This is a genomic window from Staphylococcus sp. IVB6181 (assembly GCF_025561445.1).
Taxonomy (GTDB): domain Bacteria; phylum Bacillota; class Bacilli; order Staphylococcales; family Staphylococcaceae; genus Staphylococcus; species Staphylococcus simulans_B.
Map to the genome: position 1 here is coordinate 1,499,459 of NZ_CP095096.1, position 57,671 is coordinate 1,557,129.

Annotated in this window: 58 protein-coding genes and 1 riboswitch (2 of these 59 running past the window's edge); of the genes, 50 read left to right on the top strand and 8 right to left on the bottom strand. The window is 36.7% G+C overall.

Annotated elements, in window-relative coordinates; all coding sequences use genetic code 11:
* From MUA90_RS07345 to gndA, 10 genes are all read left to right on the top strand, one after another.
* Nucleotides 1-416: the final stretch of a phosphate acyltransferase gene (locus MUA90_RS07345; RefSeq protein ID WP_262586019.1), read on the top strand. 475 nt of this gene lie to the left of the window's left edge; the window shows 416 of its 891 coding nt (coding positions 476-891); its start codon lies beyond the left edge, outside the window; it ends in the stop codon at nt 414-416.
* A 200-nt stretch (nt 417-616) separates the two neighbouring features.
* Nucleotides 617-1,678: a butyrate kinase gene (gene buk / locus MUA90_RS07350; RefSeq protein WP_262586020.1), complete on the top strand. Its 1,062-nt coding sequence runs from the start codon at nt 617-619 to the stop codon at nt 1,676-1,678.
* Nucleotides 1,679-1,688: 10 nt separating this feature from the next.
* On the top strand, nt 1,689-3,113 hold the full coding sequence (gene lpdA, locus MUA90_RS07355) for a dihydrolipoyl dehydrogenase (protein WP_262586022.1): 1,425 nt from the start codon (nt 1,689-1,691) through the stop codon (nt 3,111-3,113).
* A 17-nt stretch (nt 3,114-3,130) separates the two neighbouring features.
* Nucleotides 3,131-4,123, top strand: a complete 993-nt coding sequence (locus MUA90_RS07360) for a thiamine pyrophosphate-dependent dehydrogenase E1 component subunit alpha (protein WP_262586024.1) — start codon at nt 3,131-3,133, stop codon at nt 4,121-4,123.
* Entirely contained in the window at nt 4,123-5,106 is a 984-nt protein-coding gene (locus tag MUA90_RS07365; protein WP_262586025.1) for an alpha-ketoacid dehydrogenase subunit beta, read from the top strand. The genes MUA90_RS07360 and MUA90_RS07365 overlap by 1 nt, the downstream gene beginning before the upstream one ends.
* An 18-nt stretch (nt 5,107-5,124) precedes the next feature.
* Complete coding sequence (locus MUA90_RS07370) at nt 5,125-6,417, top strand: dihydrolipoamide acetyltransferase family protein (RefSeq protein WP_262586027.1); 1,293 nt, start codon at nt 5,125-5,127, stop codon at nt 6,415-6,417.
* Between the two features lie 96 nt (nt 6,418-6,513).
* A complete protein-coding gene (brxB, locus tag MUA90_RS07375) occupies nt 6,514-6,951 on the top strand; it encodes a bacilliredoxin BrxB (protein WP_262586028.1) in 438 nt (145 codons plus the stop codon).
* A 12-nt stretch (nt 6,952-6,963) separates the two neighbouring features.
* Nucleotides 6,964-7,941, top strand: a complete 978-nt coding sequence (locus MUA90_RS07380; protein WP_262586030.1) for an aromatic acid exporter family protein — start codon at nt 6,964-6,966, stop codon at nt 7,939-7,941.
* Between the two features lie 350 nt (nt 7,942-8,291).
* Nucleotides 8,292-9,416 carry a M20/M25/M40 family metallo-hydrolase gene (locus MUA90_RS07385; protein WP_262586032.1) on the top strand — a complete coding sequence of 375 codons (1,125 nt, stop codon included), beginning with the start codon at nt 8,292-8,294 and terminating at the stop codon, nt 9,414-9,416.
* Nucleotides 9,417-9,496: 80 nt separating this feature from the next.
* Nucleotides 9,497-10,906, top strand: coding sequence for an NADP-dependent phosphogluconate dehydrogenase (gene gndA / locus MUA90_RS07390; protein WP_114603307.1), 1,410 nt, complete (start codon nt 9,497-9,499; stop codon nt 10,904-10,906).
* 117 nt (nt 10,907-11,023) lie between these two features.
* Here gndA and MUA90_RS07395 read toward each other — a convergent pair whose 3' ends face one another.
* Both MUA90_RS07395 and zwf read right to left on the bottom strand, forming a co-directional pair.
* Nucleotides 11,024-11,881 carry an AraC family transcriptional regulator gene (locus MUA90_RS07395; RefSeq protein ID WP_105992728.1) on the bottom strand — a complete coding sequence of 286 codons (858 nt, stop codon included), beginning with the start codon at nt 11,879-11,881 and terminating at the stop codon, nt 11,024-11,026.
* A gap of 140 nt (nt 11,882-12,021) precedes the next feature.
* Complete coding sequence (gene zwf, locus MUA90_RS07400; protein ID WP_262586035.1) at nt 12,022-13,506, bottom strand: glucose-6-phosphate dehydrogenase; 1,485 nt, start codon at nt 13,504-13,506, stop codon at nt 12,022-12,024.
* Nucleotides 13,507-13,645: 139 nt separating this feature from the next.
* Here zwf and rnz point away from each other — a divergent pair, with 139 nt between their 5' ends.
* On the top strand, nt 13,646-14,566 hold the full coding sequence (rnz, locus tag MUA90_RS07405) for a ribonuclease Z (protein WP_262586036.1): 921 nt from the start codon (nt 13,646-13,648) through the stop codon (nt 14,564-14,566).
* A 50-nt stretch (nt 14,567-14,616) separates the two neighbouring features.
* On the opposite strand, the gene proC is transcribed toward rnz, so the two are convergent.
* Nucleotides 14,617-15,426: a pyrroline-5-carboxylate reductase gene (gene proC / locus MUA90_RS07410; protein ID WP_262586039.1), complete on the bottom strand. Its 810-nt coding sequence runs from the start codon at nt 15,424-15,426 to the stop codon at nt 14,617-14,619.
* A gap of 136 nt (nt 15,427-15,562) precedes the next feature.
* On the opposite strand from proC, the gene MUA90_RS07415 reads away from it, so the two are divergent.
* Entirely contained in the window at nt 15,563-16,324 is a 762-nt protein-coding gene (locus MUA90_RS07415; protein ID WP_262586040.1) for an SDR family NAD(P)-dependent oxidoreductase, read from the top strand.
* A gap of 106 nt (nt 16,325-16,430) precedes the next feature.
* On the opposite strand, the gene MUA90_RS07420 is transcribed toward MUA90_RS07415, so the two are convergent.
* Nucleotides 16,431-17,339 carry an aldo/keto reductase gene (locus MUA90_RS07420; protein WP_262586042.1) on the bottom strand — a complete coding sequence of 303 codons (909 nt, stop codon included), beginning with the start codon at nt 17,337-17,339 and terminating at the stop codon, nt 16,431-16,433.
* 85 nt (nt 17,340-17,424) lie between these two features.
* Between MUA90_RS07420 and MUA90_RS07425 the strand changes: the two genes are divergently transcribed.
* The 3 genes from MUA90_RS07425 (at nt 17,425) to xerD (ending at nt 19,448) form a co-directional block, all read left to right on the top strand.
* The gene (locus MUA90_RS07425) at nt 17,425-17,967 is read left to right on the top strand and encodes an NUDIX hydrolase (RefSeq protein WP_262586044.1); all 543 of its coding nucleotides are present in this window, start codon (nt 17,425-17,427) and stop codon (nt 17,965-17,967) included.
* A 105-nt stretch (nt 17,968-18,072) separates the two neighbouring features.
* Nucleotides 18,073-18,525 (top strand): ferric iron uptake transcriptional regulator, encoded by a 453-nt coding sequence (locus MUA90_RS07430; RefSeq protein WP_105992735.1) that lies wholly within the window; start codon nt 18,073-18,075, stop codon nt 18,523-18,525.
* A 23-nt stretch (nt 18,526-18,548) separates the two neighbouring features.
* Nucleotides 18,549-19,448 (top strand): site-specific tyrosine recombinase XerD, encoded by a 900-nt coding sequence (gene xerD / locus MUA90_RS07435; RefSeq protein WP_262586046.1) that lies wholly within the window; start codon nt 18,549-18,551, stop codon nt 19,446-19,448.
* A gap of 25 nt (nt 19,449-19,473) precedes the next feature.
* Here the strand turns inward: xerD and MUA90_RS07440 are convergent, their stop codons facing one another.
* Nucleotides 19,474-19,986 carry a DUF309 domain-containing protein gene (locus tag MUA90_RS07440; RefSeq protein ID WP_262586047.1) on the bottom strand — a complete coding sequence of 171 codons (513 nt, stop codon included), beginning with the start codon at nt 19,984-19,986 and terminating at the stop codon, nt 19,474-19,476.
* A 102-nt stretch (nt 19,987-20,088) separates the two neighbouring features.
* Here MUA90_RS07440 and MUA90_RS07445 point away from each other — a divergent pair, with 102 nt between their 5' ends.
* From MUA90_RS07445 to MUA90_RS07470, 6 genes are all read left to right on the top strand, one after another.
* Nucleotides 20,089-20,820 (top strand): segregation and condensation protein A, encoded by a 732-nt coding sequence (locus MUA90_RS07445; protein WP_105992738.1) that lies wholly within the window; start codon nt 20,089-20,091, stop codon nt 20,818-20,820.
* Nucleotides 20,810-21,358: an SMC-Scp complex subunit ScpB gene (gene scpB / locus MUA90_RS07450; RefSeq protein WP_105992739.1), complete on the top strand. Its 549-nt coding sequence runs from the start codon at nt 20,810-20,812 to the stop codon at nt 21,356-21,358. Before MUA90_RS07445 ends, scpB begins: the two co-directional genes overlap by 11 nt.
* A complete protein-coding gene (locus MUA90_RS07455) occupies nt 21,351-22,085 on the top strand; it encodes a pseudouridine synthase (RefSeq protein ID WP_262586050.1) in 735 nt (244 codons plus the stop codon). The genes scpB and MUA90_RS07455 overlap by 8 nt, the downstream gene beginning before the upstream one ends.
* Nucleotides 22,086-22,421: 336 nt before the next feature.
* Nucleotides 22,422-23,144: a response regulator gene (locus tag MUA90_RS07460; protein ID WP_105992741.1), complete on the top strand. Its 723-nt coding sequence runs from the start codon at nt 22,422-22,424 to the stop codon at nt 23,142-23,144.
* Nucleotides 23,128-24,882 (top strand): ATP-binding protein, encoded by a 1,755-nt coding sequence (locus tag MUA90_RS07465; protein WP_262586053.1) that lies wholly within the window; start codon nt 23,128-23,130, stop codon nt 24,880-24,882. Before MUA90_RS07460 ends, MUA90_RS07465 begins: the two co-directional genes overlap by 17 nt.
* A 120-nt stretch (nt 24,883-25,002) precedes the next feature.
* Nucleotides 25,003-25,139, top strand: a riboswitch (FMN riboswitch).
* 59 nt (nt 25,140-25,198) lie between these two features.
* On the top strand, nt 25,199-25,747 hold the full coding sequence (locus tag MUA90_RS07470) for an ECF transporter S component (protein WP_262586055.1): 549 nt from the start codon (nt 25,199-25,201) through the stop codon (nt 25,745-25,747).
* A gap of 129 nt (nt 25,748-25,876) precedes the next feature.
* Here the strand turns inward: MUA90_RS07470 and MUA90_RS07475 are convergent, their stop codons facing one another.
* Nucleotides 25,877-26,125, bottom strand: coding sequence for a ferredoxin (locus MUA90_RS07475; protein WP_105992744.1), 249 nt, complete (start codon nt 26,123-26,125; stop codon nt 25,877-25,879).
* Between the two features lie 95 nt (nt 26,126-26,220).
* On the opposite strand from MUA90_RS07475, the gene MUA90_RS07480 reads away from it, so the two are divergent.
* The 4 genes from MUA90_RS07480 (at nt 26,221) to ypdA (ending at nt 31,484) form a co-directional block, all read left to right on the top strand.
* Complete coding sequence (locus MUA90_RS07480; RefSeq protein WP_262586057.1) at nt 26,221-27,186, top strand: helix-turn-helix domain-containing protein; 966 nt, start codon at nt 26,221-26,223, stop codon at nt 27,184-27,186.
* Entirely contained in the window at nt 27,180-28,556 is a 1,377-nt protein-coding gene (locus MUA90_RS07485; RefSeq protein ID WP_262586059.1) for a RecQ family ATP-dependent DNA helicase, read from the top strand. Before MUA90_RS07480 ends, MUA90_RS07485 begins: the two co-directional genes overlap by 7 nt.
* 281 nt (nt 28,557-28,837) lie before the next feature.
* Nucleotides 28,838-30,334 carry a LysM peptidoglycan-binding domain-containing protein gene (locus tag MUA90_RS07490; RefSeq protein ID WP_262586060.1) on the top strand — a complete coding sequence of 499 codons (1,497 nt, stop codon included), beginning with the start codon at nt 28,838-28,840 and terminating at the stop codon, nt 30,332-30,334.
* Between the two features lie 163 nt (nt 30,335-30,497).
* A complete protein-coding gene (ypdA, locus tag MUA90_RS07495; RefSeq protein ID WP_262586062.1) occupies nt 30,498-31,484 on the top strand; it encodes a bacillithiol disulfide reductase YpdA in 987 nt (328 codons plus the stop codon).
* Between the two features lie 78 nt (nt 31,485-31,562).
* On the opposite strand, the gene MUA90_RS07500 is transcribed toward ypdA, so the two are convergent.
* Nucleotides 31,563-32,537: an asparaginase gene (locus tag MUA90_RS07500; protein WP_262586063.1), complete on the bottom strand. Its 975-nt coding sequence runs from the start codon at nt 32,535-32,537 to the stop codon at nt 31,563-31,565.
* A 78-nt stretch (nt 32,538-32,615) separates the two neighbouring features.
* Between MUA90_RS07500 and cmk the strand changes: the two genes are divergently transcribed.
* The 25 genes from cmk to MUA90_RS07625 all read left to right on the top strand — a co-directional run bounded on the left by cmk (nt 32,616) and on the right by MUA90_RS07625 (nt 57,326).
* Nucleotides 32,616-33,281, top strand: a complete 666-nt coding sequence (cmk, locus tag MUA90_RS07505) for a (d)CMP kinase (protein WP_262586064.1) — start codon at nt 32,616-32,618, stop codon at nt 33,279-33,281.
* Between the two features lie 305 nt (nt 33,282-33,586).
* Nucleotides 33,587-34,774, top strand: coding sequence for a 30S ribosomal protein S1 (rpsA, locus tag MUA90_RS07510; RefSeq protein ID WP_262586065.1), 1,188 nt, complete (start codon nt 33,587-33,589; stop codon nt 34,772-34,774).
* A 148-nt stretch (nt 34,775-34,922) separates the two neighbouring features.
* Entirely contained in the window at nt 34,923-36,233 is a 1,311-nt protein-coding gene (der, locus tag MUA90_RS07515; protein WP_262586067.1) for a ribosome biogenesis GTPase Der, read from the top strand.
* A 19-nt stretch (nt 36,234-36,252) separates the two neighbouring features.
* Complete coding sequence (locus tag MUA90_RS07520) at nt 36,253-37,251, top strand: NAD(P)H-dependent glycerol-3-phosphate dehydrogenase (protein WP_105992753.1); 999 nt, start codon at nt 36,253-36,255, stop codon at nt 37,249-37,251.
* Nucleotides 37,252-37,420: 169 nt separating this feature from the next.
* On the top strand, nt 37,421-37,693 hold the full coding sequence (locus tag MUA90_RS07525) for an HU family DNA-binding protein (RefSeq protein WP_047131051.1): 273 nt from the start codon (nt 37,421-37,423) through the stop codon (nt 37,691-37,693).
* A gap of 182 nt (nt 37,694-37,875) precedes the next feature.
* Nucleotides 37,876-38,448 carry a heptaprenyl pyrophosphate synthase subunit A gene (locus tag MUA90_RS07530; protein ID WP_262586074.1) on the top strand — a complete coding sequence of 191 codons (573 nt, stop codon included), beginning with the start codon at nt 37,876-37,878 and terminating at the stop codon, nt 38,446-38,448.
* 1 nt (nt 38,449) lies between these two features.
* Nucleotides 38,450-39,175, top strand: coding sequence for a demethylmenaquinone methyltransferase (locus MUA90_RS07535; protein WP_114603329.1), 726 nt, complete (start codon nt 38,450-38,452; stop codon nt 39,173-39,175).
* Nucleotide 39,176: 1 nt separating this feature from the next.
* Nucleotides 39,177-40,133: a polyprenyl synthetase family protein gene (locus MUA90_RS07540; RefSeq protein ID WP_262586075.1), complete on the top strand. Its 957-nt coding sequence runs from the start codon at nt 39,177-39,179 to the stop codon at nt 40,131-40,133.
* Between the two features lie 104 nt (nt 40,134-40,237).
* On the top strand, nt 40,238-40,687 hold the full coding sequence (gene ndk / locus MUA90_RS07545; RefSeq protein ID WP_105992757.1) for a nucleoside-diphosphate kinase: 450 nt from the start codon (nt 40,238-40,240) through the stop codon (nt 40,685-40,687).
* A gap of 208 nt (nt 40,688-40,895) precedes the next feature.
* Nucleotides 40,896-42,062: a chorismate synthase gene (gene aroC / locus MUA90_RS07550; protein ID WP_262586078.1), complete on the top strand. Its 1,167-nt coding sequence runs from the start codon at nt 40,896-40,898 to the stop codon at nt 42,060-42,062.
* Nucleotides 42,063-42,079: 17 nt separating this feature from the next.
* The gene (aroB, locus tag MUA90_RS07555; RefSeq protein WP_262586080.1) at nt 42,080-43,156 is read left to right on the top strand and encodes a 3-dehydroquinate synthase; all 1,077 of its coding nucleotides are present in this window, start codon (nt 42,080-42,082) and stop codon (nt 43,154-43,156) included.
* Between the two features lie 10 nt (nt 43,157-43,166).
* Complete coding sequence (gene aroA, locus MUA90_RS07560) at nt 43,167-44,465, top strand: 3-phosphoshikimate 1-carboxyvinyltransferase (protein WP_262586082.1); 1,299 nt, start codon at nt 43,167-43,169, stop codon at nt 44,463-44,465.
* A 4-nt stretch (nt 44,466-44,469) separates the two neighbouring features.
* A complete protein-coding gene (locus tag MUA90_RS07565) occupies nt 44,470-45,717 on the top strand; it encodes a tetratricopeptide repeat protein (RefSeq protein ID WP_114603334.1) in 1,248 nt (415 codons plus the stop codon).
* A gap of 18 nt (nt 45,718-45,735) precedes the next feature.
* The gene (locus MUA90_RS07570) at nt 45,736-46,293 is read left to right on the top strand and encodes a YpiB family protein (RefSeq protein WP_114603335.1); all 558 of its coding nucleotides are present in this window, start codon (nt 45,736-45,738) and stop codon (nt 46,291-46,293) included.
* 5 nt (nt 46,294-46,298) lie between these two features.
* Nucleotides 46,299-46,913, top strand: coding sequence for a DUF1405 domain-containing protein (locus tag MUA90_RS07575; protein ID WP_114603336.1), 615 nt, complete (start codon nt 46,299-46,301; stop codon nt 46,911-46,913).
* Between the two features lie 41 nt (nt 46,914-46,954).
* Nucleotides 46,955-47,635 (top strand): zinc metallopeptidase, encoded by a 681-nt coding sequence (locus MUA90_RS07580; protein ID WP_398577385.1) that lies wholly within the window; start codon nt 46,955-46,957, stop codon nt 47,633-47,635.
* Nucleotides 47,636-47,764: 129 nt separating this feature from the next.
* Entirely contained in the window at nt 47,765-48,082 is a 318-nt protein-coding gene (locus MUA90_RS07585; RefSeq protein WP_114603337.1) for a nucleotide pyrophosphohydrolase, read from the top strand.
* Between the two features lie 36 nt (nt 48,083-48,118).
* Nucleotides 48,119-49,249: an N-acetyl-alpha-D-glucosaminyl L-malate synthase BshA gene (bshA, locus tag MUA90_RS07590; RefSeq protein WP_262586084.1), complete on the top strand. Its 1,131-nt coding sequence runs from the start codon at nt 48,119-48,121 to the stop codon at nt 49,247-49,249.
* Nucleotides 49,242-50,441, top strand: a complete 1,200-nt coding sequence (locus MUA90_RS07595) for a CCA tRNA nucleotidyltransferase (RefSeq protein WP_262586086.1) — start codon at nt 49,242-49,244, stop codon at nt 50,439-50,441. Before bshA ends, MUA90_RS07595 begins: the two co-directional genes overlap by 8 nt.
* Entirely contained in the window at nt 50,434-51,405 is a 972-nt protein-coding gene (locus MUA90_RS07600; protein WP_262586088.1) for a biotin--[acetyl-CoA-carboxylase] ligase, read from the top strand. The genes MUA90_RS07595 and MUA90_RS07600 overlap by 8 nt, the downstream gene beginning before the upstream one ends.
* A 15-nt stretch (nt 51,406-51,420) precedes the next feature.
* Nucleotides 51,421-54,111: a helicase C-terminal domain-containing protein gene (locus MUA90_RS07605; RefSeq protein ID WP_262586090.1), complete on the top strand. Its 2,691-nt coding sequence runs from the start codon at nt 51,421-51,423 to the stop codon at nt 54,109-54,111.
* Nucleotides 54,112-54,243: 132 nt separating this feature from the next.
* Nucleotides 54,244-55,536, top strand: coding sequence for an asparagine--tRNA ligase (gene asnS, locus MUA90_RS07610; protein ID WP_105992769.1), 1,293 nt, complete (start codon nt 54,244-54,246; stop codon nt 55,534-55,536).
* Nucleotides 55,537-55,636: 100 nt separating this feature from the next.
* Nucleotides 55,637-56,314: a DnaD domain-containing protein gene (locus MUA90_RS07615; protein WP_262586092.1), complete on the top strand. Its 678-nt coding sequence runs from the start codon at nt 55,637-55,639 to the stop codon at nt 56,312-56,314.
* Complete coding sequence (nth, locus tag MUA90_RS07620) at nt 56,314-56,982, top strand: endonuclease III (RefSeq protein WP_105992771.1); 669 nt, start codon at nt 56,314-56,316, stop codon at nt 56,980-56,982. The genes MUA90_RS07615 and nth overlap by 1 nt, the downstream gene beginning before the upstream one ends.
* An 11-nt stretch (nt 56,983-56,993) precedes the next feature.
* Nucleotides 56,994-57,326, top strand: a complete 333-nt coding sequence (locus MUA90_RS07625; protein WP_262586094.1) for a YpoC family protein — start codon at nt 56,994-56,996, stop codon at nt 57,324-57,326.
* 115 nt (nt 57,327-57,441) lie between these two features.
* On the opposite strand, the gene MUA90_RS07630 is transcribed toward MUA90_RS07625, so the two are convergent.
* Nucleotides 57,442-57,671: the 3' end of a transglycosylase domain-containing protein gene (locus MUA90_RS07630; protein ID WP_114603344.1), read on the bottom strand. Its footprint extends 2,032 nt past the window's final position; the window shows 230 of its 2,262 coding nt (coding positions 2,033-2,262); its start codon lies off the right edge, out of view; the stop codon is at nt 57,442-57,444.

Below are 57,671 nucleotides of genomic sequence, written 5' to 3' on the forward strand. Positions count from 1 at the left end.
TAGAGATTTTCGCTAAAAAAATCGGCTATGCTTCACTTAATGTCGGTTTGTTATCGTCAGTAGAACATCCAACTTCTAAAATTCCATCTTCTATTGATGCTGCTGAAATTGCAGCGCATTTTAAAGAAGATGACTATCTAAAAGTAGATGGCCCGTTCGCATTTGATAATGCCATTGATAAAGAAAGTGCTATCGAGAAAAATATCGATTCTGATATTGCTGGAGATATTGATGCACTGATAGTACCGCATATTGATGTAGGGAATGCTTTATATAAAGCGTTTACTTATTTTGCGAATGCACAAACAGCGAATTTAATTTTAGGTTCTAAATTTCCGATTGTACTGACTTCAAGAGCAGATTCAGTACAAAATAAAGTGAATTCAGCTATTTTAGCATTGCATACACTTAAATAAATAAAGCGTTTTAGTTCTTCTTCATATTGGGAGGAGAACTTTTTTTCATGAAAATTAACTCAAAGTTAGTAACAAGTTAGTACTTTCCTATTAAGATTACTTTAAAAATATTACTTGAATAAGGTAAAATATAAAGGGTAGTTTTTTAAAAAACAACAAGTATTCAACATCGAAGATTCAAATCAAAGCAGGTGGAACTTATGACCAATATTCTTGTTATCAACTTAGGGAGCACATCATCTAAAATTGCTTTCTTCAAAAATAAGCAATGTGCTGCTATAGAAACTATACAGCACGACATCACAATTACACAAAAGCCGTTGTTAGAGCAAGAGCCTTATAGAATTGAAGCTATTAAAGCATTTATCGAAGCTTCAACGCCAGGCTTAAACAGTATCGATGCCATTGCTTGCCGAGGCGGTTTGCTGAAACCGATTGCCGGAGGAACTTATGCTGTAAACAAAGCAATGTATGATGATTTAAGACATTTTAAATATGGTGTCCATGCCTCTAATTTAAGCGTTATTATCGGTTATAATTTAGGTCATACTTTAGATGTGCCTGTTTATATTGTTGATCCGGTTGTCGTTGATGAACTCGTCGATATTGCTAGAATGACGGGGATTAAAGGCATTCATCGCAGAAGTGTATTTCATGCGTTGAATCAAAAAGCTGTTGCGCGCAAATTTGCGCAATCTCAAAATAAAAAGTATGATGAAGTCAATGTTATTGTTGCACATATGGGAGGCGGCATAACGATTGGTGCACACTTGCAAGGGAAAGTTGCAGATGTCAATGAAGGCTTGTACGCTGAAGGACCCTTGAGTCCAGAAAGGGCTGGCAGTATACCAAATGACCTACTCTATCAATTTGGTCATACACATCATTATTCGCCTGAGGAATTAAATCACTTTATCAGCAAACAAACTGGAATTATGAGTTTATATGAAACAAATAATATCCAAGCCCTTGTTAAACGTTATGAGCAGGATTCAGAAGAAGTGCGTTTAATATTAGATACAATGATATACCAAATTGCTAAAGCAATCGGTGAAAGAGCTGTCATTTTCAAAGGTCGAACAGATCAAATCATTTTGACAGGCGGTATTGCTTACAGCAGTTTGATTACCAATAAAATTGCTGAATATACCAATTGGATTGCACCTGTCAAAGTTTATCCAGGTGAATTGGAAATGGAGTCGCTTGCAAATAGGGTATATGAAACTGTAAATCTACAAGAATCAGTAAAACAATATAGTTAGGAGTTCAATTATGGCAGAAGAACAATATGATTTAGTCATTCTTGGCGGTGGAACTGCGGGTTATGTAGCAGGAATTCGTGCTTCACAGCTTGGAAAGAAAGTCGCAATTGTTGAAAATCAATTACTTGGAGGCACATGTCTGCATAAAGGATGTATTCCGACAAAAGCATTGCTTAAGTCAGCTGAAGTATTACATACTGTTAAAAATGCGGCCTTGTATGGTGTTGATACAGCTCAATTCCAATTGAATTACGAAAAAGTATATGAACGAAAAGATGAAATTGTTGCGCAAATGCATACAGGCGTCAAACATCTGATGCAGCATAATCATATAGATATTTATAACGGTACAGGAAGAATACTAGGCTCATCTATATTCTCACCGCAACCTGGTACTATTTCTGTAGAATATGCAGATGGCAATTCAGAATTAATTCCAAATGATTATGTATTAATTGCAACAGGATCAAGACCTGCAGAGTTACCATTTTTACCATTCGACCATAATGTTGTGTTATCAAGCAATGATATCTTGAAAATGACAGAACTGCCTGAGTCGGTTGCAATTATCGGCGGCGGTGTCATCGGTATGGAGTTTGCTTCATTACTGAATGACTTCGGTACGAAAGTAACAGTTATTGAAGCAGGCGAGCGTATTTTACCGAATGAAAACAAAACTGTTACTAAGACACTGAAAAAGCATCTTGAAAATAGAGGTGTAAGTATATATGAAAACGTTCAGCTGTCAGAAGAGAATATCACTATCAATGAAGACTCAGCAAGCATAGAATTGGAAAATGAGTCATTAACTGTTGATAAAATATTGCTTGCTGTCGGCCGCAAACCGAACACTGATGATATCGGTTTGAATAATACGAAAATCAAGTTGGATGAAAAGGGCTTCATTGAAGTGAATGAACAGCAGCAAACACAAGAACAACACATCTATGCTGCAGGCGATTGTATTGGCAAATTACAACTTGCACACGCAGGTTCTAAAGAAGGTACTACTGCTGTTGAAGCGATGTTTGATGATACAGTTATCCCTGTTGATTATAATGCGATTCCAAAATGTATTTATACTTATCCAGAAATTGCTTCAATAGGGATGAATATCGATCAGGCAAAAGCAGCTGATTATAAAAAAGCACGCAGTTTTAAAGTACCGTTTAAAGCTATCGGCAAAGCTGTGATTGAAGATGCTGAACAACAAGACGGATTCTGCGAACTTGTCGTAGATCAAGAAACAGATACTGTTTTAGGTCTAAGTATGATTGGACCGCATGTTACAGAATTAATTAATGAAGCAGCGCTGCTCCAATTTATGAATGGTTCTACTTTAGAATTAGGTCTCACAACACATGCACATCCTTCATTATCTGAAGTATTGATGGAAGCAGGACTAAAAGCAGCACAACGCTCTGTCCACGCTTAATTAAAGGAGGAAGAAAGATGATTGATTATAAATCTGCCGGTCTTACCGAAAATGATTTAAAAGAGATGTATAAATGGATGGATTTGGGTCGCAAAATAGACGAAAGAATGTGGCTATTAAACCGCGCAGGAAAAATTCCTTTCGTTATCAGCTGTCAAGGACAAGAAGCAGCACAAATCGGTATGGCATTCGCTATGGAAAAAGGGGATGTTTCAGCCCCTTATTATAGAGATTTAGCGTTAATTACTTATTTAGGTATTACACCGGCTGAAACAATGATGTCTGCTTTCGGCAAACAAGGCGATATTAATTCAGGCGGTAAACAAATGCCTTCTCACTACAGTAAAAGAGAAGTCGATATTCTATCACAAAGTTCACCTGTCGGCACACAAGTCTTGCAAGGTGTCGGTGCTGCATTAGCGCTTAAAATGGATAAAAAACCTAATATTGCAATGGCAACATTAGGCGAAGGTACTTCCAACCAAGGTGATTTTCATGAAGGATTGAACTTTGCCGGTGTTCAAAAGTTACCATTTATTTGTGTCATTGAAAATAATGAATATGCGATTTCAGTGCCTACTCACTTGCAGTATGCGGCTGAGAAGTTATCTGATCGTGCATTAGGCTATGGCATTCATGGCGAACGTGTTGATGGAAATGATCCGATTGCAATGTATAAAGCCATGCACGAAGCACGAGAAAGAGCACTTAACGGTGAAGGTTCAACATTGCTTGAAGCGATGTGTACACGTATGACAGCACATTCTTCTGATGACGATGACCAATACAGAAGTCCAGAAATCAGAGAAGGTTTGAAATCATTGGATTGCAATATCAAATTCAAAGCCCACTTGCTTGATTTAGGCATTGCAAATGACGAATGGTTTGCTGAAGTAGAAAAAGAAAATAAAGCGATTGTAAACAAAGCGACTAAAGAAGCTGAAGCTTCACCATATCCAGACCCAAGTGAAACATATACGCATGTTTACGAAGAAGGAGGGCTTGAATAATGGCAAAAATCACTTATTTATCAGCAATCCAACAAGCTATATATCAAGCTATGGAAAAAGATCCGAATGTATTTGTATTAGGCGAAGACGTAGGTAAAAAAGGCGGCGTTTTCGGCGTTACGTTAGGCTTGCAGGAAAAATTCGGCATTGAACGTGTGATTGATACACCTTTAGCTGAATCCAATATTGTCGGTACAGCGATTGGCGCCTCTATGTTAGGCAAACATCCGATTGCTGAAATTCAATTTGCAGAATATATATTACCAGCTACTAACCAAATAATGAGTGAAGCAGCCAAAATGCGCTACCGTTCTAATAATGATTGGCAAGCGCCAGTTACAATCCGTGCTCCTTTTGGCGGCGGTATTCATGGTGCCTTATACCATTCGCAAAGTATCGAAAGTGTTTTTGCATCGACACCAGGTTTGACGATTGTTATTCCTTCTACACCTTATGATGCGAAAGGTTTGCTTTTAGCATCAGTAGAATCTAATGACCCTGTCTTGTATTTCGAACACAAAAAAGCATACCGTTTATTAAAAGAAGAAGTACCGGAAGAATATTATACAGTGCCGATCGGCAAAGCTGATGTTAAACGTGAAGGCAGCGATATTACGGTCTTTACTTACGGCTTATGTGTAAATTACAGTTTGCAAGCAGCAGATGTTTTAGCTGAAGAGGGCATTGATGTTGAAGTAGTAGATTTACGTACTGTTTATCCATTAGATAAATCAACTATTATTGAACGTGCAAAACGTACTGGCAAGATTTTATTAGTAACTGAAGATAATTTAGAAGGCAGCATTATGTCAGAAGTGTCAGCGATTATCGCAGAAAACTGCTTATTTGATTTAGATGCACCGATTATGCGTCTCGCTGGTCCTGATGTTCCAGCAATGCCGTTTTCACCGCCATTAGAAGATGAATTCATGATGAATCCGGATAAAATCAAAGAAAAAATGCTTGAATTAGCACGTTTTTAATTATAGGAGGCCTATGACATGGAAATCAAAATGCCGAAACTCGGAGAGAGTGTACATGAAGGTACCATTGAACAATGGTTAGTCGAAGTCGGCGACAAAATAGAAGAATATGAACCTATTTGCGAAGTCATTACAGATAAAGTAACAGCAGAAGTACCATCTACAGAAGCTGGTACAATTACTAAAATCTTAGTTGAAGCTGGTGAAACTATCAGTGTTGGGACACCTATTTGCGAAATTGAAGCTGAGGGTGAAGCGAATGCTTCTGATGAATCAAATAATGACATACCATCAGAAACACCCGCTAAAGAAGAAGCACCTGCAAAGGCAGAACAACCACAACCAGCGTCAGCTACAAAAAATGAAAATCAGCCATTAAATAACGGCAGATATTCTCCTGTAGTCTTCAAATTGGCATCAGAACATCAAATCGATTTAACACAAGTAAAAGGGACTGGCTTTGAAGGTCGTGTGACTAAGAAAGATATTGAACATGTTATTAGCAACCCTGACTTGATGTTAGAGCAATCGAATGTTCAAGACAGCACTGCAGCATTAGAAAGTGCAGCAACAGCTGTAAATGCGCCTTCAAACACTGTTTCTGATGATCTTGCTGGAGAATCTATTCCAGTCAACGGCGTAAGAAAAGCCATTGCAAAACATATGGTTGAAAGTGTGACTGAAATTCCGCATGCTTGGATGATGGTTGAAGCTGATGCTACAAACTTGGTGAAAACAAGAAATCATCATAAAGCACAATTTAAAGCAAAAGAAGGTTACAACTTAACATTCTTTGCATTCTTTGTGAAAGCAGTGGCTGAAGCTTTAAAAGAATTCCCAATGCTTAACAGCAGCTGGCAAGGTTCTGAAATCAAAGTGCATAATGCCATTAACATTTCTATTGCGGTTGCAGTAGAAGATAAATTATTCACACCAGTGATTCATAATGCTGATGAAAAATCTATCAAAGGCATTGCACGTGAAATTAATGAATTAGCAACTAAAGCACGTAATAATAAATTGACACAAGCTGATATGCAAGGCGGAACATTTACTGTAAATAATACAGGTACGTTTGGCTCTGTGTCTTCAATGGGTATTATCAATCACCCGCAAGCAGCTATTCTGCAAGTAGAATCAATTGTTAAAAAACCTGTGGTTATTGATGATATGATTGCAATCCGCAATATGGTCAACTTATGTATTTCTATTGATCATCGTATTTTAGATGGTCTCCAAGCCGGTCGATTTATGAATACAATTAAAAATAGAGTAGAACAATTTACAATTGAACATACCTCTATCTATTAATGACGTTTCAGATGAACGAACAGGCATGTTGAACTCTATTAAATTAATTAGTAGAATAAAATAGAACGTTATCATGAACTGAAAGGTGATTTCATTATGGATTTGAATTTTGATTTATATATGAACGATGTAGTTGAACAAGCACGTAAAGAAATAGAAAATGCTGGTTATGAGCAGCTTACAACGCCAGAAGATGTAGATTCAGTACTTAAACAAGATGGTACTTCACTTGTAATGATTAACTCAGTATGCGGTTGTGCAGGCGGTATTGCACGTCCAGCTGCAGAACATGCATTGCATTTCGATAAATTGCCTGATCGTCTAGTTTCTGTATTTGCTGGTCAAGATAAAGAAGCAACACAACGCGCGAGAGAATACTTTGAAGGATATGCACCTTCAAGCCCATCATTCGCACTTATTAAAGATGGTAAAATTACTGAGATGGTAGAACGTCATCAAATCGAAGGACATGACATCATGGATGTAATTACGCAACTTCAAAACTTATTCGAAAAATATTGCGAAGAGCGATAAGAGGGTAGGCAGATGATGCGTTTTAATCCATATAAAATAGGATTTAGAACGATAAAAACTGCTGTGGGAATGGCACTTGGAATTATTATTGCCAAATTAATTGGTTTAGATAATTTTTCTTCAAGTGCCATTTTAGTTGTTTTATGTATAAAACATACGAAAGTCCATTCCCTTCAAGCAATTGTATCCCGTTTTGTATCCTGTGTTCTTATACTAATCATTGGTTCTTTTGCCTTTAGTTTGTTAGGACAAAATGCAATTGTTTTAGGTTTGATTGTATTGTTTTTCATACCGCTGACTGTAATGCTGAAAGTTCAAGAAGGCATTATTACCAGCTGCGTTATCTTGCTTCATGTCTTCAATGCCAAGGTCATCGACTTGCATTTATTCATTAATGAAATACTGTTGCTTATCGTCGGCTTAGGTATTGCATTTATTATGAACTTGATAATGCCGAGTCTTGAGAAACAATTAAAGAAATATAAGCATACAATTGAAAAGCAATTCACTGAAACTTTCTATTCATTCAGCAAAGTTTGCTATGACACTGACTTTAACTTAAATGTGCCGTTAAATGAAATAGAGAAAGAGATACAAAAGGCGAAATCGTATGCGTTCAGAGATGTTAAAAATCATTATGTCAGAAATGAAAACTCATATTATCATTATTTTGATATGCGTGAGGAACAACTTGAAATTATCGAACGTATCGAACAACTTCTTAAAAATATCAAATTTGAAGATAAGATGGTGCGCCGTTTAGGCAATCTATTTGCGGAAATAGCTAAAAATGTGAACAGCAACGATTATACTGCAATGCGTTTATACTCGCTGTATGAGCTTCACTTAGACTTATATGACCAAGCGTTGCCGCAATCAAAAGAGGCATTAATCAATAGAGCCAATGAAATACAAATTGTGAATGAACTAGAACGCTATTTGCAAATCAAATCTCACTTTGGTTCATTGAAATTATATGATGAAATATAAAAACAGAGTATGACCTTATATTCGCTCATGAATATATGGTCATACTCTGTTTTTAATGCTACTGCATTAATGGTGCTAAACTTGATAAAATCAACGCTACAATAACAGCAATTAACATGACAATAATAACTACTTTTGAAACTTTTCCTTTAAACACGTTATTCTCCTCCAACATAAGCTTTCTAAGTATTAATAAATATAGTACATTATTCTAAATCAAAATGGCAGCCTTTTCAATGTACAGTTTATAAATTATTATATCATGAATTTAACCTATGTTTTGAAACATATAAGTTTTCTGAATATGATTGTTGATATACACTATAGATATATGCGAAAGGGGTTATGACATGATTAATGAACAACGCTTACTTAATACTTTTTTAGAATTAGTCCAAATCGATTCAGAGACTGGACACGAAGAGATAATTCAACCGATTCTAAAGAAAAAATTGGAAGACTTAGGTCTTAAAGTAGAAGAAGACCATGCAGGTGATCAACCTGATTTAGGCGCAAATAATTTAATTTGTACCTTAGATGCGACAGAAAACCAATCGAACACCCAAAAAATCTACTTTACCAGCCACATGGATACAGTAGTTCCAGGTATTAATGTAAAACCGATTGTTAAAGATGACGGATACATTTATTCAGATGGTACGACTGTATTAGGCGCAGATGACAAAGCAGGTCTTGCTGCTATATTCGAGCTTATCCATGTTATCCAAGAAAATAATATTCCGCATGGGCAAATTCAATTTGTCATCACAGTAGGAGAAGAATCAGGATTATTAGGTGCTAAAGCTTTAGATCCAAAACTTCTGGATGCTGAATTCGGATATGCAGTCGATGCAAGTGCGCCAATTGGTACGACTGTATTGGGTGCACCGACTCAAATGAAAATCAGTGCGGTCATCCATGGTAAAAAAGCGCATGCCAGTACGCCGAACAAAGGGGTTAGTGCGATTAATATCGCTGCTAAAGCTGTAAGCAAAATGAAATTAGGCCAAGTAGACGAGGAAACTACTGCTAATATCGGCAGTTTTACTGGCGGTTCAGCAACAAATATCGTTGCGGATGAAGTGACATTGCATGCTGAAGCAAGATCACATTCCAATGAAAAAATCGAAGCACAAATCGAGCATATGAAAAATGTGTTTACAGAAACAGCAAAAGCTTACGGATGTTCAGCAGATATTGAAACTACAAAAAGCTACCAAGGCTTTAAAGTTGCTGAAGATGCAAAAGTAACACGCTATGCCATAGAAAGTGCTGAAAGTCTAGGCTTAAGCGGTAATACAGTCATTGCCGGCGGCGGTTCTGACGGGAATATCATCAATGCTTTAGGTATTCCTACAGTCATTATCGGTATCGGTTATGAAAACATTCACACAACTGAAGAACGTATGGAAATCAAATCATTGAATTTATTAGCACAACAGCTTGTAAAAATCGTTGAACTTGTCAGTGCATAGTTACAAGCTTGATTATGTGAGCAGAAATGCTAATTGTGATACAATAAGATAGAAAATTTTAACAAAGAGAGGTAAGTAATATGACGCAACAAATTGGTGTAGTCGGTTTAGCCGTAATGGGTAAAAACTTAGCTTGGAATATTGAATCTCGTGGCTATACAGTATCTGTATATAACCGTTCAAAAGAAAAAACAGATACAATGGTCGAAGAATCTAAAGGTAAGAACATTCACCCCACTTATTCTTTAGAAGAGTTCGTAAATTCATTAGAACGTCCTCGCAAAATTTTATTAATGGTAAAAGCAGGTCCAGCAACAGATGCGACAATCGAAGGATTATTACCATTATTAGATGACGGCGATATTTTAATTGATGGCGGTAATACAAACTACGAAGATACTATCCGCCGAAACAAAGCATTAGCAGAAAGCGGCATTAACTTTATCGGTACAGGTGTATCAGGCGGTGAAGTAGGCGCATTAACAGGCCCTTCAATTATGCCTGGCGGCCAAAAAGAAGCATATGATAAAGTCGCTGATATTTTAGAAGCAATCGCTGCTAAAGCAGACGATGGTGCACCATGTGTAACTTACATCGGTCCAGACGGTGCTGGCCACTATGTAAAAATGGTACACAATGGTATTGAATATGCAGACATGCAATTAATCGCAGAAAGCTATGCATTAATGAAAGATGCATTACACATGTCTCATACAGAAATCGCTCAAACATTTAAAGATTGGAACGCTGGAGAGCTTGAAAGCTATCTAATTGAAATCACAGGTGAAATCTTCAACAAATTAGACGAAGACGGTTCACCATTGGTAGAAAAAGTGATGGATAAAGCAGGTCAAAAAGGTACAGGTAAATGGACATCTATTAACGCACTTGAACTAGGTGTACCTTTAACAATTATTACTGAATCTGTATTTGGTCGTTTCATCTCTTCAATGAAAGAAGAACGTGTAGCGGCTTCTAAAGAATTAACAGGACCTTCTCCAAAATTCGAAGGCGATAAAGAAGAATTCTTAGAAAAAATCCGTAAAGCTTTATACATGAGTAAAATCTGTTCTTATGCACAAGGCTTTGCACAAATGCGTAAAGCAAGCGAAGAACGCAACTGGAATTTACAGCTTGGCGATTTAGCTATGATCTGGAGAGCAGGTTGTATCATCCGTGCACAATTCTTACAAAAAATCAAAGAAGCTTACGACAATAATCCAGAGTTGCAAAACTTATTATTAGATCCTTACTTTAAAGATATCGTTACAAATTATCAATCAGCACTTCGCGATGTTGTTGCTGAAAGTGTTGCAAACGGTGTACCTACACCAGGATTCGCTGCAAGTATCAACTACTTCGACAGCTATCGTTCAGAGAACTTACCAGCTAACTTGATTCAAGCACAACGTGACTACTTCGGTGCCCACACTTATCAACGTAAAGACCAAGAGGGTACTTTCCATACACATTGGGCAGAAGAAAAATAATTCAATATTTTAATCAGCACATCGTGCATGTAAAAAGCCGCCAGTGGTTGGCGGCTTTTCTTGTGTTTAATTTCGAATTATTAACGTTTCACATGATAGTTTAAATCAGATAAAGTATTATTGATCATCAGGGTCAATCGGCAGCCATAACTGCATTTTAGTAAATGGATCATCAAATGAGATATCAAACGGATAAATTTCTACATATAAGCTATCAGTCTCATAAGGCATTGTCAGCTGTAATCTAGTTTCAATATAATGCCATGCTTCATTCACCGCAAAATCGATTTCACCTTGCAAATTAAATTTTGCATACTGTCTTGAAGGCAAAAATCTGCTTTCCATATGCGCAGGATAACGTTCGCTTGGGACGCCCGCAAATATTTCAGCACCATTGTCTAAAGGACATTTCACGATAAACAACTCGTGCGGGCTTACATCATTATAGCGTTGCAACTCTTTAATTCTGCCGTCATGCAATAAATCTTCTAAATAGTCTGCTACGAGGAAAGGATTGCTCAATTCCTCTGTATTGATAAATCTTGCATAACCTACTAATGCATAGTCCTCTGATGTTTCTAAACGATAAGTATACGGCGGACGATCCGTTGTAGAAATTCTTAAATACAAACGTTCCTGCATTTTTAATTCATCTTGTTTTAATTTAGCTTGAATAGGAGAGATTCCATGATAATCACTGAATGCATTCGCAAAATCATTGGTGTCTTGATAATGATATTTCTTTGCTATATCAACTAAACGATAGGCACCCACAATGACATCTTCTGCCGCCTTCGTTAATTTTCTCGCTTCTGCATACTCACTAGGAGATAAGCCGACAATCATCTTAAAGGACTGATCTAGATGCATTGGAGAAAGACCAACGTAATCACTTAAATCTTGCAAATGAAAAGGCTCAAGAATCCTATCCTCGATATAAACAATCGCCTGTTGTATTTGCTTGATAACGTCCAAAGTGCTCACTCCTAAAATAACTATTGTTTAATATTATACCGTATTTTTTTATCAGATTCCTATAAAAAAGGGCTAAAAAAGACAAGACAGCGTCATATAGCGACACTATCTTGTCATTAAACACTTTAAATTACATATTATTAGTAAATATCGTCCCACCAATGGAAGCCGTCACGGCTAAGTAATAATTCACTTTTGAGCGGACCGTTCGTACCAGATTTATAGTTAGGGAAATCTGGCGTTACTTGATCCCATTCTTCTTGAATGGCATCTACATATTTCCATGTTGATTTTAACTCTTCCCAATGTGTAAAGTTTGTTGCATCGCCTTTGAGGCAGTCGAATAATAAGTTTTCATATGCATCAACAGTATTCATTTTATCTTGTGCACTCATAGAGTAAGAAAGTTGTACCGGTTCAGTTTCAATGCCTTGTACGTTTTTCTTCGCATTTAAGTGGATAGATACCCCTTCATTAGGTTGGATGTTAATCACAAGCAAGTTAGAATCTAAATGTTTATCTTTTTCATAGTATAAGTTCATTGGTACTTCTTTAAATTCAACGACCACTTGAATAGATTTGCGTTTCATTCTTTTACCTGTACGGATATAGAATGGTACGCCAGCCCAGCGGAAGTTATCAATCATAACTTTGCCTGAAACAAAAGTAGGGGTGATTGAGTCTTCGCTGACACGATCTTCTTCACGATAACTTTTAACTTGCTGGCCGTTAATTTCTCCGGCATCATATTGGCCGCGGACGAAGTTTGTACGCACCGCTTCAGAATCTAACGGATGCAGCGACTTCAACACTTTAACTTTTTCCGCTCTGATATCAGCACTATTCAAACTGATAGGCGGTTCCATCGCCAGCAATGCGACCATTTGAAGCATATGGTTTTGGAACATATCTTTTAACGCACCGCTGGATTCATAATATCCGCCGCGGTCTTCAACACCTAATACTTCTGAAGAAGTCACTTGAATGTTAGAAATGTATTTATTGTTCCATAATGGCTCAAACATCGCATTCGCAAAACGCAACACTTCGATATTTTGAACCATATCTTTACCAAGATAGTGATCGATACGATAGATTTCGTTTTCTTTGAATGATTTTCTTATTTGTTTATTCAACTTCTCAGCAGATGCCAAGTCACTGCCGAACGGTTTTTCAATCACTAAACGTTTAAAGCCTCTTGTTTTAGTAAGGCCTGAAGATTTTAAGTAATCCGTCACTAAACCGAAGAAGTTAGGCGCCATTGCAAGATAGAATAAACGATTGCCTTGCAAACCGAATTCTGAATCAAGCTGGTTGCTGAATTTGAGCAAATCATCATAGCTTTGTTCATCACTGACATCATGCTTAAAGTAAAATACATGGTCCATAAATTGATCAAGGTGTTTTGTATCTTTTACATGAGCTTGAATAGATGATTTCACCTGATTGCGAAATTCATCATTTGAATAGTCACGACGGCCAATACCAATGATTGCAACATGTTCATCAAGGTTATCCTGTTGGTATAAATGAAATAGTGAAGGGAAGAGCTTACGGTGGCTTAAATCACCTGTTGCTCCAAAAATTGTAATCAAACATGGTATATGCTTTCTTTTAGTACTCAAGATTCAAAACCTCAATTCTTTAATAGATATGCTATTATTATAGACTATGGTGCCTGGTTGTAACACATATTTGCTTAAATTTCTTCGTGATTGCCGTTCTATATATGGTACACTAGCGTGTAGAGAGAGGAGCGTTATGATGGAAATTACATTTTTGGGAACTGGAGCGGCGTTGCCAACGAAAGAACGCAATACACAAGCAATAGCGCTCAATTTAGAACCGTATTCAAATTCAATTTGGCTTTTTGATGTCGGTGAAGGTACACAGCATCAAATTTTGCACCATTCCATTAAACTCGGTAAAATCAATCATATTTTTATCTCCCATATGCATGGAGATCATATATTCGGCTTGCCAGGTTTATTGACCAGCCGTTCTTTCCAAGGCGGAGAAGATAAACCTTTAACAATTATCGGACCAAGAGGTATCAAAAATTACGTAGAAATGACATTGCGTGCATCATTATCCAAATTAAACTATCCGGTAACCTTCATAGAAATTGATGATCAGCTGCACTATCATCATGAAGGATTTACAGTCAGTGCTTATGCACTTAACCATGGCGTACCGTCATTCGGTTATCGAATCGAAGCACCGACAACACCAGGGAAAATAGATGTCAGTGCTTTGAAAGCCATCGGTATGGAACCTGGTCCTCAATATCAAGAAGTAAAAGATAATGAAACATTTACGTTTAATGACCAAGTATATGATTCAAAACAATTTAAAGGCGAGGACAAAGTCGGGCCGAAAATTGCAATCTTCGGAGATACTATGCCTTGCGATAATGAGTATATCCTTGCTAATGATGTAGATGTACTCGTTCATGAAGCTACATATATCGATGGAGACCTTTCATTAGCAGAAAGCCATCATCACACTCATATTACACAAGTGCTGCGCTTGCTTGAAAACAGCAATGCTAAGCAAGCTTTGCTGAACCATATCAGCAATCGCTATAACTTATCAGATATAGATGTGATTTATGCAGAACTTCAAGAACAATATCCGCATTTAAAATTTAAATTTGTACGAGACTTTGATGCGTTTGAAGTATAAAAAATGCTGAGGCAGGGGATACACCCAATGTCTCAGCATTTGTTTTATCATTAGTCTTCATTTGATAAGTCTTTACTTCTTTTAACAGCAGCATTGAAGCAATCTTCAAAGATGCCTTCGATGTCATGTTGTGATAAAGCATCTAAACCAGCTTGTGTTGTTCCGCCTTTAGATGTCACGTTTTGTCTTAATTGCTCCATACTTAAATCAGAACGTTCTATCATTTTACCTGTGCCGATAATTAAATTACGGATAGATTCTTCAACTTCTTCTTTATCTAATCCAAGCTTGACACCCGCTTCAACATACTGTTCAAACACATGATACAAGAACGCTGGTCCGCTTCCAGTCACTGCTGTCACTTGATGCAGCGCATCTTCTTGTACTTCTATTTCTGAACCGAATGCATGCACAATATCAATCACTTGCTGACGATCTTCTGAAGCATAATTATCAGAGAAACTGATACCTGTTACAGAATGACCGACTTGTGCATTCGTATTCGGCATAATACGTGCAATCGGATTATCATGTTCTAGTTGTTTTCTGATATACTGAATCGAGATACCCGCCATAATTGAAATGAACTTATTCTCGTCTGCAATATATGGACGGATTCTATCTGCTAAGGCATCAAAATCATAGGGCTTAGTTCCTAAAAATACAAAGTCAGCATCCGCAAGTAAAGATGCGTCATCATAACTATAGTTAACGCCTAATTCATCAGCATAACCTTTTAACACTTCTTCGTTTGAACGGTTTGTGATATAGATATTATTTGGATCAATTACTTTTGATGCAATGATTCCTGAGAAAATGGCATGCGCCATGTTGCCTGAACCATAAAATACAATTTTCATATTTTGATTAGCACTCCCTATATTTTTGATAATTGATATACCAATCATAGCAATATCAATCATTTTGCACAACAATGTAACTTTTAACTTAATTACCCGTTTTTAAACATTATTTATAGATATTAGGAGGATAGAAATGGAACATCTTATCAAAAAGCATTTTGTCGTCACTGGAGGGACCAGTGGCTTAGGCTATGCCATTACCCAACAATTGTTAAAAAAGGGCGCACAAGTCACCTTATTAATAAGAGATGAGCAAAAATATCATAATACGCATTTTCCGACCAATACACATTTACTTGATTATCAAATATGCGATTTGGCACAGCCGGAGGATATAAAACAGCTAGCTTTCAAGCAACCGATAGATGGTGTGATTCATAGTGCAGGGCTGGGTTACTTTAAGCCGATACTAGAGCATACTGAAAATGAAATGTTAGAAACTTATCATATCAACCTGATACATTTCAACTTGCTGCTGCAACAGCTAAAGCCTTATTTCAATCCTCATCCTTACATCGTAGGCATCAGCAGTTTAGCCGCATTTTCAACGCAAACTTCCAGCGGTCATTATGCAGCCAGCAAAGCAGGATTTAATCAAGTCTTAAATACATTGCGGCTTGAAAATCCAAATTATCATGTACTGGTCGTGAATGCAGGTCCCATTCGCACTCCTTTTCATGCAAAAGCAGACCCTACATTGAAATATGCTGCACAAGTTGATAAATGGATGTTGGACCCAAATCAATTAGCACAAGAAGTCATTCATGCAATGACACATAAAAAAGCAGAGCTGAATCGTCCTAAATGGCTCTATTACTTATTAAAGTGTTATCAAGTAAATCCGCGATTCTTCGAAAAAACAGCACCCAACCTCTTCAGCAATAAAGGCAAATAAATAGAAATAAAAACGGCTTATGGTATTACTGCTATAAAATCAACCCTAACTTTGATTTCAAGCATTGCCATAAGCCGTTTTTATAAATTTTAGTTTATCTGTTGATTTAGTTTAAATGATTTGTATAATGCAGGTCTTTAACACGCTCTCTTGCTGCATGCAATCTGTTTAAATCAACTTGTGTTTGATAGTTCTTCACATTTTCTTCAAGCTGTTCAACACTGCTTGCACCTGCAATAATAGACCCTAATACATCTTGTGAAAGCAGATAGTTGAATGTGAGTGCAGATAAATTGTTTTCAATTTCTTTTAGCGAAGCAATAGTACTGCCGAGTTCTTGATAACTATAGTCGAAAATACCATCTTCAAACTTCTGATCTAAAGCTGTATTGCTTTTAGAAGTTAACAGGCCTTTAAAGAGAGGGCCGCGCGCTAATAATTTAACACCTTTTTGATGGGCTTTTTGTATCAAATCTTCTGGACGGTTATCAATTAAGTTGAATTGTGCCATCCATGTTTCGATTTGACTATGTTCTAAATAATAATTGATGACATTAGGACGAATCGATGAAATACCATAGGCACGAATAATACCTTCTTGTTTCAATTCATCAAAAGCGCTGATTGTTTCATCTAACGGATCATCGATTGTTCCGCCATGTAATTGATATAAATCAATTTGATCCACACCTAAGTTTTTAAGAGAACTTTTCACGCTTTCTTTAATATGCTTTTTCGATGGATCCCAAAATGTTGTACCATCATCTTTTAAGTGGTTGCCCACTTTTGTACCGATCACGATATCTTCGGAGTTTTGATACGGTTTCAAAATTTCTCCGACCAATTTCTCATTGATACCTTTGTCATACATATCCGCTGTATCAAAATAAGTAATCCCTAAATCAATAGCACGTTCTATAATTTCTTGTGCGTGTTTCTTCTCAGTACCAAGACTCATACATCCCAGACCTAATTCAGAAATCTCTAAACCGCTTTTCAAAACATTCTTTTGCATGTTGCGACTCCTTTCGATACACTTTAATTGTCTAACACTGCTAGTTTATCAGTCTTTCACTATAGTTAAAAGGAACGTGATTAAAATGGATTTTACAGAAAAGACTTTACACAAACAATCTATCTACAAAGGCAAAATTATTGATGTTGATGTAGATGAAGTACTATTACCTAATGGGGAGACTTCAAAACGTGAAATTGTCAATCACACAGGTGCAGTAGCAGTTTGTGCTTTGACACCTGAAAATAAAGTGGTCTTGGTAAAACAATTCCGCAAACCGATTGAAAAGGTATTATTAGAAATCCCTGCTGGCAAACTAGAAGAGGGGGAAGAACCGAAATCAGCGGCTTATCGAGAATTAGAAGAAGAAACTGGATATATCGCTCATGATTTGAAACAAATTGCGGACATTTATACTTCTCCTGGGTTTGCAAATGAGAAAATCGCAATCTACTTCACTGACAATTTATCAAAAGGAAAGGTCCAATTAGACCCGGATGAATTTGTTGAACAAGTGGAGCTGACAATAGATGAAATCAAGGATTTAGTACAAAATCAACAAATAGAAGATGCCAAAACTTTAATTACATTGCAGCACCTATTATCAGTTTATAATCATTCTAAATAACAAATGAGAATGTGTTGCATTTTCACTCAATTACTGGTAATTTATAGTTAAGTCATTGTTTTACTTTAAAATGATTATAATTATTAGTAGAGGAGTGAGGCTTCCGTGGAAGAACGTTTAAAACGCGTGAAGCAGCAGTTACAAAAATCATCTTATAAATTAACTCCGCAACGTGAAGCAACATTAAGAGTTCTGATTGAAAATGAGGAAGATCATTTAAGTGCTGAAGATGTATATTTGAAAGTAAAAGATAAAGCACCTGAAATCGGATTAGCAACGGTTTACAGAACTTTAGAACTTTTAGCTGAACTGAAAATTGTTGATAAGATTAATTTCGGTGATGGTGTTTCACGCTTTGATTTGAAAAAAGAGGGAGAAAAACACTTTCACCATCATCTTGTTTGTATGGAATGCGGTAAGGTAGAGGAAATCGTTGAAGATTTATTACCGAAAGTCGAAGAGCGTGTTGAATCTGAATTCCAATTTAAAATTTTGGATCATCGGCTTACATTCCATGGCATTTGCCGAGAATGCCAGCAAAAGAAGAAAAATAGCTAGGTTAAGATAGAAGGTGGACTGTATTGGAAACGAATTTTGATAATATCATTGAAGAATATTTAAAGTTCATCCAAATTGAGAAAGGTTTAAGCGCAAATACGATAGGTGCCTATCGCCGCGACTTAAACAAATATAAAACTTACCTGGAGCTGAAAAAAGTCAGTAATATCGACTTTATTGATAGGGAAACCATTCAACAGTGTTTAGGCTACTTGCATGATGATGGGCATTCAGCAAAATCGATTGCCCGCTTCATCTCTACTGTACGCAGTTTCCATCAATTTGCTTTAAGGGAACGTTATGCAGCAAAAGATCCTACTGTCTTGATTGAAACACCTAAATATGAACGCCGCTTACCGGATGTATTAGATGTGGATGATGTCCTTGCATTGCTTGAAACACCGAATTTAAGCAAAAACAACGGTTATCGGGACAGAACCATACTTGAATTGCTGTATGCGACAGGTATGCGTGTCACTGAATTAATCCATGTCAGAGTCGAGGATGTCAATTTAATCATGGGCTTCGTCAGAGTCTTTGGTAAAGGCAGCAAAGAACGTATTATACCGTTAGGAGAAACAGTGATAGATTATTTAAAAACATATATCGAAACGGTTCGACCTCAGTTATTAAAACAAACAGTAACGGATACACTCTTTTTAAATATGCACGGCAAACCGCTTTCAAGACAAGGTATATGGAAACTGATTAAGCAATATGGTGTGCAAGCTAATATCACTAAAAAGTTAACACCGCACTCATTGCGTCATTCATTTGCGACGCATTTGCTAGAAAACGGCGCGGATTTAAGAGCAGTACAAGAAATGTTAGGGCATTCTGACATTTCTACTACACAGTTGTATACACATGTTTCTAAATCGCAAATCAGAAAAATGTATAATGAATTTCATCCGCGTGCATGAACCGAAAACAGATTTTGGTTCATGCTTATTTTTTGTCTTTCAGCTGTTTTAGTTTCAAAGCTTCTAATCGCGCATTTTCAACTTCATGTCTGTCGCGCAATAAATGATGATCGCATATATAAGGCAGCGTACTCACTTGCTGCATCATAGTGTAATCTGTATAGACTGCTTGGATCGCTTCTGTGAATGCATGAAGCACAGGCAGTTCCATAGGTTCAAACGGTAATTGCTGTTGTGCTGCTTGTGCATAATCTTTCAGCAAACGCATATAATCACTGCCCTTTAAACCGAGGTCTGATAATACATAACGATTTAAATGCGCAACACGATATGCGCGTTGAAAGAGTGTATGTGCGCCTTTATAATTTGCACGTCTATAGTGGTAGCAGCCTGTTGCACATAAAATCAAGCTCACCACAGCATCTGTTTTTGAATAATGGTTTTGTGCTTTCCATGCTTCTTCTAAAATATCGTGGCATAGAAAATAGTGCTGCTTAGTATGAAATTGATAATAAAAGTCGATAAGTGCATGTTTCATCTTTTTTGCGCTCCTTGTTTCTCGTTTAATTATTGAAATGAATCATGTATAATATTGTACTGAATGACATACGCGACTTGCAATTAAAGGAGATACTGCTGAATGTACGAAGTTAAATTAGATGCTTTTAACGGGCCGCTTGATTTGCTGCTGCACTTAATTCATAAATATGAAATCGATATTTATGATATTCCGATGAAATCATTAACAGAACAATACATGAATTATATTCATGCAATGAAAGAATTAGAAATCAATATTGCGAGCGAGTATCTTGTTGTCGCATCTGAGCTGTTAATGATCAAAAGCAAAATGCTGCTGCCGCAACAACCGGATTTATCTGACGAAGCAATAGATGACCCGCGTGAAGAATTAGTAGGGCGTCTGATTGAATATCAAAACTATAAAGAATACACAACTTTTCTGAATGAAATGAAAACACAGCGCGAACAATATTATAGTAAGCATCCTACAGATTTAAGCCATTTAGAATCAACAGAATTATGGGATGAAAACAATACTATTGATTTAACAGAACTGATTATGGCTTATCAACGCATTAAAACAAGAGCTTCTTTCAATACACCAAGACAAGTCACTATCCAAAAGGAAACTTTCACGATTGAACAAGCAACGATGCAAGTATCTGAAAAATTATCACATGCCGCTTCTTTCAACTTTTTCAGTTTGTTTACATTCAATGAAACAACAGAGCATGTGGTCACGCATTTCCTCGCCATTTTAGAATTGTCTAAATCAGGTATCATTCAAATCAAACAAGAAAAGGATTTCTCAGATATTAATATTACGCGAGGTGTAAATTATGGCGCTTAAGCAAAACGGAATATTAGAAGGATTATTGTATACGGCAGGTGATGAAGGCCTGGAATCAAAACAATTACAAGAAATCCTGGACGTCTCAGAAGAAACATTAGAAACGCTAGTGGCTTCCTATGAATCACCTGGGCTGATGATTCATCAATATGGGTCCACTTATGTTCTGACAACCAAACAAGAAATTTCAAGCTATATTGAACAGTTAGTAAAACAGCAGTCAAAAATGAAGTTGTCTCAAGCAGCTATGGAAGTTTTATCTATTATCGCTTATAACCAGCCTGTAACGCGAAACGACATTGAAATCATCAGAGGTATCAACTCTGACGGCGCTGCAAAAACACTTATTGCACGAGGCTTAGTAGAAGCGAAAGACGAAGAGAGTTCAAGAAGCCAGCAGCTTTATACTACACCGTTATTTTTAAATGTATTCGGCATGAAAAATATCGATGAATTACCTACGACAGAAGAAGAAGAGGAAGAAATCGAATCATTCTTCAATAATTTAATTAACCAAAAAGGAGATAATAATGAGTAACGAATTAGAGAGAGTACAAAAGCGTATTGCGAACAGCGGCTATACGTCTAGAAGAAAAGCAGAGACATTAATCGTTGAAGGAAAGGTGCAAGTCAACGGGGAAACTGTGACGGAATTAGGTACTAAAGTCAAACCTTCAGACAGTGTAGAAGTAGAAGGGGTAAAATTAGAACAAGAAGATAAACTTTATATTTTATTCTATAAACCTGCACAAGTTATCACAAGTGTTTCAGATGATCGCGGAAGAAAGGTAGTCACGGATTACTTCGAAGATTTAGAAACGCGTATCTATCCGGTAGGGCGATTGGACTATGATACTTCAGGTTTGCTGATACTGACGAATGACGGAGAATTTACAAACTTGATGACACATCCGCGCTACAAAATCAAAAAGAAATATGTCGCTAAATTAAAAGGCTATTTAATGCGCGATGAAGTGAAACAATTAGAAAAAGGTATCCAATTAGAAGACGGCAAAACACATCCGGCAGAAGTAAAAATCAAGAACCAAAACAAAGAAAAGAATACTACATTGGTTGAGATTACAATTTCAGAAGGCCGTAACCGACAAGTACGCCGTATGTTTGAACATTTCGGCTATGAAGTAACGAAATTAACGAGAATCGAACTTGGCGGATTAACATTGAAAGGCTTGAATGCTGGAGAAGGCAGAGTACTTACGCCGCATGAAGTGAAAAAATTACGTAATTTAGCCGCAAATGGCTAGAATACAAGCATAAATCAAAAAGTTTGTGAAATTATGCACGTATTATGTTAATCTATTTTTATTCCCAAGGTTACAATTAACTTGTTGATATATGCTTATGTTATAATATGCCTTGAAGTGAAAAAATCATCTATTAATAGTGTTTCTTTATTTAAAACAAAACTATAAGACGATGATGAATGGAGTATATCAAGCGAATCAAATAGGAGTAAGCGCACTGTAAGGCGGTTGGAATTAACCAGACAGAATTTCCGTTGGTTTTATAACTTGCGCTTTAGTATTGATTTGCTTGTATAACTCATTTTAATTGGATTTTTTATGGGAGGTACAATATCTATGACAAAAATTCTTGTCGTTGATGACGAAGAAAGAATTCGAAGATTGTTAAAATTGTATTTAGAACGAGAATCTTTTGATATCGAAGAAGCTCGAGACGGCAAAGAGGCTTTGGACTTAGCCTTGAATAATGATTATGCTTGTATCTTGTTAGACTTGATGCTTCCCGAAATCGATGGAATTGAAGTTGCGAACCGCTTAAGAGAGTACAAAGAAACGCCAATCATTATGCTGACTGCAAAAGGCGAAGAAACTAACCGTGTTGAAGGTTTCGAGTCTGGTGCAGATGATTATATCGTTAAACCATTCTCTCCAAGAGAAGTTGTTTTGAGAGTTAAAGCACTTTTAAGACGTACATTGACAGCAACATCAGATCAAAACGAACCGCATGCAAGAGATTTAATAGAGTTTAAACATTTGGTGATTGATAATGATGCACACCGTGTCCTTGCAGACGGAACACAAGTCAACTTGACACCAAAAGAATACGAACTCTTAATTTTCTTAGCCAAAACACCGAATAAAGTATTCGATCGCGAACAATTGTTAAAAGACGTTTGGCATTACGAGTTCTATGGGGACTTGCGTACTGTAGATACTCACGTCAAACGCCTCAGAGAAAAATTAAACCGTGTCTCATCAGATGCTGCGCATATGATACAAACTGTATGGGGCGTAGGTTATAAATTCGAGGTTAATACCGACGATGAAACGACTCAATAATGTCGTAATTAAACTGTGGTTAACTATTATTTTAATAGTAACGACAGTTTTAATTTTACTCAGTGCTGCTTTAATAACATTTATTCAGCAATATTATACGCAAGATACTGAACAATCTTTAGTAAATGATGCGCATCGTATCAGTAATTTATTAGAGGAATCTGATAATAAATCACTTGCGATCAAACATAGCAAAACACTGATAGAAGGCCCGAGCGGGTTGATTATCATGAAAAATAAACATGATGAATATTATAATTCGCATTCTAAACTTAAAGATAAAATGATGGATGTTATTAAAAAAGACAGTGGTTTGAATCATGTATTCAGCGAACATAAAAAAGCTTCAAAACATATAGAACTAAAAGTTAACGGCAAAAAACATACTTACGTTTTAGTGGGGTACCCTGCGAAAATTGATGAAAACAATCAAAGCGGCGGTGTGTTTATCTACCAAGACCTAAAAAGCATTGATGATACCAACAATGTGATTACGATTATTATTTTAGTAACAGCTGTAATTTTCTTAATCATCACAACGGTATTCGCATTCTTTTTATCATCTCGTATTACTAAGCCGCTGCGTCAGCTCAGAACACAAGCCACTGGCGTATCACAAGGCAACTATTCATTAGTCAATACGATTAATACGAAAGATGAAATCGGCGAACTTGCCCATTCATTCAACTTAATGAGCAGTGAAATTCAACGTCATATCAACGAAATTTCAGCTTCGAAAAACATTAGAGAAAGTCTCATCAATTCTATGGTCGAAGGTGTACTTGCAATTAATGAAGATAGAAAAATCATTCTATCCAACCAATTAGCAGAGCAGATGGAAAAAGATCTAGAAGGAGAAAACAAAGCTGCCTTCATCGATCAAATCAATCAAACCTTTGAAGAAAAAGAAAACCAATTCAGAGAGTATGAAGTGAATAACCGTTATTACGTGGTCATAATGAGTTATATTGATCAGTTCCAGCCTAACGGAAGCAGCGGTATTGTAGCAATCATTCGAGACATGACCAATGAACATCAGCTCGACCAAATGAAAAAAGACTTTATTGCGACAGTATCCCATGAATTAAGAACACCGATTGCGTTATTACAAGGCTATACAGAATCGATTGTCGATGGCGTCGTTTCTGAACCTGAAGAAATCAAAGAATCACTTTCGATTGTGTTAGATGAAACACAGCGTTTAAACAGATTAGTTAATGAATTGTTAAATGTTGCCAGAATGGATGCTGAAGGATTGTCTGTGCATAAGGAAGTTCAACCGATCAGCCAATTATTAGAACGCATGCATTTGAAATACCGTCAGCAAGCTGAAGAATTAGACATTGCAATTGAATTGGCACCAAATACCAATCATCAGTTATGGTATTATGACGAAGATCGTATGGAACAAGTACTGACTAATCTTGTAGACAATGCGACACGTTATACAGCACCAGGAGATTCTATTACCATCACTACAGACGAAGATGAAGACTATGATATCTTGTATATTGAAGATACCGGCAGCGGTATTGCGCCAGAGCATGTTGAATTAGTCTTTGATCGCTTTTATAAAGTAGATGCATCCAGAAAACGCGGTAAAGAGGGAACAGGCTTAGGCTTATTCATCAGCCGCATGATTGTTGAAGCGCAAGATGGTACCATCAGTCTTACAAGCGAATTGGGCAAAGGTACTACATTTATTATCAAATTGCCGAAACCGCCTAAAACACAATAGACAGCTTAAACCTTGGAGATTCCTCCAAGGTTTTTGATTGCTTATCCTTAGTTATGCAATCAGATTGAAATTGTGAGATAAATCGGATACAATAAATAGGAAAAATAAAATATAAATGAAATTCATCTTCGGGGTCGGGTGAAAGTCCCAACCGGCAGTAAATAAAGCCTGCGACCTGTATTTATCTCTGTGATAAATATGGCTGATCTAGTGAGATTCTAGAGCCGACAGTATAGTCTGGATGGGAGAAGATGGAGGGTTTATTTGTTGTGCAATAAAATCCTCCTATTCACGTAGATGAATGGAAGGAGTCCTTATGAATCAACAAAAGAACAAACGTTTTATCGTTATCAGTATGTTGAGTGCAGTTGCTTTTATTTTGATGTTTATCAAATTTCCATTACCGTTTCTGCCTCCATACCTCACATTAGACTTTAGTGATGTACCTGCATTATTAGCAACATTTATTTTCGGTCCGGTAGCCGGAATTATTGTAGAACTTATCAAGAACTTATTGAACTTCTTATTCAATATGGGCGATCCGATAGGTCCTGTTGCAAACTTTGCGGCGGCAGTGAGTTTATTACTCGTTGCGTATTATGTAAGCAAAGCAGTGAAAAGCCGATACAGTATTATCATCGGACTTTGTGCTGGTATTGTCGCAATGACGATTGTATTAAGTATTTTAAATTATTTTGTTTTATTACCGTTATACGGAATGATTATGAATTTAGGCGATGTTGTAAGGAACTTAAAAATCATCATCGTTTCAGGTATTATTCCATTTAACATCATCAAGGGTATTGCGGTATCAGTGATATTCCTGTTGCTGTTCAAACGATTAAAAAATGCCTTAAGATATTAATTGATATATTAAAGCCCCCGGGAAACATTTTCCCCGGGGGGTATTTTCATAATGTTGAACACTTAACAAGTCTTCAACTTTCAATCTATTTTTAGCGAAGATTACCAAACTGGTAAAACGATTGAAAATTTATTCGAATTTTAAAGCATCACCATCAAATGGTTCATCTGCAATTTTAATAGAGTCTGTAGGGCAACCTTCGTCTGCGTCTTCTAAATCCTCATAAAGTTCTTCAGGAACCGGTGTAGTTCCTTCATTATCGTCTAAGATGACATATGCAATACCTTCGTCATCATAGTCGTAAATATCAGGTGCCGCTGCACCGCATGCGCCGCACGCAATACATGTATCCATATCTACAATCGTATATTTAGCCAATTTACTTCGCCTCCTTCTTTAAAAATGCTACACTGATAGGGTAATTTATATTTTAACACCAGTTTATCTTTTTTCAATACTATAGGTCATAGGTGATGATTGATTTGAAAGAAATAATTCAATACATAAAAAATCATACATTCCATTATAAAACACATAAAAGTATCTACAATATACTCATTGGTGCTAAAACACATCAAACATATTTTGATGGGTGTAGCCAACAACTTTTATCATTATATCATAGTCAGCCAGATTTAAAATATACATCATTCGAACGAATCTTTGATGAAATAGAGACATCTGATACCAAAATTCCTTTGAAAATATCTACACGGTATACGTTTGATAGTATTCAAAATACTTTCCAAGTACTGCAATTACTGATTCAAACCATTTCATTCAAACATCATCACACACTTGAATTTATACCCGTTTCTCAAGTCAGTAAAGTTCAAGATCGAGCAAAATCATTATTTTATAAAATTCAGCACCAAACATTGGATGATCAATTCAAAAATGAAGTTTACCTGCTGTTTGATCTGCTTAATCAAACCCAAACACAATCTGTACTGCATTATTTCTTGCAAGGCTATGACGAAATCATGTACACCAATCAGCAAGTCAGTTTAATCGAAGACATTAATATGTCTGACTTAGCAATCATCAAAATGAATGACCTCGTAGAAATGATGCATTTGTTAGAAGATACATCGACTTTTCCGTTATTGTCTCAAATGATTATACTGCCTTCACTCTCATTAAATACAAAAGATACCTTTAAACTCGTACAATCCGGATTGACCTTTGATGAGATTGCACAAAAAGAAGGGGTAAAAGTCAATACGATAGAAGACCATATATTAGAACTTTATATCAAAGGTTATTTATCGGATTACGATGCTTACTTAAAAGAGGATCAATTTCAAGCTTTCCAATCTTTCTTTAAACAACATAGCAATGAACGCTTGCGAACGTTTAAAGCTGAGTTTCCGAAAATGAGTTATTTTGAAATCAAATTAGCGATAGTCTTAATCGCCAGGAGGGAAAAGACGTGTTAAATAAAGCTTTGAAACAATGGTTCGGATTTGATGCTTTTAAAGAAGGGCAACAAGCAATTATTCAAAATGTACTGGACCATAAAAATACGTTAGGTATTTTGCCTACAGGCAGCGGTAAAAGTTTATGCTACCAATTGCCGACGTATATTAAGCAACAACCGACTTTAATTATTTCACCTTTAATCTCTCTTATGGATGATCAAGTCATGCAGATGAGAAAAAATGGAGAGCGTTCAGTCAGTTATATCCATTCAGGGATGAGTTTTGAAGAAAAGCAGAAAAACTTAAAGCGTTTGAAGCATTCTAAGTTCATCTTTTTGAGTCCCGAATTTATACTCCATCAAGATAATATCAAATGGATTACTTCCATCAATCTAGGTATGATTGTTTTAGATGAAGCACATTGCATTACTGAGTGGGGTTATGATTTCAGACCGCATTATGCATTGATTGGTGAAATTACAAAACGTTTCAAGAAAGCAACAGTCTTAGCACTGACAGCAACTGCACCTTTGCATTTAAAAGAAGATATTGAATCCATTGTGCAATCTGAGTTTGATGTTGTTAAAACAAAGATGAGCAGAGACAATATTATGTTGTCGCATATCAATTTTGATAATGATGCACAAAAAAATGAATGTCTGAAAGCCGCGATACAAACAACCGGTCCGACTATTATTTACGTATCTTCTAAGAAAAAATGCCGAGAACTTGCACAGATGATTTACGATGAAGGCTATTTAACGGGTATCTATCATGGCGATTTATCATATCAAGAACGTCAAACTGTCCAGCAGCAATTCATACAAAATAAAATTCCGATTATTGTAGCGACAAGCGCATTTGGGATGGGGATAAATAAACCAGATATCCGCACTATTATTCATTATCATCTGCCTGTCAGTCCTTCAAGTTACATTCAAGAAATCGGCAGGGCAGGTCGTGATGGACAACTCAGCCAAGCTATCAGTCTGTATCAACCTGATGATTATTTCTTGTTAGAAACGATATTGTTTGCGGATGTAATTACAGATGACGATGTTGCTGCAATGTTTGCAGGTGTTGAGTTACCGCCTGAAAAGCAGCAAATCATTAAAATTTTAGCTTCTCGCTATAACCAAGAAGAAATACAAGCAATTTTCAAAGTGTCCGCAAATCGCAAACAAGAAGGATTGCTTAAGATGATGGGGTATAAAAACTTAAAGACCTGCCGACGTAATTACCTCATGTCTTATTTCGGGGAATCCGTATCTGAAATTGAACATTGCTGCGATAATGATCAAACAGTTGAATCCATCCATGTTCCGAATAAAAAGAAAGTCGCGAGAAAAATGGATTATTTAGAAAAACTCAATCAAATCTTCATATAAATTTAAACTTTAAATTTCATTTACATGTTAGTGTGAAGAAATAGTAGGTTCTACCTTGATTTAGGGTATTGTTTGACAATTATCTCGCAAACCTACATTCTAAGCATTATATTTATATTTTCTTATGTATATCAGTGTCTCATACAAGTATAAATTGCTTTGCTAAGTATGTATTGCAAGTTATAATTAGGTTGTAAGGTGTGTTTTTGCCCTTCTTATTTGGGGTATGAATACTACATATGTAAAATTAATATTTTTTTAATAAAGAAAGGATGATGGCGTTGTCAAATAACAATTTTAAAGATGATTTTGAGCGCAACCGTCAATCAATTGATCCTAAACCATCACATAAAAACTCTGGTCATTTAGACAAGTCAATTGACGAAGAAGCAAATCATCAAGAAGAAAACTTAAAAGAAAAGCAGGAACAACATTTCCCGCCAAGAAATGCACACAGAAGACGTCAAAGACGTCGTTCAACAGCAACGCATCAACGTGAAGAACGTCAAGATACAAACGAAGACCTACATAAAGAAGAGGAAAAAGCACAAGCTGATTCTAAACAAAATGGGCAAGGTCATGTGTCTGAAACAGTAAAAACTAATAAAAACAATAAGAAAAAAGCAGGCGGTGCGGCGGCTGGCAGTGTCGGCGGCGGTATTATCGGTAAGAAATTACAGCAAAACCACGATAAGAAAGAAACAAAAGCTGACGAACCGGTAAAAAATGAGGAACATCGACACCAAGAACCTCAAAAAGATAAACCATCTCATGACAATTCCGGTAAAAAAGCGGCAGCTGCTGGGGCTGCAGGTGTTGCAGGCGGTGCAGCTGCTGGTAAAGCTGCTCAAAGCCACTCTGACAAAAAAGAAAACGACAGAAAAGAACACCAAGATGCTGAACGCTCTGATGCTAAAGACCATGATAAAAAAGATAATTCTGGTAAAAAAGCGGCAACTGCCGGGGCTGCTGGTGTTGTTGGCGGTGCTGCAGCAGGTAAAGCTGCTCAAAAACACTCTGATAAAAAAGAATCTGAAAAGCACAAAGATCAAAAAGATAATAAAGGCAATACTGGCAAGAAAGCAGCGGCTGCTGGGGCTGCAGGTGCAGTCGGAGGTGCCGCAGCAAGCAAATCAGCGCATGCCGGTTCAGGCAATGGCGGCGGTACTGGCAACGGCGCAAATAACGGTCACAATGAACAGCCTAAGAAAAAGGGCGGCGGCATGAAGAAATTACTTCCATTGCTGTTAGGTCTCTTGCTATTAGCCGCAATTGCTATCTTCGGCGGTATGGCACTGACTAATCAAGGCAGCGACAAAGCTCAAGATGATCAAAAAGTAGCACAACAATCAAACAAAGATAAAGACAAAGCAAAAGACAGCGATAAAGATAAAGCAGCAGCAGACAAAGATAAAAACAAAAAAGAGGAAGACAAAGCAAATAGTTCAGGTGATAGTGCATCATCAGATTCAGATGGTTCTGATGCACAAGACCAAAGTGCCTATGATGCACAAAACCAACAAAATGCTGGACAAGGTCAATATGATCAAAACAATCAATATAACCAAAACGGCCAAGCACAAAATCAACAAGCACAACAACAGCAACAAAACCAAGGCGGTCAAACACATACCGTATATGGTAAAGAAAACTTATACCGAATTGCAATTCGCTATTACGGTGAAGGTACACCAGAAAATGTTGAAAAAATCAAACGTGCTAATGGCTTAAACAGCAATAATATCTCTAATGGACAACAACTTGTGATTCCTCAATAACAAATATGACCTCACTGCAAAATTTTTATTTGCGGTGAGGTTTTTCTATGTCGCTTTATAAAGCATTTTTCATTTCATTGAATATAAAGAAAACAGCTTAATTCCTTTTAATATTCTGTATGACTGATATAATATTAGAGGTGTGAAAAAGGAGGACAAAACTATGCAAACTGTAGAAAGTATAATCATTGGCGGCGGGCCGTGCGGTTTAAGTGCAGCAATTGAACAAAAGAAAAAAGGGATTGAAACATTGGTTATTGAAAAAGGCAACGTAGTTGAATCGATTTACAATTATCCTACGCATCAAACCTTTTTCTCTTCTAGTGATAAATTAAGTATCGGAGATGTACCTTTTATTGTAGAAGAGTACAAACCAAGAAGAAATCAAGCATTGGTTTATTACAGAGAAGTTGTGAAATACCATCAGCTTGATGTGCACGCATTTGAAGAGGTCCTCACGGTTAAAAAAATGGGTAAACGCTTTTTAATTACTACAACTAAAGATACGTATCAATGCCGTTTCTTAACAGTAGCAACAGGCTATTACGGCCAACATAACGAATTGGAAGTTGAAGGTGCGAAATTACCTAAAGTATTCCATTACTTTAAAGAAGCACATCCATATTTCGATCAAAATGTAGTAATTATCGGAGGTAAAAACTCAGCTGTGGACGCTGCACTTGAATTAGAAAAAGCTGGCGCTCATGTAACAGTGCTTTATCGCGGTGCAGATTATTCAGGCGCAATCAAACCTTGGATTTTGCCGAACTTTGAATCATTAGTACGTCATGAAAAAATCGATATGCACTTCAATGCGAATGTCACTAAAATCGATGAAGATAGCGTAACGTTCGAAAAAGAAGGCGAAACATATACACTTCCTAATGATTACGTCTTTGCGATGATTGGTTATCATCCGGACTATGATTTCTTGCAAACGATCGGCATTGATATTAACACTAATGAATTTGGTACAGCACCTGTTTATGATAAAGAAACATACGAAACAAATGTCGAAAATTGTTATATCGCAGGTGTAATTGCGGCGGGTAACGATGCTAATACAATTTTCATTGAAAACGGCAAGTTCCACGGCGGTATTATTGCACAAAACATCATTGCTAAAAAACAAACACCTTTAGAATCTTAAAATATAATTATCATTCAACTATAAAAACCGAGATGCGATTTTACGCATCTCGGTTTCATTATAATTGTTTTTATTTTTTTAAACTTGTGCATCAAAATAAGTTTTCAATGTTTCTTTATCAAAGTTATTACTCATCGCAACTAACAATTTCAAACGTGCTTTTTGTCCATTCAAGCCGTTAGAGAAAATGACGCCGCGTTGTGCTAAATCATAACCTCCGCCATCATATGCATAAATAGGACCTACGATACCATTGAAAGATCTTGATACTAAAATCACTGGTATACCTTTATCTAAGCAAGCCATTAAACCATCTAATGTAGTAGGCGGCAAGTTGCCTTGGCCTAAAGCTTCTACGACAATACCATCAACATTTTTTTCGCTGTAAAAATAGAAAATGTCGCTTGGCATATCCATATATGCCTTAATGATAGGAACATTCAATTTCGGATCAACTTTTTCCAAGATTTGATGATGGTACGGTTTATGGTGGAATTGAACACTTGTTTTCGTTAAGACACCTAATGGACCATGGTTCGGACTTTGGAACGTATTGGTATTGGATGTGTGTGTCTTAGTCACGTTGCGCGCTGTATGGATTTCATCATTAAATACAACCATGACACCTTTGTCCGCTGAATCATCTGAAGCTGCTGTACGCAGTGCAGAAATAAAATTATATAAACCATCCGATCCAATTTCATTAGAGGAGCGCATCGCACCTGTAATTGCGATAGGTTTATTTGTTTGTGTAACGAGATCTAATAAATACGCAGTTTCTTCTAACGTATCTGTACCATGCGTAATAACAAAACCATCATACTCATTGTTGCGGCTTGCTTCTTCGATAATATCTCTTAATTTCACCACATCTGCTATTGTTACATGCGGTGAAGGCAAGTTAATCGGATTAATTTCCGTTACATCGGCATAACGTGAAATTACGTCATGATGTTTGGAAATCGGATTTTGTTCATTTGTTACTACTTTGTTGCTTTCGTCTTCAGACATACTGATGGTACCACCGGTATGCATAACCAGAATCTTTTTCAATGTCATCGCTCCTATCTCTATAATACGTTTTTATGATAAAATAAAAGTGAAAAAACGACAAGGGAAGGTTTTCTAAATATGATTTTAATAAATATAGCTATTGATGGTCCAGCAGCTGCTGGCAAGAGTACGATTGCACGAAAGGTAGCTGAAAGCCATTCTATGATTTATGTAGATACAGGTGCTATGTATCGTGCAATTACCTATAAATATTTACAAGAGGGTAAACCAGAGGACTTTCAATCTCTTATTGAAGATATAACTTTAAAATTGGTTTATGACGATGACAAAGGTCAACGTGTATTATTAAATGATAATGATATCACAGACTATTTACGTTCAAATGATGTTACACAAAATGTATCTTATGTGGCATCTAAAGAACCTGTAAGAACATTTGCTGTAGAAGTCCAACAACAATTAGCTGCGAAAAAAGGCATTGTTATGGATGGACGCGATATTGGTACAGTTGTCTTGCCGGACGCTGATTTAAAAGTCTATATGATTGCTTCTGTAGATGAGCGTGCTGAACGCAGACAAAAAGAAAATGAAGAAAGCGGAATTCCTTCCTCATTAGATCAACTTAAAAAAGAAATAAAAGCACGCGACGATTACGATATGGCACGTGAAATCTCTCCATTGCGCAAAGCAGAAGATGCTATTACTGTAAACACAACCGGAAAATCTATCGAAGAAGTTGCTGATGTAATCAATCAATTGATTGAAGATGTCAAAAATAAATAATCATCTCGATCTAAGTGCTTTGTTATTCGTTTGTAAATTATATTTACTCAATTATAAGAATTCATTATTAAACAATGACAGTTGAAACAGAATAAAAATATTGTGTCATGCTGTGAATAATAAATGAATTTTTGTGGTATATATCATAATGAGAATAAATATGTACATTTGTACATAAGCGATAATGTTTCATTAACTGCAGGGGAATGAGAAATTACCCATTTAGTTAATAGAGGTGAATTTCTTGACAATTCTGTCAGTTTGTAAGATGTTATAATTATGTAGTGTACAAGGAGGCATACAAGATGACTGAAGAATTCAATGAATCAATGATTAATGAAATTAAAGAAGGAGATAAAATCTCTGGACAAGTCCAAAAAGTCGAAGATAAACAAGTGATTGTTGATGTCGACGGTGGCAAATTTAGCGGTATTGTACCGATTAGTCAATTATCTACGCATCATATTGACAGCCCAAGCGAGGTTGTTAAAGAGGGAGATGCTGTAGAAGCTTATGTGACTAAGGTAGAAAATGAAACAGGTGCTTATATCCTTTCAATTCGTCAATTAGAGCAAGAGAAGTCTTATGAATATTTAAGAGAGAAACAAGAAAATAATGAAATTATTGAAGCTAAAGTAACTGAAGTCGTTAAAGGCGGCTTAGTTGTAGATGTAGGACAAAGAGGGTTTGTTCCAGCTTCGTTAATTTCTACTGATTTCATTGAAGACTTTTCAAGTTTTGATGGACAAGTACTTGAACTGCGTGTTGAAGAACTTGATCCTGAAAATAACCGCGTCATCCTTAGCCGAAAAGCAGTAGAACAAGAACGTAATGAAGCTAAAAAAGCAGAATTGCTTGCTTCACTTAATGAAGGCGATGTAATTGAAGGTACAATTGCACGTTTAACTAACTTCGGTGCTTTCGTAGATATCGGCGGTGTTGATGGATTAGTTCACGTTTCTGAACTTTCACACGAACACGTTGATAAACCTGAAGACGTAGTATCTGTTGGACAAAAAGTTAACGTTAAAGTTAAATCTGTAGAACAAGATTCAGAAAGAATCTCACTTTCTATTAAAGATACGTTACCAAGTCCATTCGAAAGCATTAAAGGCGAAATCCATGCGGATTCAGTAATTGAAGGCCTTGTAGTAAGATTAACTGACTTTGGTGCATTCGTTGAAATCGCTGCTGGCGTACAAGGACTTGTTCACATTTCAGAAATCAGTCGCAAACACATTGCAACACCTAGCGAAGTACTTGAACCTAACCAAACGGTTACAGTTAAAGTATTGAGCGTCGATGAAGAAAACGAAAGAATCTCACTTTCAATCAAAGCAGCTGTTCCAGAAGAGGAAGTACTGCAAATCGACGATAACGAAACAGAAGAAAATGTTGAAAATACGACTTCAAATCATAATGATGATGAAGACAACGATAACCCAACATTAGGTGAAATGTTCGGCGACAAATTAAAAAATCTTAAATTTTAATAAGTAATGTTTAAGCCAGCCAAGGCTGCAGTAGGTGACAATATGCTCACGTATTGCTGCCTTGGCTTTTTTATTTCTAAATATCTTTTGCTTTAAATCGGCCATGTGATAAAATTAATTAGATATATTAAAGAGAGGAAGTTAGCTTATGACTAAACCTGTTATTGCGATTGTAGGTCGACCGAACGTCGGTAAATCTACAATATTCAATAGAATCGTCGGCGAACGTGTATCAATCGTAGAAGATACACCCGGCGTAACAAGAGACCGCATTTATTCAAGCGGCGAATGGTTAACGCATGACTTCAACATCATCGATACTGGTGGTATTGAATTATCTGACGCACCATTCCAAACACAAATCAGAGTACAAGCTGAAGTCGCAATTGATGAAGCTGACGTTATCATTTTCATGGTGAACCAAAGGGAAGGTTTAACGCAAACGGATGAAATGATAGCACAAATGCTGTATAAAACAAATAAACCAGTAGTATTAGCAGTCAACAAAGTAGATAATCCTGAAATGAGAGCAGATATCTACGACTTTTATGCACTAGGATTTGGGGAACCTTTCCCGATTTCTGGTTCTCACGGACTTGGTTTAGGGGATTTATTAGACGAAGTCGCAAAACACTTTAAAGAAGAAGGGGAAGACCCATACGACGAAGATACAATCCGTTTATCTTTAATCGGACGTCCTAATGTCGGAAAATCCAGTCTCGTTAATGCCATATTAGGAGAAGACCGTGTCATTGTTTCTAATATTGCAGGCACGACACGTGATGCGATTGACACTGAATATTCATATGAAGATCAAGATTATGTATTGATTGATACAGCTGGTATGCGTAAAAAAGGGAAAGTGTATGAATCAACAGAGAAATACTCTGTTTTACGTGCTTTAAAGGCGATTGAACGCTCAAATGTAGTACTTGTAGTATTAGATGCTGAAGAAGGCATCATCGAGCAAGATAAGCGTGTGGCAGGCTATGCGCACGAAGAAGGTAAAGCCATCGTTATTGTAGTCAACAAATGGGATACATTAGAAAAAGACAGCAAAACTATGAAAAAATTCCAAGACGAAGTTCGCAAAAACTTCCAATTCTTAGATTATGCGCCGATTGCATTTGTTTCAGCAAAAGAGAAACAACGCTTGCGCACATTGTTCCCATTAATCAATGAAGCCAGCCAAAACCATAAGAAACGTGTACAAAGTTCAACATTGAACGAAGTCATTACAGACGCAATTTCGATGAACCCGACACCTACAGACAAAGGCCGCAGATTAAAAGTCTTCTATGCAACACAAGTTGCGATCGAGCCGCCGACATTTGTTGTATTTGTTAATGATGAAGAGTTGATGCACTTCTCTTATAAACGTTATTTAGAAAACCAAATCAGAGATGCATTCGGATTCGAAGGTACTCCGATTAAAATAATTCCAAGAAAGAGAAATTAGAATTGAAAGGATGAATGAAATGAGTAAGGTTGCCGTTTTTGGTATGGGCAGTTTTGGTACAGCATTAGCGAATGTTCTCGCGCAAAACGGTCATGATGTCTTAATGTGGGGAAAAAATAAACAAAGCATTGAAGAAATCAATACTTATCACACAAATTCACGCTATTTGAACGAAGCAAAATTGAACGCTGCAATTAAAGCAACATCAGACATGGACGAAGCCGTTCAGTTTTCAGATACGTATCTGATTGCGTTGCCTACAAAAGCAGTCAGAGAAGTGGTTAAGCAAATCGATGAGAAATTAACAGGCAAGAAAACATTTATACATGTTGCGAAAGGTATTGAAAATTCAACATTCGAACGTGTATCAGAATTGATAGAAGATTCATTATCACCTGAGCATAATGGCGGAATCGGTGTATTATCAGGCCCAAGCCATGCTGAGGAAGTCGTAATTCAACAGCCTACAACAGTTGCTGCATCGTCAAAAGACCCGAATGTCAGCAAACGCATTCAAGATTTATTTATGAATGAATATTTACGTGTCTATACGAATGATGATTTAGTGGGCGTTGAACTTGGCGGTGCATTGAAGAATATTATCGCAGTAGCAAGCGGTATTGTTGCCGGTATGGGCTTTGGAGACAACGCGAAAGCTGCATTGATGACTCGCGGACTCGCTGAGATCAGCCGTTTAGGCGAAGCGCTAGGGGCTGACCCTATGACTTTCTTAGGCCTAGGCGGAATCGGTGATTTAATTGTTACGTGTACGTCAACACATTCAAGAAACTATACACTCGGTTATAAAATCGGCAAAGGCAAAACAGTTGATGAAGCTCTTTCAGAAATGAATATGGTTGCAGAAGGTTTCTATACAACTGAATCTGTTTACCATTTAGCTAAGAAGAAAAACATTGATATGCCTATCACATCAGCGTTGTACGGTGTATTATTCGAAAATGTTCCATTAGAAAAAAGCCTTAAATTATTAATGGACAGAGACAAAAAATCTGAATAGAGATTAAATTAATTTACTATTATAGTATATTTACACCATATTAGCTAAAAAACCTTATAAATCGCGGTTTTATGCTCATAAATAATTGCGATAGTAAGAGTCGTTGTGTTAAAGTCATAGCATAATGATATTAAGTTATCATTAGCAAACCCTTGGGAGGTGACTCATAATGAACAAAACAGACTTAATTAACGCTGTTGCAGAACAAGCAGAATTAACTAAAAAAGAAGCTGGCTTAGCAGTTGATGCTGTATTCGAATCAATTCAAAACTCACTATCTAAAGGTGAAAAAGTACAATTGATCGGTTTCGGTAACTTTGAAGTTCGCGAACGTGCTGCCCGTAAAGGTCGCAACCCGCAAACTGGTAAAGAAATCGACATCCCAGCAAGCAAAGTTCCAGCATTCAAAGCTGGTAAAGCTTTAAAAGATGCAGTTAAATAATGAATTCAATACTTAACAGAAAAGCCCTTTTTCAGGGCTTTTCTTTTTATGTTGTAAAATTATAATTTTAATTGCTTTTATCAATAAAATTGGTGAATCTAGCAAGCAGTTGAAATAAAGTGATTTTATTTTTGTATATATAATGTTAAGATGATTATTGATTAATAACGTGAGGTGCAGACATGGATTCAACATTAAGTACATTAAAAAACCAAATAGATCGCAAACTTAATGGTATACATAGTCATGAACCAATTCAGTATAACCATCAATTGGCTCATGTACTTGATGATCAAGATATTTTGCCAGAAGCAAAATTAGCATGCCTCGCAATCGATACATCTATGAATCATCTGGATTCAATTACAGGAAGCAGTCTGTCAAAGCATGCGATTTTGATAGGGGACTTAATCAGTGCGCATTTTTATACTTTAACGGCTGCTATAAATGATTCACAATATTTAGAAGCAATGAGCGACGCAATCATTAAAGTAAATGAATATAAAACTTCATTGCATTATAGAACACTCGATGTTGATGCAATAGAAGATGCAATATTATATATTGAAACCATTTTTTCTATGATTACTATTCAACACTTCCATCCACGTGCTGAATTAGGCGGAATCGCTGAATCATTAATTCAATATGCTTCAGAGCATCATCCTGCTTATTTGAAAGATTATAGCGAAAAAGAACTTGAGGCTGTTTTTAAAGCGCTGAATAGTAATATAAAGCAAAGTAGAGGTAATTAATATGGCTAAAAATAAAGCAGATAAAGAAAAAGTACATAAAGTCTTTCAAAACATTTCAACGAAGTATGATAGATTGAACAATATTATCAGCTTTGAACAACACAAAGTATGGCGTAAACGTGTTATGAAATCTATGAACGTTAAACCAGGAAGCAAAGCATTAGACGTATGCTGCGGTACGGCAGATTGGACAATTGCACTAAGTAAAGCTGTCGGACCTACTGGTGAAGTTATCGGACTTGATTTCAGTGAAAACATGCTGAAAGTCGGAGAAGAAAAAACTAAAAACATGGCGAATATTCAACTCGTTCAAGGTGATGCTATGGAATTGCCATTTGACGACAATGAATTCGATTATGTCACAATCGGTTTCGGATTGCGCAACATTCCGGATTATGTCATTGCTTTGAAAGAAATGAATCGCGTACTTAAACCAGGCGGTATGGTGGTATGTCTTGAAACGAGCCAACCGACTATTCCTGTGTTTAAACAACTCTACCAGCTTTACTTTAAATTTGTTATGCCTGTATTCGGCAAATTTTTCGCTAAATCAAAAGAGGAGTACGAATGGCTGCAGCAATCTGCTTTTAACTTCCCTGATCGCGATGAACTAAAAGCATTGTTCCAATTAGCAGGCTTCAGAGATATTGAAGTGAAAAGTTTTACAGGCGGCGTAGCTGCAATGCACTTAGGGTATAAGGAAAAAGAAACAGCAAAAGGTGATTAATGTGGAGAAGTTGAACATTAATAAAGAAATCAAAAAAATTGAAAAAGCACTTAAACAGACTATTAAAAGTGATAATGCTGTATTAGAAGAGGCGTCACACCATTTATTGTTATCAGGCGGCAAGCGTGTGCGCCCGTCTTTTGTCATTTTGAGCAGTGAATACGGTATTTCTCCTAGGAATGAAGACACTTATAAAATTGCTGTTTCTTTAGAATTAATTCATATGGCGACATTAGTCCACGATGATGTCATTGATAGAAGCGATAAACGCAGAGGACGTTTAACTATCAGTAAAAAATGGGACCAAGATACTGCAATTTTAACCGGCAACTATTTGCTTGCCTTAGCCTTAAATAATATTTCATCGATTGAAGATAAAAGAATACATATGATTTTATCCCATGCGATTGTGGATGTATGCCGCGGAGAATTATTCCAATTCCAAGACCAATTTAACACAGAGCAATCCATCACTAATTATTTAAGACGTATTAATCGTAAAACAGCCTTATTAATCCAACTCGCAACAGAGCTAGGTGCCTTGTCTGCACATGCTGATCATAAAACAGCTAATAAACTTAAGCGCATCGGCCACTATATTGGGATGAGTTTCCAAATTGTCGATGATATTCTTGATTTTACGAGTACTGAAAAGCAATTAGGCAAACCTGTAGGCAGTGATTTAATGAACGGCCACATTACTTTGCCGGTGTTGCTTGAGATGAGAGAAAATCCGGAATTCAAAGCGAAAGTTGACGCACTTAACCCAAATAGCCCTAAAGAGGATTTTGTTTACTGCGTTGATTATATCAGACAGTCATCTAATATAGATGCTGCGAAACAAATCAGCAGGCAGTACCTTCAAAAAGCAATTCATTTATTAGATGAACTTGAAGTAAACGGCGCAACAACATGGTTTAAAAAGTTGATTAAAAGAATGGAATCCAGAAATATATAAAAAACAATTCCAAAATATTGAAAGCGCTTAAACAAACTGTTAAACTTAGAATGTATTTAATTACATTCAACCAAATACACATATAATTCAGGAGGATTTGCGAAATGGAAAGAACTTTTCTAATGATTAAACCTGATGGTGTTCAACGTAATATCGTTGGTGAAATCATCACACGTTTAGAGAAAAAAGGATTAAAACTAGTTGGCGGTAAATTCATGACTGTTTCCAAAGAATTAGCAGAAACACATTATGGTGAACATGCTGGTAAACCATTCTACGAAGGTCTTGTATCATTTATCACTTCAGCACCTGTCTTTGCGATGGTAGTAGAAGGTGAAAATGTAGTAGAAGTTACAAGAAATATGATTGGTAAAACAAATCCAACTGAAGCAGCACCTGGTACAATCAGAGGCGATTTAGGTTTAACTGTAGGCCGTAACGTTATCCACGGTTCAGATTCAGTTGAATCAGCTAAAAGAGAAATCAGCTTATGGTTCGAACCTAACGAATTAAGTGTTTATACAGCCAACAATGAAGAATGGTTATACGAATAAATTTATATAAAGTATACATTTGAAAAATTCATTTCATCCAAAGCAGGCCAGATTGAAACGCGCAATTTCAGTCTGGTTTGTTTTTGCGTTCCATTAATTTCTGAAAATTTTAACAATTATACGTTTTAATTGTTTCTGTCCTTATTTCACGTGTGCTATGATAATAGGTATACTTAAGAGTAACAATATGAAATGGAGTGATTGCATAATGAGATTTTTAACCTCTGGAGAATCCCATGGGCCGCAACTGACTGTTATTGTAGAAGGTGTTCCGGCAAATTTAGCTGTTACAGCTGAAGACATTAATGTTGAAATGTTTAAGCGTCAAGGCGGATATGGCCGCGGACGCCGCATGAAAATTGAAAAAGACGCTGTTGAAATTGTTTCTGGTGTAAGAAATGGTTATACATTAGGCAGTCCGATTACGATTGTGGTAACAAATGATGATTTTACACACTGGAGAAATATTATGGGTGTTGCTCCTATTTCTGAAGAAGAACAAGAACAGATGAAACGCACCATCTCTAAACCACGTCCCGGACATGCTGATCTTGTAGGCGGAATTAAATACAATCATCGTGATTTAAGAAATGTATTAGAACGTTCATCTGCTAGAGAAACAGCTGCTCGCGTTGCTGTAGGTGCACTATGCAAAATCTTGCTGAAACAATTAGATATCGATATCTTCAGCCGTGTTGTTGAAATCGGCGGTATCAAAGATGATGAAGCATACGATTTAGAAACGATTAAATCACATGAAGACAATAATGACGTTCGTGTTATTAATGAAGAAAAAGCACAAGCAATCAGAGATTTAATCGATCAAGCTAAAAAGGATGGAGATTCGCTAGGCGGTGTCGTTCAAGTAATTGTGGATAATATGCCTGTAGGTGTCGGCAGTTATGTCCATTATGATCGAAAACTCGATGGCAGAGTCGCACAAGGTGTAGTCGGCATTAACGCATTCAAAGGCGTAAGTTTCGGTGAAGGGTTTAAAGCAGCTGAAAAACCAGGCAGCCAAATCCAAGATCCTATTCTCTATGATGAAACGAACGGCTATACACGCTCATCCAATCATTTAGGCGGATTAGAAGGCGGTATGAGTAATGGTATGCCGATTGTAGTGAATGGCGTTATGAAACCTATTCCTACTTTATATAAGCCGCTTGCATCAGTTGATATTGAGACGAAAGAACCTTTCAAAGCAACAATAGAACGTTCAGACAGCTGTGCAGTACCCGCAGCAAGTATTGTATGTGAACATGCAGTCGCATTTGAATTGACTAAAGCATTGCTGGAAGAGTTCCAATCCAATTATATGGAACAGCTCAAAGAACAAGTCGCAGAACGCAGACAACGCAACATTGAATTTTAAAATCTAAGGTGATACGTATGCAACTAATGACAACTTATAAAGAGGATAATTATCCGATTATTATCCAACACAATGCATTAACAGAATTAAATCATTTTCTAACAAATTATCGCGATGTTGTATTTATTATCGATAAGAACGTAGAACACGCGCATCCGAATAAATTAAATCAGGCACTTTCATCTATTGTGCCTGAACAAATTACACATGTTATTCGTATTGAAGGCAGTGAACAATCTAAATCCTTTGAAGTCTACCAAAGCGTTTTAGAACAGTTATTAGAAAAAGGAATTACGCGCAACACTTGTATCGTCGCAATCGGCGGCGGTGTAACAGGAGACTTTTCAGGGTTTGTGGCTGCGACATTATTACGCGGCGTTGATTTTATTCAAGTCCCAACGACAATTTTAGCGCATGACTCAAGTGTAGGAGGCAAAGTAGGGATTAATACACCGCAAGGTAAAAATCTAGTAGGGGCTTTTTATCGCCCTTCAGCGGTTATCTATGATTTAGACTTTCTCACTTCTTTGCCTTATACCGAAATCACCAGCGGCTATGCAGAAGTTTATAAACATGCATTATTAAACGGACAAGCAGCGCTGAATGATATCGAATTGAATTTTCCTGACCGATCAAGCTTAGCAGCATTGCATCACTTAGATGACTTTTTGCTTAAAGGAATTGAAACTAAATTAAATATTGTTGTGGCTGATGAGCATGAACAAGGCAAACGCAAATTCTTAAATCTCGGCCATACGTTTGGACATGCGATTGAGTATCATGAGAAAATAGCACATGGTCATGCAGTGATGATAGGTATTTTATATCAATTCATTATTTCAAACCTCTTGCTCCATACAAATTACGATATCCAACACTTTAAAGATTATTTCAAACAACTGGATTATCCATTGGAAGTCGTACTAAACGCTGACTTTGAGCCTTTATTAGAATTAATGTTAAAAGATAAAAAGAATGATAAAAACGGCATTCAAATGGTGTTATTGTCTTCTATCGGCAATCCGGTCGTACATCATGTTGATAACGATGTGCTTGCTGAAGCCTTTACACAACTACAAAACATAATAAAGTGAGTGAAGATAAATGAGTAAAACCGAATTAATTAATGTACAAGGGCCTTTGCGCGGTGAAATCGAAGTGCCGGGCGACAAATCCATGACTCATCGTGCGATCATGTTGAGTGCTTTAGCAGAAGGCAAATCAACAATATATAAACCGCTTCTCGCTGAAGACTGTCTCCGCACCATTCACATCTTCCGCTTATTAGGCGTTCGATTTGAAATCAGCGACGATCAAGTCATCGTAGAATCTCCCGGCTACCAAAACTTTACTACACCGCACCAAGCACTTTATACAGGCAACTCAGGTACTACAACACGTCTGCTTGCCGGGTTGCTTTCCGGATTAGGCATCGAAAGTGTACTTTCAGGCGATGCTTCTATCGGCAACCGTCCTATGAACCGAGTAATTGATCCATTGACTGAAATGGGTGCTGATATACACGGTGTAGAAGGCAATTACACACCTTTAATTATTAAAAAAGGGCAAATTAAAGGTATTCAATATAAAATGCCGGTTGCTAGTGCACAAGTGAAAAGTGCGATTTTATTTGCCAGCTTATTCTCTGATGAACCATCTGTAATTGAAGAAATCGGAATGACACGCAATCATACAGAAACTATGTTTGAACATTACCATATTCCTATTAAAACAGAAGGCATGCGCATTGAAACAGTTCCGAATGCAATTCAAGACATTCAACCAGCAGATTTCCAAGTTCCAGGTGATATTTCATCTGCAGCGTTCTTTATCGTTGCTGCCTTAATAACACCTGATAGTGATGTTACAATTCATAATGTAGGTATGAATGAGACACGTTCTGGTATCATAGATGTCGTGAAAGCAATGGATGCAAATATTGAAATCTTCAACGAAAAGAACGGTGCTGAACCGACTGCATCGCTGCGTGTACGCTATACACCTGATTTGAAGCCGTTAAATATGGCTGATGCGTTAGTAACACGTGCGATTGATGAAATACCTATCATTGCATTGCTGTGTACACAAGCACAGGGTTCTAGCGTAATTAGAGATGCAGAAGAGTTAAAATACAAAGAGACTGACCGTATTGAAACAACATCTAATGAATTAGGCTTGCTCGGCTTTGAAGTACATTCGACAAATGATGGTTTTGTCATTCATCCGTCAACATTTGAACGACCTGCAGAAGTCAGTTCTTATACAGACCATCGTATCGGTATGACTTTAGCCATTGCTTCATTGTTGAGTGATGACACGATTTCAATTCATAACTTCGATGCAGTCAATACATCATTCCCAGAATTCTTGCCATTGTTAAAATCAATTGCTCAGAAAGGATAATATTATGGAAGACACACAGAAATTAATTGATGATATTCATCTACAAAAGATAGATAACTTAGACAGCAGGGTAGAAAATGCAATTACCTCTGCTGACGATGATACTTTGTTCATGCTTGGAGAAACACTGTATAATTACGGATTGACGCCGCAAGGGTTAGAAGTATTCAGAGCGTTGTATCATAAATTTCCTAACGAACCGGAACTGTTGATTTACTTTATAGAAGGGCTCATTTCTGAAGATAAAACAGATGAGGCTTTAGAACATTTAAACCAAGCAGACTTAACAACAGAACGCTTAATGTTAGAAGCAGATTTATATCAGCAAATTAATATGCTAGAAGTCGCAATCGATAAAGTACAAGAAGCAATCGAATTAGAACCTAACGATCCAGTGCTGCACTTCGCATTAGCTGAACTTATGTATTTTGACGGTCAATATTTACGTGCTTCTGCAGAGTATGAAACAGTACTTGAAACAGGAGAGTACATGGTTAACGGTGTTAATTTGTATGCTCGTTTAGCAGACAGTGCATTGCAAAGCGGCAACTATGATGATGCAATTCAATTGTTCGATGAAATCCATGAACAAGATATGACACCAGAAGATTACATGAAAAAAGCACTTGCTTATGAAAAAAATGATTTGATTCAAGAAGCTGTTAAAATCATGCGTGTGTTGATGGATAAAGATCCGGATTATATTCAAGGCTATTTCTACTTGCAGCAGCTCTACTTGCAGCAAAGAGATTATAAATCAGCGATTGAAGTAGGGCATGAAGGTTTAAGACTGAACGAATTCTACAAAGAACTGATGCTGTCTACAGGTAAAATCGAAATCGATCAAGGTGATCAAGAACAAGGGGTTCAATTAATGCTGAAAGCCCTAGAAATTGATAATTCTTACCAAGAACCGCTGATTGAACTCAGCAGTTTATACCGTACAAAAGATGATGCTGAATCTATTATCGGTTTATTAAAATATGCAAATGAAGATGACTTAGACCCAAGATTTATGTGGAACTTAGCTTATGCCATGGGTGAAGAAGAACGCGACAAAGAAGCACAGCATTTCTTCGACTTAGCTTATCCGACATTTGAAAATAATCCAGATTTCTTAGGAGACTATTATTTCTTCCTCATCGAAACTGGACAAGTCGAACAAGCTAAAGCATTGCTGCCGAAATTAATGGAATTAGATCCTAATAATGATGAGTGGCAACAAGAAGCTGAACGTTTACAATCTTTTTAATACGTTGGTGAAAAGTACATGATAGACTTTGAAAGTTTGAATCTGAAAAAGAATAATTTAATAGATTACTTGTTATTCAACTATGCGTTTAAATCAAGAATCAGTGTTTGGGTGCTGAACTTAATCAAGTCTGATATTCAGCGCCTTGAAAGTATTTATTTTGTAGATACACCTATCACTAGTCATGCAACTTTAGAAATCGCAGTGACAGAAAGCGATGAAATCGGTATTCAATTTACGCAAAACCACAAACGTTTGTATAATACCAACGAAATTTTCCATGTGATTGCCTATGAACGGCCATCTTTTGATATTAAGATTCATTTACCTAAAAGAGATGCCAGAATTGACGAAGTCCTGCTTTCTCAACTGCTTTCATCACCAGATTATACATCGCATTTAAGCGACTTGTATGCAGTGACAATGACTCCGCAAGCAGAACTGTCGTTGATTAATCATTTACAAAATACGATTGATTTGAGTCTGCAGATCAATGACTCAGAATACTTTTACAGACTATCTCACTTATTAAATACGATTAAAACAAAGTCCTATAATTTTCCAACGAAGGAATGAATCTGATGAGTCTTTTACAGTGGTGGAAATGGGCTGTTTATTCACGCCCATTTCTTTTATTAGCTTTGGTATGTAATGCTTTAGGTACCATTTACGGATACATATGGTATGGCAGCCAGCTTAGTGAGACACCTTGGCAATTCTTAATATTTGTACCTGACAGTCCCACGGCTTCACTCTTTTTATGTTTTGCATTAGTGTTAATGCTCTTTAATAAAAATAATGCAATCATTGAAGCGCTTGCTTTTACAACACTTATTAAATACGGAGTCTGGGCTGTCATTATGAATTTGATATTATTTTATCAATACAATGAAGTCACAATCAGCGGGATGATGCTGCTGCTTTCTCATGGTATTATGGCATTGCAAGCATTGTTATTTTACCCTAGATTTAAAGTTACTTTGCTAGGCGGTGTCGTTTCAATGGTTTGGATTTTCCATAATGACTTGATCGACTATGTCTTTATGCAGTTTCCGTACTATCCATTCATTGCTTCGCACATAGAACTAGTAGCATATATTGCGTTCTTGTTAAGTATATTAAGCTTAATTTTATACTTTTATTTAAAGTCGTTAATACAGCACAAATTGTTTGACCAAAGTTTACGTTCTCAGTAAAATAATGTTATAAAGGAGTGAGAATTTTGTCTTTAGTAAGTATGATAATTTATTTTGCGATATTAATGATTTTACCGCTTTGGGCACAACACAAAGTCAAATCAACTTATGAAAAGTATTCACAAGTTCGATCAACAAGCGGTAAAACAGGACGAGAAGTGGCTGAAGAAATATTACATGCCAATGGTATAAATGACGTTGAAGTTTTAGAAGGCGAAGGTTTCTTATCAGACCACTACGACCCATCTAAAAAAGTAATTCGTTTATCTCCTGCGAACTACAATCGTCCAAGTGTTGCTGGTACAGCCATCGCAGCACACGAAGTAGGACATGCGATTCAAGATGCTCAAGGTTATTTCTATTTAAGATTCAGACATGCTTTATTCCCATTAGCAAATATCGGCAGCAGCTTGTCTTATATTTTAATTATGGCAGGTATCGTATTGACATCTATGCAGATGGCAATCGGTTCAACTGCATTATGGATCGGTATTTTCTTAATGGCATTCGCAGTCTTATTCTCAATCATAACCTTGCCGGTAGAGTTTGACGCAAGTAAGAGAGCAATTAATAACATTAAAGATTTGAATATCGTTAACGACAAAGAATATAAACACGCACGAAAAGTGTTAAGTGCAGCCGCAATGACATATGTAGCTTCTACAGCAGTTGCAGTTGCCGAACTATTAAGATTCATCTTAATTGCACGCTCTAGTGATTAATAAGCACTTATACAGTTTGAGGCCTTGCTGATTTCAGCAAGGCTTTTTCATTTTGCCGATTGCACTTAAAATGCATAATAAAAAAATATAAGATATACTAAGAGATAAGATGTAAGGAGATGAAAACGCATGAAAACAATGTTAGAAATGCAAAAAGAAGTAGACGCATATATAGGACAATTCAAAGTCGGTTATTTCTCGCCGCTTGCGAATTTAGCACGCCTTACTGAAGAAGTAGGCGAACTTGCACGAGAAATCAATCATGTGTATGGAGAAAAGAAAAAGAAATCAACAGAAGCCGAAAATACAATTAAAGCAGAACTCGGCGATAACCTTTTTGTTTTACTGTGTATCGCAAATTCATTAGATATCGATATGACAGAAAGCTTTAATGAAACAATGGATAAATTTAATCATCGAGATAAAGATCGATTTGAACGTAAATAAAAACAAAATAGAGAGATAAAGGAGAGTCGGTTTGAAATGAAGATAGGAATTACATGTTATCCTTCTATGGGAGGTTCGGGCGTTATTGCGACTGAACTTGGGATACTCCTTGCTGAAAGGGGAAACGATGTCCACTTTATCACTTCAAACTTGCCATTTCGTATCAGAAAGCCGCTTCCGAATATTACTTTCCACCAAGTAGAAGTTAATCAATATGCTGTCTTTCAATACCCGCCGTATGATATCAGTTTAAGCACTAAAATTGCTTCTGTCATTAAAGAATATGACTTAGACATTTTGCATATGCATTATGCTGTACCGCATGCGATTTGCGGTATTTTAGGCCGTCAAATGTCTGGCAAAGACGTTAAAATTATGACGACATTGCATGGTACTGATATTACAGTATTAGGGTATGACCATTCGCTTAAGGATGCGATTAAATTCGGTATTGAAAATAGTGATGTTGTGACAAGTGTCAGTCAATCACTCGCAAAGCAAACACAAGAAATCATCGGTACTAAAAAGGAAATCGTACCCATCTATAACTTTGTCAGAGAAATAGATTTTCCGACTCAGCGCAACGATGCTTTAAGAGAAGTTTACGGTATCAGTCCTGATGAGAAAGTATTGATTCACGTTTCTAACTTCAGACAAGTAAAACGTATAGATACCATCGTTGAAACATTTAAAAAGGTCCATGATCAAATACCATCGAAATTATTATTGTTAGGCGACGGGCCGGAACTGATGGAAATGAAACGTCTTGTGAGAAAGCTAGACATTGAAGCTGATGTATTGTTCTTAGGCAAACAGGAATTTGTCAATCAGTTCTATCAAATGTCAGACTTGGTGCTGCTGCTCAGCGAAAAAGAAAGTTTCGGTTTGACTTTGCTTGAAGCAATGAAAACCGGTGTTGTGCCTATCGGTTCAACAGCAGGCGGTATAAAAGAAGTGATTAAACACGAAGAAACAGGCTTTATTGTCGATATCGGAGATAGCGACAAGGCTAGCGAATATGCGATTGAGTTGCTTACAAATGATGCATTATATCAACGTTTGCGTACACAGATGCTAGAAGATATCGCAGAGCGTTTCAATTCAGAACATATCGCAGATCAATATGAATACTACTATAAGCAGATGTTAGAGGGAAAACATGAATAAAGATTTATTTTTAAAAGCAGCGCCAATTTTAAATCAAATAAAAAGTCATGGTTATGAAGCCTATTATATCGGAGGTTCAGTCAGAGATTATTTGATGGGCCGTCCTATTCATGATATCGATATCACTACGAGTGCGGATCCAGATGAAATCGAAACTATTTTTGAACATACGATTCCGATTGGGAAAGAACACGGCACGATTAATGTGGTATTCAACCATGAAAATTATGAAGTAACAACTTATCGAGCTGAAGGCGAATATAAAGACCATCGACGCCCGGACGAAGTCTTCTTTGTCCGCGATTTATATAAAGATGTAGAACGCAGAGACTTTACGATGAATGCGATTGCGATGGATACTGATTTTAATATCAGAGATTATTTCGGCGGCTATGAAGATATTCAAAAACAGCGTATTGTCACGGTTGGCGAAGCAAATGAACGCTTTAATGAAGATGCACTGCGTATCTTGCGCGGATTGCGATTCAAATCCCAATTAGGCTTTGAAATTGAAGGACATACGTATGAAGCAATGAAAAATAAAATGCCGGATACAGGTTATCTATCAATTGAACGTATCATCGTCGAGCTTGTTAAGTTATTAGAAGGTAAAGATGCGGCTGAAGTGTATCCAATGCTGCTGGCATTAGACTTCTTCAAATATGTACCGTTTTTCAAAGACTATGATATGACACAAGTCGAGATTGATGAACCGTTAACATTGGAATTGTTGATAGCAATCTTATTATTCAAACAGCCAGAAGTAAACGGTGCACTGGCTAAGCTGAAAATCAGCAACGACCGCAAGAAACAAATTCAACGTTATGTTCAACTCTTTGAACAGTTAGGTACACTTAATGGCAAAAAACAATTACGTGTACTTGTGTATGATTATGGTTTGTCTGTTTTATCTTATATACTAACCATGCAAGCTACATTAGAGAAGAATGATATTCCATTAAGCCATCCGCTGATATTTAATCAAAAAACGATAGAGGCAATCTACGAAAATCTTCCGATTTATCAAAGAACCGATATAGCAATCAATGGTAAAATTATTTTAGAAACATTAAATCGTAAAGGCGGTCCATGGTTAAAAGAAGCACTCAGAGCGATAGAATGTGCCATTATTAATAATGAACTGTCCAATGAACAAAGCGAAATCATAAAATGGGTGAAAACAAATGTCTAAATACAGTCAAGATGTTGTAAAAATTTTATATGATCATCAGCCTGAATATATTTCTGGTCAAATGATTGCAGAGCAGCTGCAGATTTCTCGAACTGCAGTCAAAAAAATCATTGATCAGCTTAAAGCAGAAGGCTGCGTCATCAATTCAGTCAACCATAGAGGTCATCAGTTAGAACAACTGGCAGACACTTGGTATCCTGGTATTGTAGAACAAATTGTTGATGAACAAGGCTTTTTTAAGAAAACATTGGTTTTCGATACCATCGATTCAACACAACTAGCAGCAAAACAAGAACTTGTCGGCAATCAAGATTCAATTATTGTGTTAAGCAATGAACAAACTAAAGGGCGCGGTCGTTTTAACCGCTTCTGGGATTCAGAAAAAGGAAAAGGGCTATGGATGAGCGCAGTCTTTCGTCCGAATGTACCTTTCTCTTTAATTACGACTTTTAATTTGTTTATGGCCTTAGCAATAAGAGAAAGTATTCAACCTTTTTCCAACGACAAAGTCGAAATCAAATGGCCTAACGACATTTATATCGGCAGTAAAAAGGTCTGCGGTTTCTTAACAGAAATGTCTGCGAACAGTGATGGTATTGAAGCTGTTATTTGTGGAATAGGTATTAATATGAACCAAAAATCAGATGAGTTTCCAAAAGAAATTGCACATCGTGCGACAAGTATATTGAACCATGCGGATCAAAAAATCGATCGTTATCAGTTTTTAGACGTATTGCTGGGCAATATGAAAAAACGCTATATACAATTTCTGACAGTGCCGTTTGAAGACATCAGAGAAGAATACAGAACACATTCAAATATTTGGCAACGCACGTTGAAGTTCACAGAGAACGACACAGTATTTACTGGTCAAGCATTGGATATTGATAAAGACGGCTTTTTGCAAGTCGTTGATGAAGAGGGCAAACCACACCGCTTAATGAGTGCTGATATTGATTTATAGGAAGGAGGCGATAAAGTGAGTCAAACCAATTATGCAGTGGTAGATTTAGAAACAACCGGCAACCAAAAGGATTATGATGAAATCATCCAAATCGGGATTACATTTGTAAGAAACTTTGAAATTGTAGGTTCCTACCACTCTTTAATTAAAACAGACTTAGAAATTCCGCCTTTCATACAGGCACTGACTTCTATTGAAGATACCATGCTGACACAAGCACCATATTTTCATGAAATAGCAGATGAAATCTATGATGTTTTGAAAGACTGTGTCTTTGTCGCACACAACGTAGCCTTTGATTTGAACTTTTTAAAAAATGCATTCAGAAAATGCAATATCACTTATCACCCTAGAAAAGCCATTGATACTGTCGAATTATTCAAAGTGGCTTTTCCGACAGATAAAAGCTACCAATTAAGCGAACTTGCTGAAAATCACGGTATACCTTTAAATAATGCACACCGTGCCGATGAAGATGCCGCAACTACTGCTAAATTGATGATTAAAGCTTTCAATGTGCTTTACAGTCTTCCGACAGATACATTGAAACAATTGTATTACTTAAGCAAAGACTTAAAATATCAACTGCATGATGTCATTTTCGAAATGGTACGCAAGCGAAAAGATGAAGGACTAGATAAAGAGTTTGCGCAGTTCGAGCAGATTATTTACAGAAAGCAGGTTGATTTCAAAGCACCGCAAATAGATTTTGAAGGATCAACAAAAGACTTTTATAAACAAGTCATTGATGCATTAGGTTTCACTTATCGACCGCAGCAGCTCTATCTGACTGAAATTATATTAGAACAGTTGATGCATAATGAAAAAGCATTAATTGAAGCACCGCTCGGTTCAGGGAAATCCATTGCTTATTTAATTGCGGCTTTAATGTACAATATTGAAACCAAGCAGCATGTCATGATTTCAACAAATACAAAGCTGCTTCAAAATCAATTATTAGAACATGAAATCCCTACACTTGAGAAAGTCTTGGGTTATCGTATCAATGCGGCAATTATTAAAAGCAAGAGAGATTACATTTCTCTTGGACTCATCAGTCAAATCTTAAAAGATGAAACGCAAAATTATGACGTAACACTATTGAAGATGCAGCTGCTGATTTGGATTACTCAAACCGAAACAGGAGATATCCAAGAGCTGAATTTAAAAGGCGGACAAAAAATGTATTTAGAACAAAAAGCAGAGACTTATGTTCCGGTTCGTCATGATATTCATTACTATAATTTCTTGAAACGCAATGCTCAAAATATACAAATCGGTATCACTAACCATGCGCATCTCATTCATGCCTCTCAAGAAAATAGTATTTATCAGCTGTTTGAGGATTGTATTATCGATGAAGCACACCGTCTGCCAGATTATGCCTTAGATCAAGTTACAAATGAATTGAGCTATTCAGATATCAAATATCAGCTAGGTTTAATCGGCAAAACAGAAAATGAGAAACTGTTAAAAGCGGTAGACAACCTTGAACAAAAGCGTATTTTAGAAAAATTGGATATACCGCCGATTGACGTTTTCGGCTTGAAATCAGCTATGAATGATATTCATGAATTGAATGAAACGTTATTCACGACAATTTTTGATATTATTCATGATTCTACCATCCATGATGATGATAACCATAAAATTCATTTTGTGAATCAATTTGATAAAGGTCCGATTCTTAAGGATATCCATCAGATTATTCATAAATTAAATTTAACTTTAGAATATTTCAACGGTATGAGCCATAAAACGATTAAATCAATCCGAAAGCATCTGCTTTATATCAATGACCATTTCCGTGCAATTGAACAAAGTCTGAAGGAAGATCATACTTGTTTCTTATCTATAAAAAATTTAGAGCAAAAATCGACCATCACAATTTATGTGAAAGACTATAAAGTGAAAGACATTCTCTCGCATCAAATTTTAGATAAATTCAATGCCTTAACCTTTATTTCAGGAACTTTAACGTTCAATGGTTCTTTCGAAGCCTATAAGAAATGGTTCAATCAAGATGCGGCGTTTAATACGTATATCATTGATGAAGTAGTAGAAAATAATAACAAAGCAACTATCTTTATACCTAATGATGTTGAACCGTATCATTATCGCGATGTTGAAAAATATGAACATGCGATTGTCAGCTATATTACGGAATACGTCAATACCACACAATCGAAGTGCCTGGTCTTATTTACCAGCTATAAAATGATGTACCATGTCCAGGAATTATTAAACGATCTGCCTGATTTTGAAGATTACATCATTTTATCTCAGCAGAATAACAGCCAAAATTATAAGATTGCACAGCAATTCAATAGTTTTGATAAAGCCATTCTGCTTGGTACTGGTACCTTCTTTGAAGGATTCGACTTCCAAGGCGAAGGCATCAAATGTGTTATGATTGCTAAGTTGCCGTTCATGAATCAAAACAATACTAAATATTGGTTAATGGATTCTGAATTTGTTTCTACGTTTAAAGATTATGTATTGCCTGATGCTGTTATCAGGTTCAGACAAGGGCTCGGACGTCTCATTCGCAATGAGAACGACAGAGGTATTATCGTGTCCTTTGATGACCGCTTAGTCAAAAGCAATTACCAGCATTTCTTTATGCAGACGTTAAAAGCATTTAATCAGCAAATCGGCAACTTGCAGAAGTTCAATAAAAATTTAAAAAGATTAAAGACAGAATAGGGCGTATCAACTAGAACAAACCCCATTTATTTGATAAAATGTAAACGGGTTAAAAGTAAACAATCAACTCATGCATATGAGTAATGATGAATGCGCTAATAAATGTCAAAAAGAAGTATAGGAGTTTGAATAATGAAGACTACAATTAAAGAAGCAAAGAACTACATTGGTCAAGAAGTCACTATCGGCGCTTGGCTTCAAAACAAACGTTCTAGCGGTAAAATTGCATTCTTGCAATTACGTGACGGAACAGGATTTATGCAAGGTGTTGTAGTGAAATCAGAAGTTGATGAAGATACATTCGCTACAGCTAAAAACCTTAATCAAGAGTCATCTTTATATATTACTGGAACAATTACTGAAGATAACCGTTCAGATTTAGGTTATGAAATGCAAGTGCAATCTATTGATGTCATTCAAGAAGCACATGATTATCCGATTACACCTAAAAATCACGGTACTGAATTCTTAATGGATCATCGTCATTTATGGCTGCGTTCTAAAAAGCAGCATGCGGTTATGCAAATCCGTAATGAAATTATCCGTTCAACATATGAATTCTTCCATGATAGCGGATTCGTTAAAATCGATCCTCCGATCTTAACAGCAAGTGCACCGGAAGGCACAAGCGAGCTTTTCCATACTAAATACTTTGATGAAGATGCATTCTTATCACAAAGTGGTCAATTATATTTAGAAGCTGCGGCTATGGCTTACGGCAAAGTTTTCTCATTCGGTCCAACATTCCGCGCAGAGAAATCTAAAACACGCCGTCATTTAATCGAGTTCTGGATGATTGAAGGCGAAATGGCGTTCTATAACCATGCGGACAGCTTAGAAGTACAAGAACAATACGTAACACACGTTGTTCAATCTGTACTTAAAAATTGCGAAATCGAACTTAAAACTTTAGGCAGAGATACTTCAAAACTTGAAAAAGTTAAAGCACCATTCCCAAGAATTTCATACGATGATGCGATTGAATATCTAAAAGAACAAGGTTTCGATGATATCGAATGGGGCGAAGATTTCGGTGCACCGCACGAAACAGCAATCGCCAACCATTATGATTTACCAGTATTTATCACAAATTACCCAACAAAAATCAAACCATTCTATATGCAGCCGAACCCAGAAAACGAAGATACAGTATTATGCGCAGACTTAATTGCGCCTGAAGGTTACGGCGAAATCATCGGCGGATCTGAACGTATTAATGATTTAGAGTTATTAGAATCACGCATTGATGAACATGGTTTAGATAGAGAAAGCTACAACTATTATTTAGACTTGCGTCGTTATGGCTCTGTACCGCACAGCGGATTCGGTTTAGGCTTAGAAAGAACAGTGGCTTGGATTTCTGGTGTAGAACACGTCAGAGAAACAGCACCATTCCCACGTTTGCTTAACCGTTTATATCCATAAGACTTATGCATTTCAATAAACAATAAATGAGGTCCAGTCATATGCATACAGTATGACTGGGCCTTTCAATAGGTACGCACAAAAAGAAGGGGTGTTCACTTTGAATATAGAATTGCTGCGCAAACGCCCAGTCGTTATAAGAAGGGAACTGCTGGATCATTATACTGAGATGGGTCTGTCTGAAAGCGACCTTGTCATCTTAATCAAACTGATTTATGAATATGAACATTCAAATAAGCAACCGTCTATTGAATACTTAAGCAAAGGCACGACGCTCAAAGAACGCGAAGTAACTGCGGTTATCCAGCGTTTAATTCAATTGAATATGTTAGATTTAACTGTTCAAAAAGATGAAGAGGGCCGTTTTGCGGAATTTATGAATTTAGATGGATTTTATCAAGCATTCAGCGATGTATTGAAATCGCAAGAAGCGAAAAAAGAAGAACTGACTGACCAAGAAGCTTTCAAAACATTATTCAATATGATTGAAAATGCATTCGGACGTCCGCTCTCTCCAATAGAAATCGATACATTGAATCAATGGATCGATGTCGATCATCATGAAATATATGTGATTCAAGCTGCAGTAAATGAAGCTTTAAGCCAAGAAAAAATGAGTTTCAAATACATTGATCGCATTTTATTGAATTGGAAGAAAAACAATGTCAAAACTGTGGAAGATTCTAAAAAGATCAGCAGTCAATATCATACCCCTCAAATGAAACATGCTGTTAAGAAGATACCTAAATTCGATTGGTTAAATCAGGAGGATTCATAATGTTAAGCAAGAAAAAAGCATTGGCTATGATAGATGTGATTGATGACATGTTTCCAGATGCGGAAATCGAATTGAAACATGATAATGCCTTTGAGCTTACAATTGCTGTACTGCTGTCTGCGCAATGTACAGATGTCTTAGTCAACAAAGTCACAAAACACTTATTCCAAAAATACAAAACACCGCAAGATTATCTGGATGTCAGTTTAGAAGAACTAGAACAAGATATCCGGTCTATCGGTCTTTATAGAAATAAAGCCAAAAACATCAAAAAGCTCAGCCAATCGTTATTAGATAAATTTGATGGCCAGATTCCAAATAACCGTGCTGATTTAGAAAGTTTAGCAGGGGTAGGCAGAAAAACTGCTAATGTTGTTTTGAGCGTCGCATTCGGTGTACCTGCACTCGCGGTCGATACGCATGTTGAACGTGTCTCAAAAAGATTAGGAATTTGCCGCTGGAAAGACAGTGTTAAAGAAGTAGAGGAGAGACTTTGTTCAGTCATTCCTAAAGACCGTTGGAATAAAAGCCATCATCAGCTGATTTTCTTCGGACGCTATCATTGCCTGGCAAGAGCACCTAAATGTGATGTCTGTCCATTATTTGATGATTGCAGAGAAGGACAAAAGCGCTACCGCGAAAAATTAAGAAAAGAAGCAAAAGCATAGGGAGTGATATTGTGATAACAAAAGCTGATTTCGAAGCATTAGAAGTAAAAATTGATGCCCTAGCAAAAAATAAGCAGCTCACTTCTGATGAAGGCAAAGCACTGCTTGATCAATATTTAGCATTGATCGAACGTTACTTTGTCGACATCAACAATATAGATACTATCGCATTTGATCAGCTCGATAATTATGCTGTTGTGCCTATCAATTTTAAAGAACGCTTCGATTATATCCATCAACGCAAACATCATTTTATGGGTTATCGCCAAATGAAAACATTAGTCAGCGAACTGATTAAAATGAATGCGGCATATAAAGCAAGACAATCTCATCAAAAACGATAGAATTGAATTAATGATAATATTAAAGCCTCCAACCTTATAAGTATCGTTGGAGGCTTTCTTGGTATAGAAAAAGGTGCAGCGCTCAAAATCTTGAGCTGCTGCACCTTTATTTCATTTATGAAACTTTATCATTGAAAATGGCATTGAGATTAAAGAATCTTGATAATGCATTTCCATTTTGATTGTTATTTTGTTGATTGCTATTGCCTTGTTGTTGGCTGTTGTTATTGCCTAAATTTTGATTTGAACTGTTGCTGCCTTGTTGTTGGCTGCTGCTGTTACTGCTGCTTCCGCCTTGAGTAGAACCATTGCCGTTGACTTTACGGCTAGTTGTATTGCCATCAG

Excerpts from the sequence above, each read along its gene's own strand:
- buk (WP_262586020.1), top strand. The coding sequence starts at position 617 with ATGACCAATATTCTTGTTATCAACTTAGGGAGCACATCATCTAAAATT.
- lpdA (WP_262586022.1), top strand. The coding sequence starts at position 1,689 with ATGGCAGAAGAACAATATGATTTAGTCATTCTTGGCGGTGGAACTGCG.
- MUA90_RS07360 (WP_262586024.1), top strand. The coding sequence starts at position 3,131 with ATGATTGATTATAAATCTGCCGGTCTTACCGAAAATGATTTAAAAGAG.
- MUA90_RS07365 (WP_262586025.1), top strand. The coding sequence starts at position 4,123 with ATGGCAAAAATCACTTATTTATCAGCAATCCAACAAGCTATATATCAA.
- MUA90_RS07370 (WP_262586027.1), top strand. The coding sequence starts at position 5,125 with ATGGAAATCAAAATGCCGAAACTCGGAGAGAGTGTACATGAAGGTACC.
- brxB (WP_262586028.1), top strand. The coding sequence starts at position 6,514 with ATGGATTTGAATTTTGATTTATATATGAACGATGTAGTTGAACAAGCA.
- MUA90_RS07380 (WP_262586030.1), top strand. The coding sequence starts at position 6,964 with ATGATGCGTTTTAATCCATATAAAATAGGATTTAGAACGATAAAAACT.
- MUA90_RS07385 (WP_262586032.1), top strand. The coding sequence starts at position 8,292 with ATGATTAATGAACAACGCTTACTTAATACTTTTTTAGAATTAGTCCAA.
- gndA (WP_114603307.1), top strand. The coding sequence starts at position 9,497 with ATGACGCAACAAATTGGTGTAGTCGGTTTAGCCGTAATGGGTAAAAAC.
- rnz (WP_262586036.1), top strand. The coding sequence starts at position 13,646 with ATGGAAATTACATTTTTGGGAACTGGAGCGGCGTTGCCAACGAAAGAA.
- proC (WP_262586039.1), bottom strand. The coding sequence starts at position 15,426 with ATGAAAATTGTATTTTATGGTTCAGGCAACATGGCGCATGCCATTTTC.
- MUA90_RS07415 (WP_262586040.1), top strand. The coding sequence starts at position 15,563 with ATGGAACATCTTATCAAAAAGCATTTTGTCGTCACTGGAGGGACCAGT.
- MUA90_RS07420 (WP_262586042.1), bottom strand. The coding sequence starts at position 17,339 with ATGCAAAAGAATGTTTTGAAAAGCGGTTTAGAGATTTCTGAATTAGGT.
- MUA90_RS07425 (WP_262586044.1), top strand. The coding sequence starts at position 17,425 with ATGGATTTTACAGAAAAGACTTTACACAAACAATCTATCTACAAAGGC.
- MUA90_RS07440 (WP_262586047.1), bottom strand. The coding sequence starts at position 19,986 with ATGAAACATGCACTTATCGACTTTTATTATCAATTTCATACTAAGCAG.
- MUA90_RS07445 (WP_105992738.1), top strand. The coding sequence starts at position 20,089 with ATGTACGAAGTTAAATTAGATGCTTTTAACGGGCCGCTTGATTTGCTG.
- scpB (WP_105992739.1), top strand. The coding sequence starts at position 20,810 with ATGGCGCTTAAGCAAAACGGAATATTAGAAGGATTATTGTATACGGCA.
- MUA90_RS07455 (WP_262586050.1), top strand. The coding sequence starts at position 21,351 with ATGAGTAACGAATTAGAGAGAGTACAAAAGCGTATTGCGAACAGCGGC.
- MUA90_RS07460 (WP_105992741.1), top strand. The coding sequence starts at position 22,422 with ATGACAAAAATTCTTGTCGTTGATGACGAAGAAAGAATTCGAAGATTG.
- MUA90_RS07465 (WP_262586053.1), top strand. The coding sequence starts at position 23,128 with ATGAAACGACTCAATAATGTCGTAATTAAACTGTGGTTAACTATTATT.
- MUA90_RS07470 (WP_262586055.1), top strand. The coding sequence starts at position 25,199 with ATGAATCAACAAAAGAACAAACGTTTTATCGTTATCAGTATGTTGAGT.
- MUA90_RS07480 (WP_262586057.1), top strand. The coding sequence starts at position 26,221 with ATGATTGATTTGAAAGAAATAATTCAATACATAAAAAATCATACATTC.
- ypdA (WP_262586062.1), top strand. The coding sequence starts at position 30,498 with ATGCAAACTGTAGAAAGTATAATCATTGGCGGCGGGCCGTGCGGTTTA.
- cmk (WP_262586064.1), top strand. The coding sequence starts at position 32,616 with ATGATTTTAATAAATATAGCTATTGATGGTCCAGCAGCTGCTGGCAAG.
- rpsA (WP_262586065.1), top strand. The coding sequence starts at position 33,587 with ATGACTGAAGAATTCAATGAATCAATGATTAATGAAATTAAAGAAGGA.
- der (WP_262586067.1), top strand. The coding sequence starts at position 34,923 with ATGACTAAACCTGTTATTGCGATTGTAGGTCGACCGAACGTCGGTAAA.
- MUA90_RS07520 (WP_105992753.1), top strand. The coding sequence starts at position 36,253 with ATGAGTAAGGTTGCCGTTTTTGGTATGGGCAGTTTTGGTACAGCATTA.
- MUA90_RS07525 (WP_047131051.1), top strand. The coding sequence starts at position 37,421 with ATGAACAAAACAGACTTAATTAACGCTGTTGCAGAACAAGCAGAATTA.
- MUA90_RS07530 (WP_262586074.1), top strand. The coding sequence starts at position 37,876 with ATGGATTCAACATTAAGTACATTAAAAAACCAAATAGATCGCAAACTT.
- MUA90_RS07535 (WP_114603329.1), top strand. The coding sequence starts at position 38,450 with ATGGCTAAAAATAAAGCAGATAAAGAAAAAGTACATAAAGTCTTTCAA.
- ndk (WP_105992757.1), top strand. The coding sequence starts at position 40,238 with ATGGAAAGAACTTTTCTAATGATTAAACCTGATGGTGTTCAACGTAAT.
- aroC (WP_262586078.1), top strand. The coding sequence starts at position 40,896 with ATGAGATTTTTAACCTCTGGAGAATCCCATGGGCCGCAACTGACTGTT.
- aroB (WP_262586080.1), top strand. The coding sequence starts at position 42,080 with ATGCAACTAATGACAACTTATAAAGAGGATAATTATCCGATTATTATC.
- aroA (WP_262586082.1), top strand. The coding sequence starts at position 43,167 with ATGAGTAAAACCGAATTAATTAATGTACAAGGGCCTTTGCGCGGTGAA.
- MUA90_RS07565 (WP_114603334.1), top strand. The coding sequence starts at position 44,470 with ATGGAAGACACACAGAAATTAATTGATGATATTCATCTACAAAAGATA.
- MUA90_RS07570 (WP_114603335.1), top strand. The coding sequence starts at position 45,736 with ATGATAGACTTTGAAAGTTTGAATCTGAAAAAGAATAATTTAATAGAT.
- MUA90_RS07575 (WP_114603336.1), top strand. The coding sequence starts at position 46,299 with ATGAGTCTTTTACAGTGGTGGAAATGGGCTGTTTATTCACGCCCATTT.
- MUA90_RS07580 (WP_398577385.1), top strand. The coding sequence starts at position 46,955 with ATGATAATTTATTTTGCGATATTAATGATTTTACCGCTTTGGGCACAA.
- MUA90_RS07585 (WP_114603337.1), top strand. The coding sequence starts at position 47,765 with ATGAAAACAATGTTAGAAATGCAAAAAGAAGTAGACGCATATATAGGA.
- bshA (WP_262586084.1), top strand. The coding sequence starts at position 48,119 with ATGAAGATAGGAATTACATGTTATCCTTCTATGGGAGGTTCGGGCGTT.
- MUA90_RS07595 (WP_262586086.1), top strand. The coding sequence starts at position 49,242 with ATGAATAAAGATTTATTTTTAAAAGCAGCGCCAATTTTAAATCAAATA.
- MUA90_RS07600 (WP_262586088.1), top strand. The coding sequence starts at position 50,434 with ATGTCTAAATACAGTCAAGATGTTGTAAAAATTTTATATGATCATCAG.
- asnS (WP_105992769.1), top strand. The coding sequence starts at position 54,244 with ATGAAGACTACAATTAAAGAAGCAAAGAACTACATTGGTCAAGAAGTC.
- nth (WP_105992771.1), top strand. The coding sequence starts at position 56,314 with ATGTTAAGCAAGAAAAAAGCATTGGCTATGATAGATGTGATTGATGAC.